The 57,671-nt window shown below is 64.1% G+C and carries 39 protein-coding genes and 1 pseudogene (2 of these 40 running past the window's edge); 18 read left to right on the top strand and 22 right to left on the bottom strand.

Annotated features, from left to right (window positions below; translation table 11 throughout):
- From H7A19_03500 to H7A19_03465, 8 genes and pseudogenes are all read right to left on the bottom strand, one after another.
- Positions 1-14, bottom strand: partial view of a spermidine synthase gene (locus H7A19_03500; GenBank protein MCP5473886.1) — the start only. The gene continues 766 nt to the left of window position 1, outside the view; only the first 14 of its 780 coding nucleotides appear in the window; its start codon is at positions 12-14; its stop codon lies off the left edge, out of view.
- Between the two features lie 458 nt (positions 15-472).
- Positions 473-5,563, bottom strand: a complete 5,091-nt coding sequence (locus H7A19_03495) for a DNA repair ATPase (protein MCP5473885.1) — start codon at positions 5,561-5,563, stop codon at positions 473-475.
- Positions 5,560-6,057: a four helix bundle protein gene (locus tag H7A19_03490; protein MCP5473884.1), complete on the bottom strand. Its 498-nt coding sequence runs from the start codon at positions 6,055-6,057 to the stop codon at positions 5,560-5,562. Before H7A19_03490 ends, H7A19_03495 begins: the two co-directional genes overlap by 4 nt.
- 218 nt (positions 6,058-6,275) lie before the next feature.
- A pseudogene (locus H7A19_03485) lies at positions 6,276-8,321 on the bottom strand (hypothetical protein).
- 157 nt (positions 8,322-8,478) lie between these two features.
- Entirely contained in the window at positions 8,479-9,171 is a 693-nt protein-coding gene (locus H7A19_03480; GenBank protein ID MCP5473883.1) for a ubiquinone biosynthesis protein, read from the bottom strand.
- Positions 9,168-9,527 carry a hypothetical protein gene (locus H7A19_03475; GenBank protein MCP5473882.1) on the bottom strand — a complete coding sequence of 120 codons (360 nt, stop codon included), beginning with the start codon at positions 9,525-9,527 and terminating at the stop codon, positions 9,168-9,170. Before H7A19_03475 ends, H7A19_03480 begins: the two co-directional genes overlap by 4 nt.
- Positions 9,528-9,705: 178 nt before the next feature.
- On the bottom strand, positions 9,706-10,242 hold the full coding sequence (locus H7A19_03470) for a hypothetical protein (protein ID MCP5473881.1): 537 nt from the start codon (positions 10,240-10,242) through the stop codon (positions 9,706-9,708).
- 8 nt (positions 10,243-10,250) lie between these two features.
- A complete protein-coding gene (locus tag H7A19_03465; GenBank protein ID MCP5473880.1) occupies positions 10,251-10,676 on the bottom strand; it encodes a DUF2170 family protein in 426 nt (141 codons plus the stop codon).
- Positions 10,677-11,108: 432 nt separating this feature from the next.
- Here H7A19_03465 and H7A19_03460 point away from each other — a divergent pair, with 432 nt between their 5' ends.
- Positions 11,109-11,603, top strand: coding sequence for a transposase (locus tag H7A19_03460; protein MCP5473879.1), 495 nt, complete (start codon positions 11,109-11,111; stop codon positions 11,601-11,603).
- 272 nt (positions 11,604-11,875) lie between these two features.
- Here H7A19_03460 and clpB read toward each other — a convergent pair whose 3' ends face one another.
- The 4 genes from clpB to H7A19_03440 all read right to left on the bottom strand — a co-directional run bounded on the left by clpB (position 11,876) and on the right by H7A19_03440 (position 19,092).
- Positions 11,876-14,452 carry an ATP-dependent chaperone ClpB gene (gene clpB / locus H7A19_03455; GenBank protein ID MCP5473878.1) on the bottom strand — a complete coding sequence of 859 codons (2,577 nt, stop codon included), beginning with the start codon at positions 14,450-14,452 and terminating at the stop codon, positions 11,876-11,878.
- 68 nt (positions 14,453-14,520) lie between these two features.
- Complete coding sequence (locus tag H7A19_03450) at positions 14,521-14,829, bottom strand: hypothetical protein (GenBank protein MCP5473877.1); 309 nt, start codon at positions 14,827-14,829, stop codon at positions 14,521-14,523.
- A 154-nt stretch (positions 14,830-14,983) separates the two neighbouring features.
- Complete coding sequence (locus tag H7A19_03445; protein ID MCP5473876.1) at positions 14,984-17,389, bottom strand: delta-60 repeat domain-containing protein; 2,406 nt, start codon at positions 17,387-17,389, stop codon at positions 14,984-14,986.
- A 350-nt stretch (positions 17,390-17,739) separates the two neighbouring features.
- Positions 17,740-19,092, bottom strand: coding sequence for a hypothetical protein (locus H7A19_03440; GenBank protein ID MCP5473875.1), 1,353 nt, complete (start codon positions 19,090-19,092; stop codon positions 17,740-17,742).
- Between the two features lie 360 nt (positions 19,093-19,452).
- Between H7A19_03440 and metF the strand changes: the two genes are divergently transcribed.
- The 4 genes from metF to H7A19_03420 all read left to right on the top strand — a co-directional run bounded on the left by metF (position 19,453) and on the right by H7A19_03420 (position 24,819).
- The gene (gene metF / locus H7A19_03435; protein ID MCP5473874.1) at positions 19,453-20,280 is read left to right on the top strand and encodes a methylenetetrahydrofolate reductase [NAD(P)H]; all 828 of its coding nucleotides are present in this window, start codon (positions 19,453-19,455) and stop codon (positions 20,278-20,280) included.
- Positions 20,281-20,408: 128 nt separating this feature from the next.
- Positions 20,409-21,761: a helix-turn-helix domain-containing protein gene (locus tag H7A19_03430; protein ID MCP5473873.1), complete on the top strand. Its 1,353-nt coding sequence runs from the start codon at positions 20,409-20,411 to the stop codon at positions 21,759-21,761.
- Between the two features lie 218 nt (positions 21,762-21,979).
- Positions 21,980-23,308 carry a hypothetical protein gene (locus H7A19_03425; GenBank protein ID MCP5473872.1) on the top strand — a complete coding sequence of 443 codons (1,329 nt, stop codon included), beginning with the start codon at positions 21,980-21,982 and terminating at the stop codon, positions 23,306-23,308.
- Between the two features lie 14 nt (positions 23,309-23,322).
- A complete protein-coding gene (locus H7A19_03420; protein MCP5473871.1) occupies positions 23,323-24,819 on the top strand; it encodes a hypothetical protein in 1,497 nt (498 codons plus the stop codon).
- A 15-nt stretch (positions 24,820-24,834) separates the two neighbouring features.
- Here H7A19_03420 and glpK read toward each other — a convergent pair whose 3' ends face one another.
- Complete coding sequence (gene glpK, locus H7A19_03415; protein ID MCP5473870.1) at positions 24,835-26,316, bottom strand: glycerol kinase GlpK; 1,482 nt, start codon at positions 26,314-26,316, stop codon at positions 24,835-24,837.
- 516 nt (positions 26,317-26,832) lie between these two features.
- Between glpK and H7A19_03410 the strand changes: the two genes are divergently transcribed.
- Both H7A19_03410 and H7A19_03405 read left to right on the top strand, forming a co-directional pair.
- Positions 26,833-27,939: an FAD-dependent oxidoreductase gene (locus tag H7A19_03410; protein ID MCP5473869.1), complete on the top strand. Its 1,107-nt coding sequence runs from the start codon at positions 26,833-26,835 to the stop codon at positions 27,937-27,939.
- A gap of 439 nt (positions 27,940-28,378) precedes the next feature.
- Complete coding sequence (locus H7A19_03405) at positions 28,379-29,041, top strand: Bax inhibitor-1 family protein (protein ID MCP5473868.1); 663 nt, start codon at positions 28,379-28,381, stop codon at positions 29,039-29,041.
- A gap of 537 nt (positions 29,042-29,578) precedes the next feature.
- On the opposite strand, the gene H7A19_03400 is transcribed toward H7A19_03405, so the two are convergent.
- Positions 29,579-31,642 (bottom strand): S9 family peptidase, encoded by a 2,064-nt coding sequence (locus tag H7A19_03400; GenBank protein ID MCP5473867.1) that lies wholly within the window; start codon positions 31,640-31,642, stop codon positions 29,579-29,581.
- A gap of 98 nt (positions 31,643-31,740) precedes the next feature.
- Complete coding sequence (locus H7A19_03395) at positions 31,741-33,033, bottom strand: DUF2254 domain-containing protein (GenBank protein ID MCP5473866.1); 1,293 nt, start codon at positions 33,031-33,033, stop codon at positions 31,741-31,743.
- A gap of 213 nt (positions 33,034-33,246) precedes the next feature.
- Between H7A19_03395 and H7A19_03390 the strand changes: the two genes are divergently transcribed.
- The 6 genes from H7A19_03390 (at position 33,247) to H7A19_03365 (ending at position 39,666) form a co-directional block, all read left to right on the top strand.
- On the top strand, positions 33,247-33,915 hold the full coding sequence (locus tag H7A19_03390; GenBank protein MCP5473865.1) for a TetR/AcrR family transcriptional regulator: 669 nt from the start codon (positions 33,247-33,249) through the stop codon (positions 33,913-33,915).
- Positions 33,912-34,880 carry an HlyD family efflux transporter periplasmic adaptor subunit gene (locus H7A19_03385; protein ID MCP5473864.1) on the top strand — a complete coding sequence of 323 codons (969 nt, stop codon included), beginning with the start codon at positions 33,912-33,914 and terminating at the stop codon, positions 34,878-34,880. Before H7A19_03390 ends, H7A19_03385 begins: the two co-directional genes overlap by 4 nt.
- A gap of 259 nt (positions 34,881-35,139) precedes the next feature.
- Positions 35,140-36,054 (top strand): ABC transporter ATP-binding protein, encoded by a 915-nt coding sequence (locus H7A19_03380; GenBank protein MCP5473863.1) that lies wholly within the window; start codon positions 35,140-35,142, stop codon positions 36,052-36,054.
- Positions 36,051-37,184 carry an ABC transporter permease gene (locus tag H7A19_03375; GenBank protein MCP5473862.1) on the top strand — a complete coding sequence of 378 codons (1,134 nt, stop codon included), beginning with the start codon at positions 36,051-36,053 and terminating at the stop codon, positions 37,182-37,184. Before H7A19_03380 ends, H7A19_03375 begins: the two co-directional genes overlap by 4 nt.
- Positions 37,185-37,604: 420 nt before the next feature.
- Positions 37,605-38,267 (top strand): protein-L-isoaspartate O-methyltransferase, encoded by a 663-nt coding sequence (locus H7A19_03370; protein ID MCP5473861.1) that lies wholly within the window; start codon positions 37,605-37,607, stop codon positions 38,265-38,267.
- 22 nt (positions 38,268-38,289) lie between these two features.
- Positions 38,290-39,666 carry a TolC family outer membrane protein gene (locus H7A19_03365; protein ID MCP5473860.1) on the top strand — a complete coding sequence of 459 codons (1,377 nt, stop codon included), beginning with the start codon at positions 38,290-38,292 and terminating at the stop codon, positions 39,664-39,666.
- Positions 39,667-40,139: 473 nt separating this feature from the next.
- On the opposite strand, the gene waaA is transcribed toward H7A19_03365, so the two are convergent.
- Positions 40,140-41,438, bottom strand: a complete 1,299-nt coding sequence (waaA, locus tag H7A19_03360; GenBank protein ID MCP5473859.1) for a lipid IV(A) 3-deoxy-D-manno-octulosonic acid transferase — start codon at positions 41,436-41,438, stop codon at positions 40,140-40,142.
- Between the two features lie 175 nt (positions 41,439-41,613).
- Between waaA and lpxL the strand changes: the two genes are divergently transcribed.
- The 4 genes from lpxL (at position 41,614) to H7A19_03340 (ending at position 49,698) form a co-directional block, all read left to right on the top strand.
- Positions 41,614-42,537, top strand: coding sequence for an LpxL/LpxP family Kdo(2)-lipid IV(A) lauroyl/palmitoleoyl acyltransferase (lpxL, locus tag H7A19_03355; protein MCP5473858.1), 924 nt, complete (start codon positions 41,614-41,616; stop codon positions 42,535-42,537).
- A 259-nt stretch (positions 42,538-42,796) separates the two neighbouring features.
- A complete protein-coding gene (locus tag H7A19_03350; GenBank protein MCP5473857.1) occupies positions 42,797-43,717 on the top strand; it encodes a metalloregulator ArsR/SmtB family transcription factor in 921 nt (306 codons plus the stop codon).
- Positions 43,718-44,136: 419 nt separating this feature from the next.
- Positions 44,137-48,027: a methionine synthase gene (gene metH, locus H7A19_03345; GenBank protein ID MCP5473856.1), complete on the top strand. Its 3,891-nt coding sequence runs from the start codon at positions 44,137-44,139 to the stop codon at positions 48,025-48,027.
- 639 nt (positions 48,028-48,666) lie between these two features.
- Complete coding sequence (locus H7A19_03340) at positions 48,667-49,698, top strand: VIT1/CCC1 transporter family protein (GenBank protein ID MCP5473855.1); 1,032 nt, start codon at positions 48,667-48,669, stop codon at positions 49,696-49,698.
- 480 nt (positions 49,699-50,178) lie between these two features.
- Here H7A19_03340 and H7A19_03335 read toward each other — a convergent pair whose 3' ends face one another.
- The 5 genes from H7A19_03335 to H7A19_03315 all read right to left on the bottom strand — a co-directional run bounded on the left by H7A19_03335 (position 50,179) and on the right by H7A19_03315 (position 55,217).
- Entirely contained in the window at positions 50,179-50,805 is a 627-nt protein-coding gene (locus H7A19_03335; protein MCP5473854.1) for a DUF2058 family protein, read from the bottom strand.
- Between the two features lie 120 nt (positions 50,806-50,925).
- Positions 50,926-51,432, bottom strand: a complete 507-nt coding sequence (locus tag H7A19_03330) for a transcriptional activator RfaH (GenBank protein ID MCP5473853.1) — start codon at positions 51,430-51,432, stop codon at positions 50,926-50,928.
- A 309-nt stretch (positions 51,433-51,741) separates the two neighbouring features.
- Positions 51,742-52,704, bottom strand: a complete 963-nt coding sequence (locus tag H7A19_03325; GenBank protein MCP5473852.1) for an SDR family oxidoreductase — start codon at positions 52,702-52,704, stop codon at positions 51,742-51,744.
- A 9-nt stretch (positions 52,705-52,713) separates the two neighbouring features.
- The gene (locus H7A19_03320) at positions 52,714-54,063 is read right to left on the bottom strand and encodes a UDP-glucose/GDP-mannose dehydrogenase family protein (GenBank protein MCP5473851.1); all 1,350 of its coding nucleotides are present in this window, start codon (positions 54,061-54,063) and stop codon (positions 52,714-52,716) included.
- A gap of 446 nt (positions 54,064-54,509) precedes the next feature.
- Positions 54,510-55,217, bottom strand: a complete 708-nt coding sequence (locus H7A19_03315) for an FKBP-type peptidyl-prolyl cis-trans isomerase (protein MCP5473850.1) — start codon at positions 55,215-55,217, stop codon at positions 54,510-54,512.
- A 192-nt stretch (positions 55,218-55,409) separates the two neighbouring features.
- On the opposite strand from H7A19_03315, the gene H7A19_03310 reads away from it, so the two are divergent.
- Entirely contained in the window at positions 55,410-57,278 is a 1,869-nt protein-coding gene (locus H7A19_03310; GenBank protein MCP5473849.1) for an ATP-binding cassette domain-containing protein, read from the top strand.
- A 46-nt stretch (positions 57,279-57,324) separates the two neighbouring features.
- On the opposite strand, the gene H7A19_03305 is transcribed toward H7A19_03310, so the two are convergent.
- Positions 57,325-57,671: the 3' portion of a MerC domain-containing protein gene (locus H7A19_03305; GenBank protein MCP5473848.1), read on the bottom strand. 148 nt of this gene lie beyond the right edge of the window; only the last 347 of its 495 coding nucleotides appear in the window; the start codon falls outside the window, past its right edge — the gene reads right to left on this strand; its stop codon occupies positions 57,325-57,327.

Below are 57,671 nucleotides of genomic sequence, written 5' to 3'. Positions count from 1 at the left end.
TCAAACTCGGACACCCGGCAACTCCTGACCCAGATGGGAGCGACATTCTAGTCTGTAAGGCATTGAGCGGTCGCGACGCGAGGTCGCTCCTACCGCGGCAGCTCGCTCTCCCGTGGGAGCGGACTCTGTCCGCGATGGTCGCGATGCACGGTATACCGGCGTCATTGCGAGCGCAGCGAAGCAATCCAGAAACAAGGTTGCAAGTCGCTTGAGTGCTTCGTTGCTGCGCTCCTCGCAATGACGCCTCAACCAGTTGGCGCGCGAACTTGCCGAACGATCAGGACAGCGATCGCCCATCTGCATCGCCTTGGCCATTCTTCGCGTTCTCTCTGCTTTCCTTTGCGTCCTCCGCGTCCGGCTTTTGCTGCCTGCACACGACGGCTCTCGATCTTCGCCGATACGCCAACGACTTCAGCCGCGATAGCGCGATCGCGGCTGAAGCCGCTCCCACAGCCCACCGGTGTCACTCAGCTCACGGCGCCCGCTTGCCGCTGCCGATGCGCTTCATCAGGGCGTCGACTTCCTTGCGCATGTCGCGCACCTGTTCCCAGATATCGTGATCCAGGGTCATCTTGTGGTGCAGGGCCGAGACGATCGGCACCAGGGTGTTCTCGTAGGCCTTGGCCATCTTGGTCAGGGTGTCAGCGAGCGCCGGCGGCATGTCCAGCTGCGGATCACGCGGCACCCTCGCCAGCAGTTCGCGGATCTCGCCCAGCGATTCCAGTGCCTTCAGAGCCTCGCGGGTGCCGGCCGACTGTTCGTTCTGCTTCTGCAATTGCTGGGCGATGTCGGCGAGCACTTGAGCGGCGCGGGTGGCGCCATCGGCCTCCTTGCCGCCCTGCTTCATCAGCCGCTGGAAGTTGTCGACCAGCTGCTGCCAGCGCGTTGCTTCCTCGGCGCTGGGATGGCCGATCAGTTGCGCCAGCTTCAGCAGATTCTCTTCGGCGCGTGCACCCAGGGTCTGGGCTTCGCCGCGATAGTGGTCACGGATCAGCGCATCGAGCTCGGCTTCGGTCATCAGCGGGCTCAACTGCGCTGCCAGCTTGACCATGTTGCGGTAGCTACCCTGCAGCTTGAAGGGCGGCTCCGTGCGATAGCTGTCGTCCTGGGCGGCGCTGGCGACGTAGCTGGCGTTGACCCTGCCCAGCACGTCACGCACGCTGAGCATGCGCTTGACCAGTTCCACCAGCTCCACACCACCGGGCAAGCCGCTGGGCAGCAGCTCGTCGTCGCCGCGGGCGATGCGCAGCACCGTCTGGATCTCGGCGCGCGGACGCTCGGCCAGTGGCGCCGACAGCGGGTTGGCGGTCAGTGCGTTCTCGATGTAGCTGTCGGCAAACAGCGCTTCGCGGCCGCTCAGCACATCGCCCAGATTGTAGACATCGGCGCGGTTGGCCAGCATGTCGGGAATGCGGAACATCTCGCCGGTTTCGGTGTAGGGATTGCCGGCCATGACCAGCGCGAAACGCTTGCCGCGCAGATCGATGGTGCGGGCACTGCCGTCGATGACCGCATCGATGCGCCGGGTGCCGTCGGCCAGCGAGATGAATTTCTGCAGGAATTCCGGCGAGCAGTGCTGGATGTCGTCGACATAGAGCATCACGTTGACGCCCATGGCCAGGCCCAGATTGAGCTTGACCAGTTCCTCGGCGGCGCCGCGGGTGCTGGCCTGGGCCGGATCCAGCGAGGTGATTTCGTGGCCCAGCGTGGGTCCGTTGACGCGCACGAAGATCATGCCCAGGCGATCGGCGATGTATTCCATCAAGGTGGTCTTGCCATAGCCCGGCGGCGAGATCAGCAGCAGCAGGCCGGAACGGTCCGAACGTTGATCGCCGATGGTGCCGATCTGCTTGGCCAGATTGTTGCCGATCAGCGGCAGATAGACCTCGTCGATCAGCCGGTTGCGCACAAATCCGGCCAGCGGCTTGGCCTCGAAACGGTGCAGTCCCAGACGTTTGCGCTCGCGTTCACTGACGCGATGGCGCAGTGCCGCAAAGGCCGACCAGGCCGGCGCCACGGTCTGCTGATGCTGCGCCAGGCGGATCAGGAACTCCGGAAAATCCAGTTCCAGCACGCCCTGCTTGACGCGTGCATGCTCGCCGCGCAGGCCCTCGATGCGGGTGTGCAGCTCGACATTGATGCGCTCGCGAGCCAGGCCCGGGAAGCACAGAATCGCCGCCGCTTCGAGCACACTGGCGGGATGGGCGTCGGGCTGCACGCGGGCACACCAGGCGCCGGCCAAGGCCAGCTTTTCGCCGGTCTCCACCGGCGCGTTCAACGCCGCCAGCGCCGTCACCGGCAGCTCGCGCGAAACCTGTTCGGCCAGATCCAGCGCCCGCCCGCTGGCGGCGAAGCTGGGCAAGGTGCCGCCCAGGCTGGCCGCCAGATGACGGGCAGCCGATTCGATGCTGCTGGCGTCGCCCGGCAGTCCGAGTTCGGCCGCCAGCGCGCTCAGGGCGCCTTGCCAAGACGGAGGCACCGGCATGCCCTCGCCTCGTGCAAGGAACCAGCCGAGACCCGCCGCCAATCCGCGCGTCGAAGCTTGTCCAGGCGCGTCCAGACCGGCAAACCAGGCCTGCGCCAGCACCCGCGCCGATGCCGGCCAGCGCAATTCGCCGGCTTGCCGGGCGATGCTGTCCAGCGCCTGCACGATGCGCGTGGCATCGGCATCGTGCACGCCGCGCTGGTAGTCCTCGGTGGGATGTCGCTGCGCTTCCTCAGCCACCAGATCGGCCAGCGCGCTGCCCTCGGTGGCGCGCAGGGCGGCGTTGATCGCGGCATCGCCGGCACTGGCGCGCTGCCAGATGCGCCAGGCCAGGTATTCGGCCCGATAGACCGATTCGGTCTCGTTCGGTAGCACCTGACCCCAGACTTCGCGATGCTGCTCGGCCTCGGGCTCATCCAGCGCCACCCGGTAATCCGTACCGGTCAGTTGCAGCGACAGCCCCTGCTCGTTGTGCAGCAGTGCCAGATCCAGCGGCCGGCGTTCGATCGTGAAACGCTGTCGGCCCAGGGCCAGGGAATCCCCCGACGTCCCGAGTTCCAGCCGATCGCGCAGATCGCGCAACCCGGCTTCCTTGAGACTGCGCAGGCGCCCGGCCAGTTCATCGGCCTGCACGGCCGCGCCCAGCTGGCGCAGCTCTTCGATCTGGGCCTGGGCGCGTTCGACCAGGGTGTCGCCAGCAAAGAAGCCATGCAGCTCGTCGGCCTCGGAGAGCTTGGCGATACGCCGCGGAATGCCATCCAGCACCCGCGAGACCGCATCGCGCAGGCCCTGCGCGCGCTTGTCGCGCTGCGCCGCGATCTGCTCGCGCCGGGCTGCGAAGGCTTCCAGCGCAGCCTCCCGACGGCTGGTCAGTTCGACCAGAAAGCCGGGTTGCGAGCCGAAGCGCCCCTCCAGGTGTTCGATCTGGCCGAGCGTGCGCGCCAGCGCCTCGTCGATGGCTTCGGGACTGTCGCTGCGCGCCAGCAGATTCGTGAGTGACTGCTCCAGCACGGTCAACTGGGCCCCGAATTCCAGTCCCTGCTCCTGCTCCAGCAGGCCCTCGCGGCGCGTACGCAACCCGGCGCGGATGCGATTGACCTCGGCATACAGCGCGCTGGTCTGACCCAACAGGATGGCCCGCTGCTGGGCGTCGGTCTGCTCGAAACTGGCGATCAGTTCCGACAGCCCGTCCAGCGACTCGGCCAGCGCATCCAGCTTTTCGCCGATCGGCGCCAGCGCCTTGGTGCTCTTGGCGCTGTCGACCGCCGCTGCCGCCTCGTTCAGCCCCTTGCGCAAGCTGGCAAAGGCCGCTGGATCGGCAAAGAACTTGAGCGCGCGCTCGCCGATGCGATCGAGCTCCTCGCGCAAACGGGTGTCCTGGGCATCGATCGCGGCCAGGTCCACATGCGCCTGTTCGCGCAATCCCGTCAGCTCGCCGCGCTTGCGCTTGATGGCGCGAATCGCCTCGGTGAAGTCCTCGGGCTTCTGCCACAGCAGGCTGACCACCTTGGACAGCAGCTCGCTGACCTCGCCCTGCGCCGCCTCGACCGCCTGGCGCGCTGACTGTCGTGCGCGCTCCAGCTTCTCATAGGCTTCCAGCGCCTCGCGCCCGCTGCGCGCCAGCGTGCCCACTTCGGCCGCAATCTGTCCGACCTCGGCCTCCGCCAACCAGGGATGGGCGTCGACACAGCGCGCCGCCAGCTTCAGCAAGCGCTCGTAGGCGCCTTCACTGGCGGCATCTTCGGCCAGCCGGGTCAGCTCGCGCAGTTCCGCCAGTGCCCGCACCACATTGGCATTGCCCAGGCGCCCGAGCAGGCCGCCGACCTTGGGCTGGGCGCTGGCGTGTTCCTCGGAGGCGAAAGGCGTGCGCCACAGCTGCATGGTGTGCAGCCGTGAGGCATCGCTGCCCTCGGGCGTGACCAGCAGGATCTGGCCATCGTCGAAGCGCGCGTAGCCCGCTGCCAGCAGCGGCTGGCCGATGGCGCGGTCGATCAGGTTATAGGGCAGCAGGGCATAGTCGCCCCTGGCGGTGTCGTAGAAGACGTAGAGCACATCCTCGCCGCTGGGCGCCCGCACCGTACGCTTCAGCCGGTAGCCGCTGAAATCGTGGCCCAGATCCTTGAAATGCTTGAAATCACCGGATTCGAGGTAGTAGCCGCCGGGAAACACGATGCCGTGGTCCTCGGGCAGCTCCACGCAGGAATCACCGATCTCGTCGATGCGCAGCACCTGCTTCAGACGCTTGTTGTAGACCAGGTAGCGGGTGTGGTTCTCGCGGTAGGGCTTGATGCTGAGCAGGATCAGGGTTGGCAGATCGGCGTAGGCAATCTCGGCATCGGCCAGCGCCTGGTTCTTGTCCTCGACCGGCTCGGAATAGATACCCAGACCGGTGTCGGTGTTGTTCTCGATCTTGATGGTCAGATCGCCGCCGATGGTTTCGACAAACACCGTGTCGAGGATGTTCACATGGGCATGCCGACCGAGCACATGATCCTCGCGCCCCACCGGCTGCCACTCGAAACTGTGCGAGGGCGGCAGCACATGGTCGCGCTCACCGCGATTGTCGATGTAGGTGAGCGCGCCGGCGGTATCGACGGCAAAGCGGAACACCCGCTTGTCACCCGGCTGGCTGCCAGTGCGGAAGATCAGCAGCAAGCGCTCGTTGACCAGCCGCAGCTGATCCAGCGTGGTCGCCTTGTAGTAAGTGAAGAGCTCGCGGAAATCGGCGACAAAGCGCTGGTCGTCCAGAAAGCTGCCGGCAATGGGCACGGTCTGAAGCTCCACGCCCTCCGCGCCCTCGGCCAGCTGGTAGAGGCAGAACACATCCTCGACCCGGGTCTCCTTCTTCAGACCCATCGTCACGTTGTAGCCGAACAGCAGCCGCTCGCCCACACGCACGATGTCGCGCGCGACGCAATTGTGCTCGGTGCGCGCACTCAAGCGCGCCGTCAGCTTGGGCTCAATGCGTCCAAAGGTACTGATGCGCTTGGCGTTGAGCGCATCGGCCTTGGCGCGCAGCGACTCGGAAGCCGCGGCCAGGCGTTTGCGGAGCAGGTCGAAGGTGGCGGATGAGGTCATGGGCGGGGCACGGGGCAGGGGGCACGGGGCACGGGAACAGCGATCGCCGCTCCCTCTGGATCGCCATCCCTCAGTTCCTTCGCAACCGGGGCTTTCAGATCTACCGTCATTTCGTAACTCGGAATGAACTCGGATACACCATTGGCCCGTCGCAGCAACGCGCTTCTCAGATTCAGCAACTGCGCCCTGAGCCGTGGCAGCGACTCGATCGTCTCGTCAGTCGATTCGAGCAAACCAACCCTGCTTGCGATGGTCCACTGGGTCTCTAGCTCGGCCAATGAGCCCAGAGCGACGGAGACGAACTGCACGAACTCTCGTGTGCTGTTTCTGGCGTGACCCTCAGCAATATTTGACGCAACCGAGTTCGCTGCGCGCCGAAGCTGCGACGTCAACCCGAAGCGCTCGTCGACGGGGAATGGGCGCGTCAACCGATAGACCTCGACAGCCAGGTCAACGGCGCCCTTCCAAACATCCAGATCACGGAAACTGGAGATCACTTCTTCGCTCCTGCCTTGGGAGTGGTCGAAACTCGAAATAGTCCCGGCGCGCGAAGCTACTCCCGTGCCCCCTGCCCCGTGCCCCCTGCCCCGCTGTCGCCCACCAGCTTCTTCAACATCTCCAACTCCTTGGTCTTCCCCCCCGCCACCAGCTTCTGCATCAGTGCCGCAACGCTCAGATCGCGCACCGCATCCGCCCCACCCACCGCAGCGACCAGTTCCTTGGCGTCCTGCAGCAGATCGCGTTTGCCGGCCTTGTGCTCGGCGAAGGCCTTGTTCAGCAGCTGGCTCTTGCCGACGGTGCCGTCGATGGCCTTGCCCAGCGACAGGCTGCGCATGAAGCTGTCGAAGTACTCGCCGTCGCCGCCGACGATCTCGATCTTGGCCTGTTGCAGGGCACGCGACAGCACCTGGGCCTGGTCCTTGGCGATGGCCTGGTTGGCCTCGATGCCGCGCAGGGTTTCGGCATGACTGTAGTCCAGCTGCATGCGCTGCTCTTCGTGGGCCCTTGTTTCCGGGCTCATCTTGGTCATGGCCTCGAACTTGGCGGTGAGGCCTTCGGACTCGGCCGCGAAGCGTGCCGCAATGGCCGCGGCCTCGGCTTCGCCGCTCTTCTGTCGACCGGTGGCCTCGGCTTCCAGCTTCAGACGCAGGGCTTCGGCCTGTGCCGCGCCCTGCTTGGCGATGGCATCAGCGTCGACCAGCTTGACCTGCGCTTCGGCCACGCCCTGCTTCTCGCGACCTGCCGCCTCGGCCTCCATCTTGGCCTGCAGCGCGTGGGCATGGGCATCGCCGAGCTTGACCACGGCGTCGGCATCCGCCAGCTTGATCTTGGCGGCGACGATGCCGTCCTTTTCCTTGGCATCGGCCTTGGCAATGGCGACCTTGGCTTCGGCCAGTCCAGATGCCGCTGACAGCGCCTCGATGCCCTCGGCTTCGCGCTTCTTGGCTTCGGCCATCTTGGCGGCGACCGCCAGCCTGGCTTCGGCCAGGGTCTGCTCTTCGGCTGATTTGTGCTTGGCGCGCTGCTCGTCGGCTTCGGCCAGCTTGACCTCGGCGATGAACTTCTCCTGGGCCTGGCCCTCGGCGAGCACGATGGTGCTCTTGCGGGTGCGCTCGGCCTCGGACATGACCCGCACGTTCTTGATTTCTTCTTCCTGCTCGGCAACGGTGCGCTCGACCACGATGCGCTCGCGGATGACGTCGGCGATGGCCTTCTTCTGCACCTCGACCGCCTTCTCCTTCTCGATCTGCTGCAGCGTCACCTCGCGCTCGCGGTCGACGATCTCCAGCTCGCGGGCGCGGGTGACCTTCTCTTCCTCGATAGCCACGGCGCGCAGACGGTTGTTCTGGGCAACTTCGGTCTCGCGCTTGACGTTCTCGTTCTGCACCGCGATCTGCTGATCAGCCAGCAGCCGTGCCAGCTCCGACTTGGCGCGCTCTTCCGAGGCGACCTTGGCCGACTCGGCCTCTTCGCGCGCCTTGGTGATGGTGATCTCGCGCTGCTGATGGGCCTCGGCATAGGCCTTCTGGCGCTCCAGTTCGAGCACCGCCTCTGCCGTTTCCACATCCTTCTTCTTGATCCGCATCTCTTCGTTGCGGCGAAACTCGTTGGTGCGGATGTTCTCTTCGGCCGTGAGCTCGGTGATCTTCTTGATGCCCTGGGCGTCGAGGATGTTGTGCGGATCAAGCTTCTCCAGCGGGGTCTGCTCCAGATAGTCGATGGCCGCGTCTTCCAGCACGTAGCCGGACAGGTCGTCGCCAATCTGGCGCACGATCTCGTCGCGGAACTGGTCGCGGGCCTGGTACAGATCGACGAAATCCATTGCCTTGCCGACGGTCTTCAGCGCTTCGGAGAACTTGGCCGAGAACAGATCCTCCAGCGTGTCCTGGTTGCTGGCGCGGGCGCAGCCGATGGCCTGGGCCACCCGCAGCACGTCCTCGGCGGTCTTGTTGACGCGCACGAAGAACTTGACCTTGATGTCGGCGCGCATGTTGTCCCTGCAGATCAGGCCCTCCTTGCCCATGCGCTCGATCTCGATGGTCTTCATCGAGATGTCCATCTCTTCGACCTTGTGCAGCACCGGGATCACCAGCCGCCCGGTAAAAGTCACCTCGGGCTCCACCCGCATGGTGTTGACGATCATGGCGTGACCCTGCTCCACCTTGCGGTAGAACTTGGCGATCAACGCCAGGAATCCGAACAGGAAGATGACGACAACGACGACAGCTGCGATCAATGTGGTGAAAGCGAGGTCCATGGGTTTCGTCCTTGCTGGAAATGGGATTGCGATGCCGGGACTCGGGACTCGGGACTCGGGACTCGCAGATCAAGAAAATCTATGGGGCAGTTCTCAAAATCAAAAAAGACAACCCGGTGCAGCTACGCAAGACCGCAGCGGGATATACGGTTTCGCCTCATCCGAGTCCCGAGTCCCGAGTCCCGAGTCCCGCCGCTTCATAAGCCTCCACCCGATAACGCCCACTCTTGGGATCAAGGTCGATGATCAGGGCGCTGGAGCCTTTGGTCAGGGTGTTGGGGGTATCGGCATAGACGCGCACGTTCAGCGGCGCGCCGCTGCCGAGGGCGACTTCGGCCTGGCCGAACTTTTCCGACACGGTCAGTGTCAGGATCTTGCAGGCCTTGCCGAGAATCGCTTCCTTGTTGGCACTGACATGCACGACAAACAGCGGTTTCAGGGGCCGCAGCGCGCGCGCCGCCAGCGGCACCGCCAGGATCAGCGCCGCGATCAGGATCAGGCTGCCGGCGATCCACGCCGGCAGCGGAATCCACGTCCACAGCAGCGACACCGCCAGCAAGGTCAGCAGCCACCAGAAGAACACCACTCCGCTGACCACGATCGAGAAGGGCAGCTTGTCAAGGCCCAGCGCCATCAGCGTTTCCGGGGCCTCGGCATGGCTGCCACCGCCGCCGTGCTCGGGAACATCGACATCGGTTTCCAGATGCACGTCGGCGTCGAAGTGCGGTCCGAACGAATCGAAATCGAGCACGCCGATGATCGCCAGCAGCCAGAACACCAGCAGCGCGCCCATCAGCACCGAGGGCACAAATCCCGGGAAGTGACTCAGCAGCTCCATGAAACTGTTCACGATCTGGCTCTCCTGGCGGGCTTCTTCGGCTGTGATTGTGACTCGGAAAACTCGATCAGTTCGGCGTTGACCCGTTCCTTGATCGCCAGATGATCCGAGGGATCCAGTTTGTAGCGCTTGCCCAGCAACTGATAGTCCTCGGGGCTGAGACTCACGGTCAGCCGCGGCCGCTTGGCCTGGCGGGTGATCGGCAGATCCAGTACCACCCGGATCTGATCGGAGTTCGACAGATTGGCGTCAAACGCCGCCTGCCGCACCGCCATCAGCACTGTTTCCGACACATCGAAGGCCACCTGCACCGCCTTCAAGGCCGGCTGCGCCGATTGCCAACGGCTGGGGAGGCTGCGCCCTTTCACGCGTCGCGGCCGTAGGTTGGGCAAAGCGCAGCGTGCCCGACATTGAATTGGGGGAAATGTTGGGCACGGCCGTTGGCCTTGGCCCAACCTACTCGCGGCGCCGATTGCCAGCGGCTGGGGCGCGCACGGGGTTCCAGTGCGATGTTTCTCGCCCTCGTGCCCTCGTGCCCTCGTGCCCTCATCGCTTCCTCCTCGGCCCCTTGCTCAACCGATCCATGACCTTGTCCGGACGGGCGTGTTCGAAACCGCCGGCCTTGACCGCTGGCTTCTTCGGCTTGACCGTCGGTGCCGCTGCCTGCGTGGTCTGGCTGGCCGCCACCGCCGCCCGGGCCATCGCCACGTCGCGGTTGAACTCGCGCAGCTGGGCTTCCACTCGATCGTGAACCGCACTCAGCGTGGCGATATGGCTGTCGAAACTTGCCGCCATATCGCCCTCGTGGACCACCGCTCGGGCCAGATCGCTCAAGCGATCGCGGTAGCGCGGGTGCTGCTCGGGTGCCCGGGTCAGGGCCTCCAGCTGCGACTGCGCCCGCAGCATGCGTCGACGCGCGGCCTCGGCGCGGGCCTTGGCATCGGCCAGCTCACTGGCTGTGCGTTGCAGCAAGGCCTGCGCCTGCTTCACCGTGGGCGGCTCAGACACCGTGCGTTCCGCACCGGGCGCCAGCGCCTTCCATTCGTCCTTGAGCAATCCGAGCACTTCATCCCACCAGGCCATGGTCGCTCTCACACCAGAAAGTCGGACAAGGTGGCCAGCGCATCGCGGCCGTTGTCGCTGAGCGTGGCCAGTTCCAGCGCCATATCCTCCGGCGTGGCCTGCGGGCTCAGCGCCCCGAACAACACGAAGTGCTCGCCGATACGTCCGAAGGCCGACAAGGGCACACTCGGATTCAGATCCAGCAAGGTCTCCAGCAACTTGCCGCGACGCTTGGCCTTGACGTCGGCATCGCGCCACAGATAGCTGATGCAGAGCAACTGACTGCCGGCATCGGTGATGTAGATCGGCAGCCGATCCACCTCCGGAAACCCGACCTCGATCACCGGCACTTCCCCAGCCATCGGAGTCACGTCGATCGCATCGATCAGCAGATGCCGCTGCAGCAGCGGCACCGTCGCCTCGATCAGGGTCACCAGCTTGCGCGGCCTGGCCATCGATCACCCGCCTCCTTGGCGGATCAGACGCTACAGCGTTGCCATCGACGCTATCTTCACCGACATATCATGTCAAGACATTTTATGTCGGATAGGTCGGAGGTCATGGAGGCGGGTTGCACGACGCGCGTAGGTCACGATACGCGTAGGTCACGATACGCGTAGGTCACGATACGCGTAGGTCACGATACGCGTAGGTCACGACGCGCGTAGGTCACGTTGCGCCGCAGGCGCTACGTGACACGGTGATGCGCCAGTTCCCGGCAGCCCCCGCTCCGACAACCTCACGCAGGCCCTGCGAGCCAGCGTGACCTACCAAAGATCTGTTGCTGCCCTGTCGGAATTCTCCTACACACGAACAGGATTTCACCCGATGTCGGGGACTTCAGGATCGCTCCATGATCCGAGCCCCGCTCCCATCGACCGGACTCAGTGGGCAATATTCGCCGCCACTATCAACCAGGCACGCTGGTGTTCCTGACGCTTGTATGCCACAGACGAGAGCCTTGGCTGCGCTCGACAAAGGCCAAGGAACTTCTTCTGCGCCTGTTGCAAGATCTGCGCGTCCAACACGACTTCAAGCTCTACGCGTGGGCAATCCTTGATGAGCATGTGCACCTGCTGGTCAGTGATCCGACTGGCGGCACGGCCACTTGGGTGCAAAGACTCAAGCTACTGTTTGTCCGCCGCCACCCCGACCGGCCGGGTCGCGTCTGGCAAAAGCGCTATTGGGACCATGTCATCCGCGACGAGAATGACCTGCACGAGCACCTCGACTATATCCACCACAATCCAGTGAAACATGGCCATGCAACACGAACAGCACAGTATCCGTGGAGTTCATTTGCCAAGTTTGCGAGGCTTGGTTGGTATTCCCGAGATTGGATTGCAGTCGCTCCGGAAGACGGCGACTACGGCGAAACGTAGGTCACGTTGTGCCGTAGGCGCTACGTGACACGGTGATGCGCCAGTTCCCGGCAGTCCCACGGCTCCGACAACGTCACGTAGGCCCTGCGGGCCAACGTGACCTACCAGAGCCCGCCAACCCCGCGATCCGCGTCGCTAATGACGCGCGTAGGTCACGTTGCGCCGCAGGCGCTACGTGACACGGTGATGCGCCAGTTCCCGGCAAGTCCCCCGCTCCGACAACGTCACGTAGGCCCTGCGGGCCAACGTGACCTACCAGAGCCGAGGCAGCTTCACGCCTTCTCGAACACGATCCGCCCGCCTTCGGCGCGGGCGCGGACGGTGTCGCGCGGTGCGTAGCGGCCGGCCAGCACTTCCTTGGCCAGGGGGTTCTCGATCAGGGTCTGGATGGCGCGTTTGAGCGGGCGCGCACCGTAGACCGGGTCGTAGCCGTAGTTGCCCAGCAGATCCAGCGCCGAGTCGTCGAGTTCGAAACGGATGTCGCGTTCCGCCAGTCGCTGCGCCAGATGTTCGGTCTGGATGCTGGCGATGCGCCGGATCGCGGTCTGGTCGAGCGGGTGGAACACCACCAGTTCGTCCAGCCGATTGATGAACTCGGGACGGAAGTGCTGCTGCACGATTTCCATCACGGCATTCTTCATGCGCGCGTAGTTGTCTTCGCCGGCCATTTCCTGGATCACCTGCGAGCCCAGGTTGCTGGTCATGACGATCACCGTGTTGCGGAAATCCACGGTGCGGCCCTGACCGTCGGTCAGGCGACCGTCGTCGAGCACCTGCAGCAGCACGTTGAAGACATCGTGATGGGCCTTCTCGACCTCGTCGAGCAGGATCACGCTGTACGGCCGGCGGCGCACGGCTTCGGTCAGATAGCCGCCCTCTTCGTAGCCGACATAGCCCGGCGGCGCACCGATCAGTCGGCTCACGGAATGCTTCTCCATGAACTCGCTCATGTCGATGCGCACCATGGCCTCTTCGGTGTCGAACAGGAAGCTGGCCAGGGCCTTGCACAGCTCGGTCTTGCCGACGCCGGTCGGGCCCAGAAACAGGAAGGAGCCATTCGGCCGGCGCGGATCCGACAAACCCGCACGCGAGCGCCGGATGGCATCGGACACCGCAGTCACGGCCTCGTCCTGACCGACCACGCGCTGGTGCAGCTCCGATTCCATGCGCAGCAGCTTCTCGCGCTCGCCTTCCAGCATCTTCGACACCGGAATCCCGGTCCAGCGGCTGACCACCTCGGCGATCTCGTCCTCGGTGACCTTGTTCTTGAGCAGGGTGAAGATCTTCTGATCGGCGCTCTGACTCTGCGCCAGCTGCTTTTCCAGCTCCGGAATGCGCCCGTACTGCAGCTCACTCATCTTGGCCAGATCCTGGGCACGGCGGGCGCTCTCGAACTCGTAGCGCGCCTTTTCCAGCTGCTCCTTGATCTGGGTCTCGCCGGAGACCGCCGCCTTCTCGCCCTTGAGGATCTCCTCCAGATCCGACAGTTCCCGCTCGAGCTTGCCGATCTGTTCCTCCAGTTCGCGCAAACGCTGCTTGCTGGCCTCGTCGGACTCCTTCTTCAGGGCCTCGCGCTGCATCTTCAGCTGGATCAGGCGCCGCTCCAGCCGGTCCATGTTCTCCGGTTTGGAGTCCATTTCCATGCGGATACGGCTGGCGGCCTCGTCCATCAGATCGATGGCCTTGTCCGGCAGCTGGCGGTCGGCGATGTAGCGATGCGACAGCGTGGCCGCGGCCACGATGGCCGGATCGGTGATCTCGACCCGATGATGCAGCGCATAACGCTCCTTCAGGCCGCGCAAGATGGCGATGGTGTCCTCGACCGAGGGCTCACCGACGAAGACTTTCTGGAAACGGCGCTCGAGTGCGGCGTCCTTCTCGACGTACTTGCGGTATTCGTCCAGCGTGGTGGCGCCGATGCAATGCAGCTCACCGCGCGCCAGCGCCGGCTTGAGCATGTTTCCGGCGTCCATGGAGCCTTCGGCCTTGCCGGCACCGACCATGGTGTGGAGCTCGTCGATGAACAGGATCACCTGTCCTTCCTGCTTGGCGAGATCACTGAGCACGCCTTTGAGGCGCTCTTCGAACTCGCCGCGGAACTTGGCACCGGCGATCAGGGCGCCCATGTCCAGCGACAGCAGTCGCTTGCCGCGGATACCCTCGGGCACTTCGCCATCGACGATGCGCTGGGCCAGGCCTTCGACGATGGCGGTCTTGCCCACGCCGGGCTCGCCGATGAGCACTGGATTGTTCTTGGTGCGGCGCTGCAACACCTGGATGGTGCGGCGGATTTCCTCATCGCGACCAATCACCGGATCGATCTTGCCCTCCTCGGCGCGCTGGGTCAGATCGATGGTGTATTTCTCCAAGGCCTGACGCTGTTCCTCGGCATTGGCGTCCTGCACCTTCTCGCCGCCACGCACGCTGGTGATCGCCTGCTCGATCCGCGCCTTGTCGGCGCCGGCAGCCTTGAGCGCCTTGCCCACCTCACCCTTGTCATCCAGCGCTGCCAGCACGAACAACTCGCTGGCGATGAACTGGTCGCCACGCTGCTGCGCCAGCTTGTCGCTGAGCATCAGCAAACGATTCAGATCGTTGCCGATCGACAGATTGCCCTCATCACCCTTGACCTTGGGCAGCTTCTCCAGGGCCTCGCCAAGCTTGCTGCGCAGAGCGCCGACATTGACGCCGGCCTGCACCAGCAGCGGCCGCGTCGAGCCACCCTGCTGGTCCAGCAAGGCCACCAGCACGTGCACCGGCTCGATCAGATTGTGGTCACGCCCCACCGCCAGCGACTGGGCATCGGCCAGTGCCTGCTGGAAGCGCGAAGTCAGTTTGTCCATGCGCATGGGAATCTCCTGTGGACCGTCACCCGGTCATCATTCATGCAACAGGAGTGCGGGTGCCTTGATCCAGTTCAAGGGCCTTGAAAAAGCGCGAAGCGCAAGGGGGTGGGTTGGTTGTTGGTTGTTGGTTGTTGGTTGTTGGTTGTTGGTTGTTGGTTGTTGGTTGTTGGTTGTTGGTTGTTGGTTGTTGGTTGTTGGTTGTTGGTTGTTGGTTGCTGGTTGTTGGTTGCTGGTTGCTGGTTGCTGGTTGGTAGTTGCTGGTTGTGGGTTGCTGGTTGGTAGTTGCTGGTTGTGGGTTGTGGGTTATCTGCGAACCCGGATTGAAGGTCGTTGAATTTCGGGAGTCCGAACGACAGCTTTACTGGGCCCGAATTGCGCACAGCGCTGTCCGGGCCGTGTCGCAAGAGACCCAGTGGGGCCTACTACGGGGCCTTTGGCCTGCACGAGCGATGTTTGCACGACTTTTCGGATTCTTTGCCTTGCCAGCCTTTCCACATTGCCGGACCAAGACCGGAGGCGTCTGCTTCCGCCAAACTACTGCACCCTGTCTTCCAGGCCATCGCCGAACAACCCGTCCAGCGGAAAGGCCGCAATCCCTTGGCGAGGCTGTCCACCAATAGCCGTAAATGAGCCGCCGACGTACAAGGTGTTGCCGGCCGCCAAAATTTGGAAAAGCGAGCCATTGCTCGTCACATTCCAACTCTGGTCCCATAGGCCGGTGCCACTGGTAGAGAGCGCAAAAACCCAACCGGGAAACCAGATGCCACTGACGACGTAAATGCGCCCGTCACCCGGAAGTGCCAAACTGGCGTAGCCAAAGGCGAGTTGTTGGGGGCTCCACACCGGATCAATGTCGCCGGCACCACTTGCGAGCGCCCGGGCCAGGCCCTGACGGACGAAGGAATTTCCGGCTTGGCTGAGCCCGCTGAAGTTTCCGGCCAGGTAAATGTTGCCGGCGCCATCCAGGGCGAGCGCATTGATGCTCCGCTGGGATCCACTGAGATTGATATTCCAGCTGGTGTCGCGAAGACCGGCGCCCGTGGCCGACAACTTGGCAATCCCTGTGCAGCAATTTTCGCCGTTGACGACGTTGAAGGCACCGCCAAGAAACACACTACCGGCGCCATCAGGGAGTAGCACGCTGGGCAGCGCCCCAAGACTCAGCGTGGGCACCCAGCTTGCATCAAGTGTAGCTGCGGCCCCCGTCCCCAATTTCGCCAGGCTTCCGCGTGGCTGGCCTGCCAGCGTGCTGAAGTTGCCGCCGACAAGAAGCTGTTCGGAAGCGTCGAATGCCATTGCTGCCACCGCGCCGTCGGCATCGGCTACCCAGCCCAGGTCAAGCTGACCGTCGGTGCCGATTCGCGCCAGGTTTCTTCGACTCACGCCGCCTACTTGCTCGAAGGTGCCGCCGACGTAGACGCGCCCTGCGGCGTCCACCAGAAGTTTCCAAACCGAGATGACGTAGTCGAAGCCACCAGGCTCTCCAGGCGGCTGAAGATAGGGAACAGCCACGCCCTGTACATCGGCACCCCAAGCCGTATCAACGCTGCCGCCGGGAAGCAGTCGAACCAGATTCTGTCGATGAAACCCGCCGATCCGGGAGAATCGACCACCGATCAACAAGCTTTGGTCTGGCAGGGTTGCCATCGCAGCCAGTGACCGCACCGGCTGTTCGACATCAGTGGCGGCGCTGGGCGCGCCGCTCGCACCGTCCAGAACAGCCAAGCCCGATCGCGCCTGAGCGTTGATCTGAGTGAACTCACCGCCGACGATGATGCGCCCAGAGGACTCCCGGGCCATCACGTTCACGGATCCCCCTAGGGCACTGGGCATCCATCCCGGGTCAACAACGCCAGAACCCAACAGGCCGACGCGCGCCAGTTGTGTTCTCGATTCCCCTGCAATGCTGCTGAAGCGACCAGCCACGTAAAGATCACTGCCAACCCGCAACAAAGTCTGCACGTATCCAGCCACGGCAGGAGTCCAGGCGGGATCGAGAACCGCCTGGCTGGCTGTGCCCAATCTTGCCAATCCTGACCTTGCCGTGCTCTGTACCAGAGTGAAAGAGCCGCCGATGTAGATGCTGTCATTCCCACCCAGAGCCATGGCGCTCACGGCCGCATCGGTCAGGACGTTCCAGTTTGCATCCGCGGCCCCGGAGCCCGCGACCGCAATGCGGCTGACACCCTGTAGGCCGTCGAATCGCTGATTCAGATAGACAAACTGGCTACCATCGAAGGCCAGTGCATGCACATCGGAACTCAGCGACGACGGATTCCACGCTGGATCGGCGGCGCCGGCTCCCGAGGTTGAAAGTTTGGCCAGGCGATTCCGGCTCTGGCCACCGATGAAAGTGAATCTGCCACCAACAATCAGCTGATCGCCTGCCAATGCCAGGGCGAGAATGCGCGCGTTGGAGATGCCGTCGACGGCAGCAGGATCCCAGTTGCTGTCAAGCACGCCCGAAGCACTCAGCTTCGCGAGCCGATTTCGCAGCACTCCACCGACGCTTTCGAAGTCGCCGCCAATGTAAACGTCGCCATTGCTGGCAACTGCCAGTGCCTGGACCGAAGGAAAGCTGCCAGCGAGCAATGGATTCCAGTTGGGGTCCACCAAGCCATTGGCCATGATTTTCGCCAGATTTCGACGAGCCAACCCCTGGACCAAGGTGAAGTCACCGCCAATCACGAATCCACCATCGGGCGTAGCCGCGACGGCCCGGACTGCACCGCTCGCCCAGATATCAAGGTTCGGGAAAGGGAGCGGCCGTGGATTTTGCGCGCCCAGTGAAGGCAATACGCAGAAGCACGCGAGAAGCACGCACAATCTGGAGACGAGAGACACGGCAGATTTCCTTTGGTTGAGACTGGCTGACTGGCGAAACCGATGGCAGCGAATGGCCGCAATCTGGAGTGCCGAGTACGCGAGGGCCAGGGTCATGCGAAACGCTGCGTGAAGAATAGGCAAGCTAGAATTAACAATCAAGTACATTTACTCTAGAGTGCCAACATCCTCTGGCTGCAGAGGCACCGTCCCATGCGAGAGCCCGTGACTGTTTTGCGACAAGGGATTGAAGCCGTCCGACCGGAAATACTGCGCGCATACCGCCCGCCACAGGCTCTCGGTGCTGCGGGGTCTGCGCTGGCCTGGGGTTGATAGTTCGAGGGCGTTTGCGCGAATGATCGGTACCACTCGCAGAGTGGCCGGATTTCGGTCTCTTCAGCAACGCAAGATCCTCTGCCCCCGCGTCGAAGGCCCTTCCCACACATGACCTTCCCCACAACAAGCCTTCACTTCCAGAACGGTATCAACGCCGGCAGCACCGGCTCTTCCTGCTTGGGCAGTTGTGGCCGGATCACGGTGAGTTCGTGGCGACCGCGCGGCAGTTCGCGCACGTCGATCATGGCGACGAATCCGCGCATCTCGGTCAGTGGATCACGGGCGATGTCATAGCGGAGATTGGCCGCGGGCTGGCCGTCGAGCAGAATTGGATAGAGTTTGTTGGCTGCACACCTGAGCAATTCGCTGGTGCGTACGGCCTCTGCGGCGCGCTGCGCGTCTTTGTCCGATTTCTCCTCGCCCAGCGTGGCTTGCGGGCAGTCACGCTCAAGTGCTGCGTCCAGCCGCCGGGGCACATAGGGGACAAACAGGCGCAGATAGGGCCCGCGGATGATCTCGCTGGGAATGTAGGGATGCCCCTGCTGGGCCTCGCGCAGATCCCGGGCATCGGCGTAGTACACCGAATCCAACTCTCGTCCCGAGGCCTCTGTGGGCAGGTACCGTTCACCTGGAAGGTCAATGGCGCCGGACGCGACCAGAGTCTCAACCACGATCACGGCCATCAACAGGTAGAGCGCACCCACCATCAGCAAATTGCCACGCATCAGACCAAGTCGGCTGAATACAGTCAGCAGAATCGGGCTGGTCAATCGACCCCAGACCATGACGCTGCCCATGGCGAAGATTCGCCGCAACACCTCGGCAAACCAGTGATCCTGTGGAATGCGCTCACCGAAGCGGCGATCGATCCAGGTGGCCAACATCAAGGGCAGCACGAAGATCAGCAGCAGGCCCATGGTGATCCACGAGTTCTCGCTGCCCTTGAGGAGAAACGGGCCGAGAATGCTGCCGATGCCGATCAGGATCATGGTGAAGACCATGATGGCCAACGACATCAGCACCAGCAGCAGACCAAAGGCAAAGACCAGACTGGCCCGATTGTCGGCACGATCGATCATCTGATCCAGGGTCAGCGTCGTGCGCCGGGTGTACTCGCGGTAGATCGGACCCCGCGGCAACTTGTCCCAGAGCACGCCCTCGGGATAGACCGAGCGCAAGCCCAAAGCCGCCACCCAGACTGCACGCGAAGCGAGGTGCAGTACGAAGGTGCAGATCAACGCGTAGCTGGTGAGCTTCAGATAGAAGTACAGCATGAACACGCCGTAGTGCAGACCACCGCTCAACCTCGCCCGCAGCGCGAACAGGACGTCGTCGAGCAGGCCCGGGACCTGCAGCATCGAAAACACCAGCGCGCCCGACAGCAGCAGCTCGACTTCCCAGGTGGGGGTGGTGTCCTTGGGCAGCTGGAAGACCTTGTCTTTATCCAGATCTTCCGACGTGCTTGCGGGCGGGTCTGCGGCCATGCGCGGTCTCCAGAGGCTGGGCGGATCATCGCGGAATGTGGCGCACAGGTGTAGTGCGCAAGCGTGGAAAAGCCCGGCAAAGGCAGCGGAGCAAGCTCCGCTCTACGACAGCTGCTGTGTACGAGGCTCTGGTAGTGCCGAGCTTGCTCGGCAGGATGTGCGGCTCCTGGGCATGGTGCAGAGCCGAAAAGCCCGGCAGAAGCAGCGGAGCAAGCTCCGCTCTACGACAGCTGCTGTGTACGAGGCTTTCGTAGTGCCGAGCTTGCTCGGCAGGATGTGCCGCGCTTGCCCCGATGTACCCTCTGCGGCGAGTATCCAGCTACCGCCAATCGGGCGGATGTCTGGACGTCTGTACCGCCCATGTTGCCGCTGAGCTTCGAGTTTTTCCCACCCAAGACCCCGGATCAGCGCGAGGCGCTGACGCGCACCGCCGAGATGCTGAAGTCACACTCGCCTGATTACGTCAGTGTGACCTTTGGTGCCGGCGGTTCCACGCTGAGCTACACCTACGACACGGTCGTAGGGCTGCGGCAGATCCAGGGTCTGGAAGTGGCGCCGCACCTGTCTTGCCTGGGCGGAACGCGCGAAGAGATTCGCGAACTGCTGCAGCGATACGTGGATCTGGGCTGCCGTCGCATCGTGGCGCTGCGCGGCGACATGCCCTCGGGCATGGCCACGGCCGGCGAATTCCGTCATGCCATCGATCTCGTGCGCTTCATTCGCAGTGAGTTCGACGGCTACTTCCATATCGAGGTAGCGGGTTATCCGGAATTCCACCCGCAGGCGCGCAGCGCGGATGAAGACCTGCGCCATCTGGTGCAGAAGGTAGCGGCCGGCGCCAATGGCGTCATCACCCAGTACTTCTTCAATGCCGAGGCTTACGAGCGCTTCGTGCGCGATGTCCGGGCGCTGGGGGTCACGGTGCCGATCGTGCCGGGCATCATGCCCATCGGCAATTTCAGCCAGCTGAAGCGCTTTTCCGACCAGTGCGGCGCCGAGATTCCGCGCTGGATCGAGCGCCGGATGCAATCCTATGGCGACGACGTCGAGTCAATCCGCGAACTGGGGGCTGAGGTGGTGTCGGCCCTGTGCCTGCGGCTGATCAACGCCGGCGCGCCGTCCTTGCACTTCTATACGCTGAACCGGGCCAAGGCTACGATGAACATCCTGGAGCGCATCGGCGCCTGATCCCGGCGGATGCCTTGGTCGAACGGTACGCGAATCGTCTGACGGGAGCGCCGCTGGCGGGGCAACACAGTCCTCCATCCTCGTTGGCGAGAAAATCCAAGGTGCGCTTCAGTCTTTGGTGTGTTTCCTTGCTGCTGGGCTGGCTTGCGACCGGCCACACGCTTGCGGCAGATGGCGGAGATGCGGCCATCCCCTATCGCCGCTTTTCCCCGCTGATCGACGGCAATGTCAGCGAATGGCGCAGTCCCTGGTATGCGGGCCAGATCATCGAAGCCACTGCGACACCTGCCGGCACGCCGAGGGTGGAACTGCGATTGTGCTGGGACCACGACAACCTGTTCGTGGCCGGGATAGTCAACGACACTGCCTTGATCGCGGCACCGAAAGACCTGGACGTCGACCGCTATCACCAGTACGACTCGGCGCAGATCTATCTGGATGCGCTGGCGGACGGCGGGCCAAGCATGAACGACGATGACGTCGATCTGCTCCTGTTGCCGGATGGACGACAGGGGGTCTTGCGCGGCGACAGCCTGATCGGCACGCTCGTGGGTGCCACGGTGCCGCAACGGCAGTCGGCACCCTTGCCGGTGGAGTACGCGGCGCAAATACATGCCAGCGGCTGGACGTTTGAGTTGCGCATTCCATTTGCCGGACTCGGCCTGACACCGATGTCCGGCAGCGCACTGGGTATCGATGTGGTTTACAACGACTGGTTGGTCGAACACCCGCCGGGCAGTACTCAGGCTCTGACGGCGGAACGGGTGCGCCTGCTGGCACAAAGACCGGGGGCGCCAGAGCCTGCCGATGCGGCGGTAGGCAGGGAGGTGCTGCCGCGCAGCTGGTCGGGCGACACTGATTTTGGCTATCCCGAGCGCTGGCGACGACTGACCCTGACCGGCCAACCTGAGGTCTGGGACGCCATGCTGCAAGACTTCGGCACACCCCGGATGCTGCTGCTGTTTGGCTTGGCGGGCCTGGTGCCGGGTTTGGGGTGTGCAGTCTGGATCCGAGCACGATACCGGCGGCAGTTGCGCACCCTGCTGAGCCGGCTGACGCCCTCAGGCGATGAAACGCCCACGCCGATCGCGCCCGTGCTCTCCCCCAGCGACGAAGACCCGGCTCTGGAGCAAGGCGGGATTCGTGACCGCGAGTTTGCCGATGCCGTGCTGGCTCATGTACGACTGCACCTGCATGAGGCGCTGACGCCTGCTGCCCTCGCCGAGCACTTTCATGTCTCGCCGCGCACGCTGCAGCGCCGCCTGAAGGCGGCCCTGAATACCAGCCCGCAGGAGTTGGTTCTGGTGGCCCGACTGCAAACGGCCCGAACCTTGTTGCGCAGCGGGCGTTATCGGGTAGGCGAGGTAGCGAGCCGAGTGGGCTTCGAGGACCTGTCCTATTTCTCCCGACGCTATCGACTGGCCTTCGGACACGCGCCCTCAGCAGAACCAGCCATCGGACACGGCGAAATCGACCATTAAGCGAACATCTCGGCTGTTCGGCGGTGTTCATGTTCATAGACGGCAATTTCCTGTTCCCGACGCTTGCCCCCAGGTGCCAACGGCGAGCACGCATGGTGCCAAAGTCGCCCAAGTCCTGATCATTGGCGCACCCGTCCTAACGCCGTCTTGCCGACCGTCGCAAGCTCTCCCGCACGCTGGAAGCCAAGGGAGGCCATATGCGGCAATGGAGATGGGTTGTGGTCGCGGCATGGTGGGGTGCGGTGTTGAGTTCGGCGGCACCGCTGGCCGGGGCTGCCGTGATCACGGTAGGACCCAGTGGCGCCCATGCCAGCCTGCAATCAGCGGTTGCAGCTGCGCTGGGAATGCCCGGCGCGGACGAACTTCGGGTGCAGGCCGGCACGCTCATCGGCACGACGCTGATCGCTGGCGATCTCAGCGGCAACGATCTCAGCATCAGTGGCGGCTGGGATGCCAGTTTCACCAGTCAGGGCGCGGCTACCGTGCTCGATGCGTCATCGAGCGGACGCGTCTTCAGTGCGCAACTGAGCGGCGGCAGCTTGCTGTTGACGCGCCTGCAGCTGCGCGGCGGAAGCTCAGTGGCGCAGGTGGCGACCATGATGGTGACGCTGAACGGCACGGCCAGCGCCATCCTTGGGCAACTGAGCCTGCGCGACAGCAGCAGTTCGGCCACGGACGGCGGCTGCGTTCAATTCAACGCCAATGACGACAGTTTCCTGTCCTTCTACGACAGCCAGATCCAGAACTGCACCAACACCCATCCCAGCGTCGCCTTTGGTGTGGGTCTGAAGATTCTCAGCCAGCAACGCGCGCAGGTGATACTCGACAGTCTGTTGCTCACTTCCCTGCAGGCGCAGGCGCTCAACCAGACGGAAGGCACGGCAGTCAACCTCATCACCCAGGGTCAGGGGCGGATTTCTGCTCGCCAGGTTGAAGTTCATTCAGCCAGCAGCGCCGCCACCAGTGTCTTCGGCACAGCCTTGGCCGCGTCCGCCGGCGGCAGCTCGCTGATATCGCTGACGCGCCTGAATCTGCACGACAATCTCGCCCCGGCCGCACCAGCTGGAAGCAGTCAACTGGCGATCAGCGTCTCCGATCAGGCCACCGTCAGTGTCAGCAGCAGCCTGCTGCATTCCGGACCGCAGAGTGGAATCACTGTCACCGGCAGTTCCTCGCTGGCACTGGCCGATCTCAGCAACCTGACGGTCGTCAATCATGCCTCCAGAGCACTGCAGATTTTCGGCACGCCGGGCGTGGCCGTACACAACAGCATCTTTGAGGACAATGGCTTGCCGAGCAGTCTGGCGGCGGTGAGCGCCAGCCAAAATCTGGGCTCGGATCTCGGCCTTGCCAGCCCGAGCTTTCGTGGCGTCAATGACTACCGACTTGCTCCGGAGTCTGCGGGCATCGACTCGGGAACGATGTTGATTCCAAGCGGACTGGCGGTGGAAGATCTGGACGGGCATGACCGGCTACAGGGCGCCAACGTCGACATCGGCGCCTACGAGTTGACTCCCGATCTGCTTCTGCGTGACGGCTTCGAGTGAAGGGGCACCTTGCCATGATGCGTTTATCCTGCTTTTTGTATCTGGCGCTCTGCGCGATGCCGGCTTTGGGTCAGATCCCCGCATTTCCGGGCGCCGAGGGCTTCGGTGCCGCCGCCACGGGCGGGCGCGGCGGGGTCGTGCTGCACGTCACGACGCTCTCCCCGGATCCCGCCGGCACCCAGCCGGGTTCGCTGAACTGGGCGCTGCGGCAGAGCGGACCGCGCACGGTGGTATTCGATGTCAGCGGCGTGATCCACGGGATTGCCAACATCGTCCACGGCGACCTCACCATCGCTGGCCAGACGTCCCCGGGCGGCATCATCGTTCGCGGCCTGATCTGCGACGGTCACTACGAACAGAACTCATGCGACAACTTGATCGTGCGGCATTTGCGCACGCGCCCTGGCTGGAATCTGCCCGTGCCGCCTGGCGGCGAACGCCTGGACGACGCCCTCAGACTGGACGGCATCCATCTGGCCATCTTCGATCATCTGACACTGGCGCATGCCACTGACGAGGCACTGCAGATCAGCTGGGCCTCCGATATCACGGTGCAGGATTCCATGCTCGGCGAGACGGTGGGTGAACACGCCGACCGTGGCGGCGTGCTGCTCAACTATTCTCATCCCGATCACCCACAGGACCGTATCGCGCTGATACGCAATCTCTGGTATCGGGTGGGTGGCCGGACACCGGAGATCACCTGCGAGGCGAGCAACTATGACGGTCTTCCAGGGCTGATCCAGAGCTGTCAGTCCACGCCGCTGCAATTGGAACTCAGCAACAATCTGTATGCCGATCCGGGGTTTCTGGTCTGGTACAACCGCGACGTGGACCAGAATCCTGCTGCCGGGGCCTACCAGGTGCAGATCAATGCCGTCGGCAATCGCTTCCTGACCCGGCCAGGCTATCCCTATGGCATGTTCCTGCACGATCTGCTCGATGTCGCCACCAACCAGCTATTCGTCAGCGACAACCAGCTCTCCGCCTATCCCACGCTGTCCGACTACCAGCTGTTCTATTGCTGCAATGACTTTCCCGCCAACGGCCCCAATCTCGACCTGGGCGTGGCCAACCGGCGGTCGCAGCGACTGTCCTTTCCCGCCATCGCCTATGGGCCTGGCAGCGGCTTGCCCGGCGAACTTCCGGGCCGTGTGGGCGCCCTTCCTGCAGACCCCTTGGAGCGGCGTTGGCGGGACTCCACCCTGGCGCAGTCCTTCCCGGCGATCGACCACGGCACGCCGCTGGCCAACGACACTTTTGATCTGGATTTTGATCCGGACTCGCCACCCGCGGCACCGCAAGATAGCGATGGCGATGGCATGCCGGACGAATTCGAACTGGCTCAGGCTGCCCTCGGGCTTGATCCGATGGTAGCCGACAACAACGGCGACCAGTTGTCGATTGCCTTCACCGGCGTGGCCGGCTACAGCAACCTCGAGTGCTATCTGAACACGCTGGCGGACCAGCGCCTGCTGCCGGATACGCTTTTCCAAAGCGGTTTCGAGTAATCCCGCGGAAGCTGGTCAGCATCGGGCGCGGGCAACGGCGGCGTGCCATCGCGCCAGATGTTGCTGCCGGTCGGTGCCCGACATCTCCGGCACAAAACGACGCTGCTCGCGCCACAGCGTCTCCAGATGCTGCAGGTCGGGCCAAAGGCCGATGCCCAGTCCAGCCAGCAAACCCGCTCCGAGGCCGGTGCTCTCCTGCTGCGCCGGTCGGCACACGGCCACGCCGAGCACGTCGGCCTGGAACTGACAGAGGAAATCATTGGCACTCATGCCACCATCGATACGCAATTCGGTGAGTGCGCTGCCGGTGTCGCCCTGCATGGCGTGCAGCAGTTCGACATTCTGCAAGGCCACCGATTCCAGCGCAGCACGGACGATGTGGGCCTTGCCACTGCCGCGGGTCAGTCCGCAAATCAGGCCGCGCGCGGCGCTGTCCCAGTGCGGTGCACCCAGGCCAACGAAAGCCGGCACGATGCTGACACCGCCGCTGTCGGTCACGCTGGCGGCCAGTTCGGCGCTCTCGGCGGCGTGGCGGATCAGGCCCAGCTCATCGCGCAACCACTGGATCAGCGCCCCGGCGACGAACACCGAGCCCTCCAGCGCATAGGTGCGGGCACCCGCGAGCTGCCAGGCCACGGTGGTCAACAAGCCGTGCTTCGACGGCACCGGCTGATCGCCGCTGTTGAGCAGCAGGAAGCAGCCGGTGCCATAGGTGTTCTTGGCCATCCCCGGGCGCGTGCAAGCCTGACCGAACAGCGCCGCCTGCTGGTCTCCGGCCATACCTGCGATCGGAATGCGCGCGCCGATAACCGCGGCGTCGGTGTGCGCCAACACGCCACTGGAATCAACCACCTGCGGCAAGGCCTCGGCGGGGATGCCGAACAGATCCAGCAGCCACGGATCCCAATCGCCCAGATGCAGGTTGTAGAGCAGCGTGCGCGAGGCATTGCTGGCGTCGGTCAGATGGGCGCGGCCGCCGCTCAACTGCCAGACCAGCCAACTGTCGACCGTGCCGAAAGCCAGCCGCCCTTGCCCGGCGAGCACTCGGGCTTGCGGCCAGTGATCCAGCATCCAGCACATCTTGGTGGCCGAGAAATACGGATCCAGCAGCAGACCGGTACGCGCACGTACCTCAGCCTCGATACCTCGGTCCCTGAGCACGCTACAGGCCGCCGCGGTGCGCCGGCATTGCCAGACGATGGCCGGCCCCAGCGGCGCCCCGCTGCGCTTGTCCCAGGCGACGATGGTCTCGCGCTGATTGGTCAAGCCGATGGCGCTGATGGCCTCGGCCCGCAACTGTGCCTGCGCCAGCACCGAGCGGATCGAGCTGAGCTGCGTCTGCCACAGTCGATCGGCATCGACTTCAACCCAGCCCGGCTGCGGGTACTCGCAGTCAAAGGCCTCGCTGTGGCTGGCGACAATCCGGGCCCGATCGTCGATCAGCAGCGAGCGTGAGCTGGACGTGCCCTGGTCGAGGGCGAGGATCAGGGGGCGCATGGCGTTCCTCCGGAGATCGCGGGTGAGGACAGCATCGCGGGCAGAGCCCGCTCCCACAAGAGCAGGTTGCTGGTTGTCGGTTGTCGGTTGTCGGTTGTCGGAAAGAGCAGACAGCCTGTGGGAGCGGACTCTGTCCGCGATCAGACCCGCGGCCGGTAAAGCGGTTGTCAGTGCCAGTGTCGGCAGAGCATGCGTCCAATCATCGACAGTCACCGGCTCTTCTCCGCGTCCTTTCTGCTTTTCCTCTGCGTCCTTCGCGTCCTGCTTCTGCCCACAGCTCGCCGCCGTTCCCGGTTTTCGTGGCAAGACTCCAACTGCGATCGCGACGCAAGGTCGCTCCTACAAATGCCGGACTTTCCTTCGTGTCCTCTTCAGGCGGCAGCTCGCCGCCGCTCCCGGTTTTCGTGGCAGGAACTCCAACTGCGATCGCGACGCGAGGTCGCTCCTACCAACGGCAGACTGTTCGACCGACCCTGGGCCGGGCAAAATGACGCCGACCCCCGGATGGGCGCCCCCATGTCCACAGGCAGCTTCGATATCGATACCGTCGTCGTCGGTGCTGGCGTGGTTGGCCTGGCGGTGGCGCGGGCGCTGGCGCTGTCGGGCTCTGAAGTGCTGGTGCTGGAGGCGGAGGACCGACCGGGCGAAGGGATTTCCAGCCGAAATTCCGGCGTTATCCATGCCGGCATGTACTACGCCACCGGCTCGCTGAAAGCGCGTGCCTGCGTGCGCGGACTGGCGCTGATCTATGGCTATTGCCAACATCGGCGCGTGGCTCACCGGCGCACCGGCAAGCTGATCGTGGCCACGCGCGAGGCGGATCGACCCGGGCTCCAGGCCATCCAGGCTCAGGCGCAGGCCAACGGCGTCGAGGTGCACTGGCTGGAGGCTGACCAGACCATGGCCCTCGAACCGGCGCTGCGCTGCGTAGCGGCGCTGGATTCGCCGAATACCGGCATCGTCGATGTGCCGGAGCTGATCACGGCGCTGATCGGCGATATCGAACAACACGGCAGTCGGGTGCTGTGCCGCACCCGGGTCGCAAGCATTGATGCCAGCGACGGCACATTCCAGGTGCGGACCGAGGGCGGCGACCAGTTGCGCTGCCGTCGACTGGTCAACGCCGCCGGACTGGGCGCGCCGGCACTGGCCGCCAACACCGGCGGTCTGGATGCCCGACATGTGCCGCGGCTCTGGTACGGCCAGGGCCACTACTACAATCTGCGCGGGCGTTCGCCATTCACGCGGTTGATCTACCCGCTGCCCGGCAGCGCCAGCCTCGGCGTACATCTGGGAATGGACATCAGCGGCCGCTGCCGTTTCGGCCCGGACATGCGCTGGATAGACGCGCCCAGCTACCAGTTCGACGACAGCCAGCGCCGCGCCTTTGCCGAGTCCATCCGGCAATGGTGGCCGGCGCTGCGGGAGGAGGATCTGACACCGGATTTCGTCGGTGTGCGGCCCAAGCTCGCCGGTCCGGGGCAACCGAGCGCGGATTTCGTCATCCAGGACCAGGCCGTGCACGGCTTGCCCGGATTGGTGAATCTGTTTGGCATCGAGTCGCCAGGTTTGACCTCCAGCCTGGCGCTGGGGGAGTTGGTGGCGGCGGTTCTTGGCAACTGAGGACTGCGTAGTCAGCAACTGAAGACCAAGCAACCCTCGCTGGCCAGAGCCAGCTCCGGTCATCGATTGACCGGGCAGCGGTCTGCCCGCCATCGACTAGCGCAGGTGTGATAGATGCGGGCTAGCGTGCCGCTTACCGGCAGCCCTTTTCGCGGACAGAGTCCGCTCCCACAGGCGGCCTGCTCTAGCCGACCCCGAGGCCCCAACACCGACACCGATGCTGTTGTAGGTCCAGACGGGTCTGGACCTACAGAGCAGAGCACTGGCGAGCCGGCCTGCCCCAGGAACAAAATGTCCGGCCAAACGTATTCGTTGAACGCAGCTGAACATCAAGGACTGATGCCGACGCGCCTTGACATCCTGTATACGAGAGCTTGAATTACGCTGACGACCGACACATATTGCTACAAACCTTAAGCCAAACGCCTGGAGTGCCTAGATGAGTGCAGCCAATCCGGTCCTGACCCGTGCAGAAGTTGCTGCGCTGGCCAATACCAAGACCATCCGCAATGCCTACACGCTGCTGACCATGATCCTCGGCCTGTCGGCAGTGACCTGCTGGTATGCCATCAGCAGCGGCGCCACGCCCATCAATGTCTGGCTATTCCTGGCCTTCATGATCGGCATGCCGTTTGCCGTGAACGCAACTCGCAACAGCATGGCCGGTCTGGTGCTGTCCTTCGTTTACGCCGCAGGCCTCGGCTACTTCCTGGGTCCGATCGTCGGCATCTACTTGAGCATCGATCCGAATATCCCGGTCTATGCGCTGGCCGCCACCAGCGTCATCTTCTTCTCGCTGTCCGGCTACGCGCTGGTCTCGCGCACCAACTTCAACTTCATGGGCGGCTTCCTGTTCGTCGGCTCGCTGGTCATCCTGGGCGCGATCGTGGCCAACATCTTCCTGCAGATGCCGGTGCTGAGCCTGGTGATTTCCGGCGCCGCGGTGCTGCTGATCTCGGGCGCGATCCTGTGGGAAACCAGCCAGCTGATCCATGATCCGGAAGCGAACTACATCGTGATCGCCACCAGCCTGCTTGGCAGCATCTGGGTGCTGTTCATGCATCTGATGCGCCTGTTTGCCTTCTTCAGCGGCGAGGATTGAGAGCTGGTAGCTGGTAGCTGGTTGCCGGTTGCTGGTTGCTGGTCGCTGGTTGCTGGTTGCTGGTTGTCAAAAAATACAGGCCCGCGAAAGCGGGCCTTTTTGTTGTTGGGATCATGGCGATCTTGCACTGGCCCGGCGCTGCACACGGGCAATCAAGCCGAGTGTGGGGTAGCGCGGCTCCGGCGCGCGGCGGGTTGGGTTGTGCGCCCGGCTTGTTCGCGCCGGCGGCCGCGGCCTGGCCCGCCGGGCGCCGCGCGCTTGCCGTCTCTACGCTCAGCCGGGGCCAGCGGGCGCGCGGACCCGGCCTACGATTCCTCTGACATTGCCCGCGCAGTGACCTTGAACCGGCGTCATTTCGAGCCCGGATTTGATCCGGGGGGAAGCAATCCAGGCGCTCTGTTTCAAACGGCTCTGGATTGCTTCGTCGCTGCGCTCCTCGCAATGACGCATCAACACCTTGAATCGGGAACCCGGGGCCGGGAGGCACGGGTCGCAACACGATCGCCCCGTGCCCCGTGCCCCGTGTCCCGTGCCCCGCTACCGCAGTTCGCGGGAGAAGAAGGTCAGCGCCAATGCGGTCATGAAGGCGCGCTGGGCAGCATTGGCGGCGCCGCCGTGGCCGCCTTCGATGTTCTCGTAATAGAGCACATCGTGGCCCTGTTGCTTCATCTTCGCGACCATCTTGCGGGCATGGCCAGGATGCACGCGATCGTCGCGGGTCGAGGTGGTGAACAGGGTACGCGGGTATTGCACGTCGGCCTTGACGTTGTGGTACGGCGAGAAGGTCTGGATGTACTTCCATTCTTCCGGATCATCCGGATTGCCGTATTCGCCCATCCAGGAGGCGCCGGCCAGCAGCTTGTGGTAGCGCTGCATGTCGAGCAGTGGCACCTGACAGACGATGGCGCCGAACAGATCCGGGCGCAGAGTCAGCATGTTGCCCATCAGCAGGCCACCGTTGGAGCCGCCCATGGTGCCGAGATGCTCGGTGGACGTGACCTTGCGTTCGATCAGGTCTTCGGCCACTGCGATGAAGTCCTCATAGGCCTTGTGCCGATTGGCCTTGAGCGCCGCCTGATGCCACTTCGGCCCAAACTCGCCGCCACCGCGGATGTTGGCGAGGATCCATACGCCGCCCTTGTTGAGCCAGGAATCGCCATAGTTGGCCATGTAGCTGGGCGTCATCGAGACCTCGAAGCCGCCATAGCCGTAGAGGATCGTCGGGTTCTTGCCGTCGAGAGTGAGATCCTTGGCCGCGACCTGGAAATAAGGTACCCGGGTGCCGTCGGCGGAGATGGCTTCGTGCTGGCTCACGGCCAGCTTCGACGCGTCGAAAAAGGCTGGCAGTGACTTCAGCAACTGCGGTGCATCCTGACCAATCTCGCCATAGTGCAGGCTGGTCGGGGTCAGGAAGTCGGTCACCGTGGCCCAATAGGCATCAGAGTCCTGGGCATCGACCGCGCTGACGCTGACCTCACCGAACTCAGGCAGACCGGCCATCGGCTGTCGCGTCCATCCGCCCTCGCCTGGCGTCCACACATAGACGCGGTTCTTCACGTTGTCGAGTTCATTGACGATGATGTGATGGCGGGTGGGCGAATAGCCAGCCATCGATGAGCGCTCGGTGGGCGTGAACAGGGCATCGAACTCACGCTTGCCTGCCATGAAGTTATCCAGGCGCGTCACCAGCAGTGAACCCGCCGGCCAGGTCTTGCCGCCGACACTCCAGTCCTCGCGCAGCTCCAGCAACAGCCATTCGCGATGGAAATTGGCATTGGCGCTGTCGGGCTTGTCGATCTTCACGAGCTGATCGCCCTGCAGCAGGTAGGCCTCGTTGGTGTAGAAGGTGATGCCGCGGTAGACGCCCTGGCGCTCGAATCCGGGCGTGGTGTCGGCAAAGGCAAACACCCAGACGTCATCGGCCTTGCCCTCGTAGACGGTCTGCGCTGCGCTCAGTGGCGTGCCGCGCGTCCAGCGCTTGGCGATGCGCGAATAGCCCGAGGAGGTCATCGAGCCAGGGCCAAAATCGGTGCCGACGAAGACATGATCGATATCGATCCAGCCCATGCCGCTCTTGGCCTCGGGCAGTTCGAAACCGCCCTTGACGAAGGCCTTGTCCACCACATCGTATTCGCGCACGACATTGGCGTCAGCACCGCCGCGGGAGAGCTGGATCAGGCAGCGCCGATACTCGGGCTGCAGGCAGTCAGCGCCCGCATACACCCAGTTCTCGTCCTCGGCCTTGGCCAGAGCATCGATATCGAGCACGGTTTCCCAGGCTGGTTCGGCCTTTCGGTATTCGTCCAGACTGGTGCGACGCCAGATGCCGCGCACGTGATCGGCATCGCGCCAGAAGTTGTAGTAGTGCTCGCCCATCTTGCTGGCGTAGGGGATCTTCTCGTTGGAATCGAGAATCTCCAGCGTGCGCGCCTGAATGCGCTTGAAGTCGCCCGAGCGGGTCAGCTCGGCCACGGTTTGGGCATTCAGGCCCTGCACCCATTCCAGCGCCTTGGCGTCCTCGACGCCTTCCAGCCATTGGTTGGGGTCTTCAGTCGGCGTGGCCGCGACAGCCAGTGCATTCATGGACAACATCAGGGGCATCAGAAACCAGTTCGGGCGCACGGCGCACCTCGTTCGATGGAAAACAGCGCGCACCCTAAACGTGGATGTCGTCCGCGTCCATGGGCAGCAAGTCAAGGTCAGGAATCAGGAGCCACCGAGAGCGATTCCCATTCGGCGGCGGCGGCGCGCAGGCGCTCACGATCCTCGTCCAGCTGCAGCGCCAACTCGGCGCGCTTCAGCGCCAGAATCGAATGCGATCGCGCCGCCTTGCGCACCGTCTCGTCGCCCATGCGCGCCAGCGCCAGCAGCGCCTTCTGCAGGCGCAGGCCTACCTCAACGGACCCGGCACCATCGCGGGCAATGGCGCTGAAGGCATCATCGAACAGATCGCCAGCCGCCAGTTCAGCCACATACACCCGATCGTATTCGGGCGCAGCAGGAGCGCTGTCGGACTCGGGGCCGATCCAGATCGAGAACAGGCGCACCAGCGTGCCGATAGTGTCGATGGCCGTACCCGGGTCATTGACCGCAGGCGACAGAGCCCGCGCTGCAATTTCCGAGAGCACCACCAGCCCGAAGCGCGGATCATCTTCGAACACGCGATCACCGTGGATCGTGAAGGCGTCAACGATGGCATCCGTGGGGCCCTCCGGTGCCTCGCCCTGGTCGGTCTTGATCAGCGCCAGGGGTCGATCCGGGGTGACGAACGTTCCAGGCTGGACCTCCACCACGACCCAGGCCTGATGCCGTTCGGCCCACGCTTGCAGGGCACTGATGTCGACATGCTGGACATAACCGATGCTGCGGGTATGCACGGCATGTCCCCCAACCTGACCGGCGCGAAGTCTGGCGCACAGCGTAGGTGCGTGGCGCCGTCGGCGCAGGGCTGCGGCGCAGGCGGCCTCGACCTTGTCGATGGTGCTTCCGAGGCGCCCCAGTCGGGCAATGCTGTCGCTCCAGCGCACGAAGGTGACCACCACGATTCCGAACACCAGTACCGTGATCAGGAAGAGCACGAAGATGCCGGTTGTCCCGAAATAATGGTTCTTGGTCGCCACCAGCGCGACGATGCTGAAGATGAAGGCACCGATGAAGGTGGACAGGGCGTTCTTCGATCCATCATCGGCCAGCACCAGCGGAAATGATCGCGGGGTCGCGGTGCCGGCGGCGGAGGCATAGGCAGAGACCATCGAGGACAGCGCGAAAGTGGCGATCACCAGCATGCTGGACGCCATGATCGACAGCAGGCTTTGCACCGAATCGACCGTGATTTCCGGGACCAGATGAGACAGGCCCAGACCATCGGCCAACCGGGCGGCAACGGCGGCGCCGATGGACAACACACAGATCAGCAGCGGCCTGAGCCAGAGTCGTTCGCGCAGCCGATTGAACTCGAATCGGAGTCGATCAAGGGAGATCACCGCGTTCATTCCGCCACTCCTGTCTGGCCCTGTTCTGGTCTGACCGCTATGCGGCGCTCTCGCGGCCATTGTGTTGTCCATGGGGGCGGGCTGTCGAGCACGACACCACAGGACGCGCCGACAGCATCAAGCTGCTGGCCAGCACAGGTGACTCCGGGGCACTTGCGCCCGCCCTATGATCGATGTAAATTACTGACCGGTCAGTTATTAAAACATGGATCAATGTCCGACTCTTCCGCCAACCGGGGCAAGGACCCAAGCCCAGCCAGACGCAGGCGCAAGGAGGCGCGGCCCGCCGAGATTGTCGACGCGGCCTTGGGCCTGTTTGTGGAGCGGGGTTTCGCAGCCACGCGCCTGGACGATGTCGCCGAGCGCGCGGGCGTCAGCAAGGGCACGGTCTACCTGTATTTCGACAGCAAGGAAGCGCTGCTGGCGGAAGCCGTGGGACGCAACATCGGCCCGTTGCTGGCCGAGTTCTCGCTAGCGATCGCCGACCCCGGGATCAGTGCCAGCACGCTGATCGAGCGCTTCGTCCGACGCTGGTGGCAGGTGCTGAGCGCCTCACCGATGCAGGGTGTGCCCAAGCTGATGATGTCCGAATCCGGCAACTTTCCGGAGCTGGCCCGGCACTTCGTCGTGAACTTCATTGCCCGCATGCAGGACGGCGTGCTGGCTACCGTGCTGCGCAAGGGCGTGGCCTCGGGCGAATTTGCGCCCATGGATATCGAATACGCGGTGCGGGTGCTGATTCACGGACTGGTGTTCATGCCGATCTGGTTGCACTCGCTGGGGCGCGTGGACGAGCGCCCCTTCGAGCCGGATCGCTACCTCGAGTGCTGGCTGGATTTGAGTTTGCGGGCGCTGCGCGCGCCGGCTGGAGACAAGCAATGAAGTCGATCGTGATGACGCGCCGGGCCACCTGGGTGTGGACAGTGATGTGCTTGTTGGCGCTGACCGGCTGCCAATCCCAGGCGCCGGACGGCTACCAAGGCTACCTGGAAGCAGATTACGCCTACATTGCCGCACCGGTAGCCGGACGCCTGACCGAACTGCCGCTGCCACGCGGCGCAGCGGTCGTCACCGGCGCAACCCTGTTCGCCGTGGACGGCGAGCTGCAACAGCAACAGCTGCTGCAGGCACAGAGCCAGGTGCGTCAGGCCCAGGCGCAACGGGATGATCTTGGCAGCGGCCGCCGACCGGAAGAGATCCGGGTGATTGCGGCGCAGGTCCGAGAAGCGCGTTCGGCGCTGGATCTGGCCGAGCGCGAACTGAAACGGATCAGCGAACTGCGCGCCCGCGGCCTGACCTCTGCCGACGCCCTGGACCAGGCCAACGCCGCCCAGGCCCAGGCCCAGGCGCGCGTGGCCTCGGTGCTGGCGCAACAGCGCAGTGCCGAACTGGCCGGCCGCCCCGACGCCATCGCTGCTGCCGATGCCGCCGTCGAAGCCGCCCAGGCCGCGCTCGGACAGGTGCAATGGAGCGTTGATCAGACCCGCATCCGCGCCCTCCAGGATGGGCGCATCGAAGACACCCTGTTTCAGCTGGGCGAATGGGTGCCGGCGGGCGCGCCGGTGCTGAAACTACTGCCGGCCAGCGGCCCGTTCATCCGCTTCTTCGTGCCGATGAATGAACTGGCGCAGTGGTCGCCTGGCCAGTCCGTCTCCATCAGCTGCAGCGCTTGCACCTCGGAATTGACCGCAACCGTCAACTTCATCGCCGCCAGCCCCGAGTACACGCCACCGGTGATCTTCAGTGAGTCGCGCAGCGAGGATCTGGTCTATCGCGTCGAAGCCCGATTCGACAGTCCGGCGCCGCTGGCACCTGGGTTGCCGGTGGTGGTGAGGCGCCGTCCTTGACGACGGGTTGTCGGTTGCTGGTTGTCGGTTGTTGGAAACAGCCGATGCCACAGCCCGCCAGATTGCAGTCTGTGGGAGCGGCTTCAGCCGCGATCGCTGCACTCATCCGGGCTGGTTGCCGGTTGTCGGTTGCCGGTTGTTGGAAACAGCCGAAACTTTGGGAGCGGCTTCAGCCGCGATCGCTGCACACACCAGGAACCGACACGTACACCTACACCTGCACCTACACCTACACCGACACCGACAACCGACAACCAGAATGAACGACCTCGTCATCGACGTAAAAGGCCTCACCAAGCGCTTCGACGGCAAGACTGTGGTCGACGGCCTCAATCTGCAGGTCGAACGCGGCGCCATCTACGGCTTTCTCGGGCCCAACGGCAGCGGCAAGACCACCTCGATCCGCATGATCTGCGGGCTGCTCACGGCCGACGCTGGCAGCGGTACCTGCCTGGGGCTGGATGTGATCCACGACAGCGCCACGATCAAGCAGCAGGTCGGCTACATGACCCAGCGCTTCAGCTGGTGGGAAGACCTGACCATCGAAGAAAACCTGCGTTTCGCGGCGCGCATGCATCAGCTGCGCAAGCCGCGTCAGGTGGTGACGGACACGCTGGAAAGGCTGGGCCTGACCAGTCGCAGACGGCAGCTGGCCGGTTCGCTCTCAGGCGGCTGGAAACAGCGGCTGGCACTGGCGGCCTGCCTGCTGCACCAGCCACGTCTGTTGTTGCTGGACGAGCCCACGGCGGGTGTGGACCCCAAGGCCAGACGCGATTTCTGGGCCGAGATCCACGCGCTCGCCCGCGACGGCCTGACCGTGCTCGTGTCTACCCACTACATGGACGAGGCCGAGCGTTGCCATCGGCTGGCCTACATCGCCTACGGCAAATTGCTGGCCGAGGGTACGCCGGACGAGATTCTGGCGCAGGTCGGCTTGAACACCTACGCGCTGACCGGTGCCCCACCCGATGCCGTGGCTGAGCTGAGCGCACTGGCCGGCGTCGAGCAGGTGGTGCCCTTCGGTTTGCGACTGCATGTATCCGGCAGCGATACCGAGTTGCTCAAACGCAGTCTGCACGATTACGCCAGCGGCCATCGAATCCGCTTCGAGCCGGTCGAATCCTCCCTGGAAGACGCATTCATCGCGCTGATGCGCGGCGGAGATCGCGCATGAACCGGTTCTCGATGCAGCGGCTGCTGGCCGTACTCGGCAAGGAATTCATCCAGATGCGTCGGGATCGGCTGACCTTCGCGATGATGGTGGGCATTCCGATCATGCAGCTGTTGCTGTTCGGCTTTGCCATCAACACCGACCCCAAGCATCTGCCGACCACCGTGATCAGCGCCGAGTCGAGCGAGTTCTCGCGGCGGCTGATCTCGGCGATGAAGAATTCCGACTATTTCGATCTGCGGCCGGCGGCCCCGACCATCGAGGGCTCGCGGGCCCTGCTGGAACGTGGCGAAGTGCTGTTCCTGCTGCGGATCCCGGCCAATTTCTCCCGCGATCTGGTCCGCGGCCAGCGACCGGAACTGCTGATGGAAATCGATGCCACCGATCCGGTCGCCAGCGGCAATGCCATTGCCGCGCTCAGCGGCCTGATCGATCAGGCGGTGGCCACCGAGCTCACCGGGCCGCTGGCCAGCCTCGCGGCCAAACCCGGGCCCATCGATCTGCGCATCCAGCGCCGCTACAACCCGGAAGGCATCACCCAGTTCAACATCGTTCCCGGCCTCATGGGCGTCATTCTGACCATGACCCTGATCATGCAGACGGGCCTTGCCATCGCCCGCGAGCGCGAGCGCGGCACCATGGAGAATCTGCTGGCCATGCCGGTGCGACCACTGGAAATCATGATCGGCAAGCTGGTGCCTTACATCCTGGTGGCCTACATCCAGGTCACGGTGATCCTGAGCGCCGCTCATTTCATCTTTGGAGTGCCGATCCTCGGCTCCATCCCTTTCCTGCTGCTGTGCGTGCTGGCCTTCGTGATCGCCAACCTGTCGGTAGGCCTGTTGTTCTCGACCCTGGCCCGCAACCAGATGCAGGCCATGCAGATGACCTTCTTCTTCTTCCTGCCTTCGATCCTGCTGTCCGGCTTCATGTTTCCCTTCCGCGGCATGCCCAGTTGGGCCCAGAACATCGGCGAAGTGCTGCCGCTGACCCATTTCTTGCGCATCGTTCGCGGCGTCTTGCTCAAGGTCAATGGCCCGGCCGACGTCTGGCCTAATCTGTGGCCACTGCTGGTGTTCACGCTGGTGGTGGTGGCCCTTGGGGCGAAGCGCTTCCGGAAGACGCTGGACTGAGAAGGAGCGGTTGTTGGTTGTTGGGACTCGGGACTCGGGAGAGGCTTGTATATGGGCGTCATTGCGAGCGCAGCGAAGCAATCCAGAAGCAAGGTGACAAGCTCCTGAATTGCTTCGTCGAGAATGGCGGCGGTTCGCTGTTGAAGGTCCAGACTTGTCTGACCCACAACACAATCGCGGACAGAGTCCGCTCCCACAGGAAGCAAAAGCAGCTCGCGCTGTTCTCCGCGCCCTCCGCGTCTCCGCGCGAGCCAGCTCCTACCAACAACCAACAACCGACAACCGACAACCAGCCCCGCGATGACCTCTGGCACTTATGAACATGGCCCGCCGAAACCGAAGCTTCGCCCTTGAGCAACCCAGCCGTGGACCGCTACCCTTGTCGTCTTGCCTTCTCATCTCGGATTTGTAGACAAAGCCATGGCCGGATCGCTCAATTTTGAACGTGCTCGCTTCAATATGGTTGAACAGCAGGTGCGCCCGTGGGAGGTACTCGACACCCGCGTGCTGGACGTCCTCGGCGAGATCAAGCGCGAGGATTTCGTGCCGCCTCGTCACCGCAAGCTGGCTTTTGCCGATCTGGCGATCCCGCTGGAGCACGGCGAGTTCATGATGAAGCCCGTGGTCGAAGGCCGATTGCTCCAGGCCCTGGAGCTCGGCGGCGACGAAGACGTGCTCGAAATCGGCACCGGCAGCGGTTTTCTGGCGGCCTGTCTGGCGCGGCTGGCGCGCCAGGTGCTCAGCATCGAGTTGCATGCCGATCTGGCGGAGCGCGCACGCGCCCGGATCGGATCCTCTGGCATCCGCAACTGTCAGGTACAGGCCGGCGATGCTTTCGACTTCCACCCGGCGCAGACCTTTGATGCGATTGCCGTCACCGGTGCCGTGGCGGTCATCCCTGAATCCTTCCAGCGCTGGCTCAAGCCCGGCGGCCGGTTGTTCGTGGTCCATGGCAAGTCGCCGGTGATGAATGCCGCGGTGTTGACACGCCAGGGCCCAGACTACGTCGAAGCCAAGAGCCTGTTCGAGACCGACCTACCCTATCTGCACGGTGCGCAGCCCGCGTCCCGCTTCGAATTCTGACGATTATCCCAAGAGGTTTTCCATGCGTCGCCATACCCTGACCATTGCCCTGATCACCGGCCTCTCGGCCCTCGCCGGCAGCGCCAGCGCTGCTGACCTGGCCCAGATCTACGAAATGGCCCGCGCCAGTGATCCGCAGCTGGCCGCTGCCGAGTCGGCCATGTATGCCGCAGGCGAAGGTGTGGTGCAGGCGCGCTCCTCGTTGCTGCCCAACCTGAGCGGCAGCGCAGGCCTGGGTGACTCCAACAGCAGTAGCTCGCAGATCACCTCGATTCCGCAACCGGACGGTACCGTGCGCTTCGGCCGCGCAGATGGCAATGGCGATACCACCTCGCGCACGTATCGTTTGCAGCTCACCCAGACCATTTACAGCCAGGCCAACTACACTCGACTGCGCGGCGCCCGCGCCGGTCAGTCCAGTCTGGCGGCCAGCTACGATGCCGCGCTGGACAACCTGATCGTGCGCGTGGCAGAGGCCTATTTCAGTGCCCTGACGGCGACCACCAATCTGGAAGCCGCGAAGGCCGAGGAGACCGCCGTCAATCGCCAGCTGGAACAGGCTCAGCAGCGCTTTGAAGTCGGTCTGTCGGCCATCACCGACGTGCATGAGGCACAAGCTCGCTACGATGGCGCGCGCGCCGCGGCCATTTTGGCGCAGAACCAGCTGGACGACAGCTTCGAGGCCTTGGCTGAGCTCACCGGCAAGCCAGTCAGCGACGTGCGCCCGCTGGCCGAGAACATCACGCTCAGCCGCCCCAGCCCCGACAAGACCGAGGACTGGGTGGCTACCGCCGAGGCCGAGAGTCCGCTGCTGGCGATCCGCCGCTTCGATCTCAAGCAGGCCGAGGAGAACGTCAATACCGCCAAGGCCGCCCACCTGCCGACGCTGAGCGCTGATTACACCTGGGTCGATCAGACCTCCTGGGGCTCGCGCTCCTCCAATAACCTCTCATTCCCGGCCGGCTCGGATTTCCGTGACCACGGTTTCGGGATTACCCTGAACGTGCCGATCTTCGAGGGCTTCGCCACGCAATCGCGGGTGCGCCAGGAGTCCTACAACCGCGACGCGGCTGCCGATCGCTACGAGCAGGAAAAACGCGCCGTCACCCGCAGTACCCGAAACGCCTTCCGCGCGGTGGCCGCAGGCATCAGCGAAGTCGAAGCCCGCAAACAGGCGCAGATTTCGGCGCAGAGCGCGCTGGATGCCACCCAGGCCGGATTCGAGGTCGGCACCCGAACCATCGTCGACGTGCTGATCAGCCAGCAGGTGCTGTTCCAGGCCCAGCGCGACTATGCACGCGCCCGTCACGACTATCTGCTGAACTCGCTGCGACTGAAGCAGGCCGCCGGGACCATCACCGTGGCCGATCTGCAAGCGGTCAATGCGCTGCTGAAGTAGCGGAACGTTGTTGCCTTGGCAGAACGGCGCTTGCTCCGCTGCCTTGGTTGGGTTTTGGTGTTGAACAGGGGGCAAGGGGCGGGGGACCCACGCCGCGGCACGGTCAGATCATGGGTCGTGATTGGACACTCTCCCCCTGCCCCTTCTTTTCCAGACCCATAAATCAATGCGTTAGCGCATGTCTGGTGAGAGCCCCGGTTGCCCCCGGCGGTGCGCATATTCGCGCATCAAGCTGTCGGCGATCTCGGGGCTTCTTTTTTGTCCGCAAAGGACGCGAAGATTTCAATGCTTGTCCGGTTGAGCGCGATGTCTGGCGACACCGCCAACCGAAATCTTGGAATCGCTCTACTTTGCGTCCTTTGCGTCCTTTGCGAAAAATGTTTTTTATTCCAATACTTGCGGCATGTTTGGTGAGAGCGTCCAGACAAGTCTGGACCTACAAGAGCCGAACACCCCGCCGAGCAAGCTCGGTACTACAAGAGCGTCGTACGCCGATCCGTCGCCGCCAATATTCCTTCGATCGCCTCGATGGTGCGCGGCACCGCGCCGCGCTCGCGTTCGACCACGGCCACGGCGGCTTCGCTCATGGCCCGGGCCCGTGCCGGCTCGCTGAGGATGCGCACGATCTGACTCCCCAGCGCCGCCCCGTTGGCGACCCGCAGCGCCGCGTTCTCGCGCACCAGGGTGTCGGTGATCTCGGCAAAATTAAAGGTGTGCGGGCCTATCAGGATCGGCTTGCGCAAGGCCGCCGGCTCCAGCACATTGTGGCCACCGATGTAGTCCAGACTGCCGCCGACAAAACAAGCGTCGGCGCAAGCATAGAACTTCAGCAACTCACCCATGCTGTCGACCACGAAACACTGCGAATCCAGCGAGGCGATCGAATCCTCGCTGCGGCAACTGGTGCGAAAGCCATAGGAACGGCATAGCGAGATCGCCGCCCTGAAGCGCTCCGGGTGCCGTGGCACCAGTATCAGCAGCGCATCCGGAAATCGTCCCAGAATGCGGGCGTGGGCCTGCAGCACCGCCGCCTCTTCACCCTCGTGGGTGCTGGCCGCGATCCAGACCGGTCGCAGCGCACCCCACAGCTCACGCCATTCGCGGGCGTTGTCGTCCAGGCCTGTCGGTACCGCCATATCGAACTTGATGTTGCCAACCACGCGCACGCGCTCCGGCGGCGCACCCAGTTGCAGGAAACGCTGACTGTCCACCTGCGACTGTGCCGCCACCAGGGTGGCGCACTGCACTGCCTCGGTGATCAGGGAGATCGCCGGACCATAGCCACGCAGGCTGCGCTCGCTCAGGCGCGCATTGGCGATGAAGATGGGAATCTGGCGCTCACGGCAGGCGAAATACAGATTCGGCCAGATCTCGGTTTCCATCACCAGCGCAATGCGCGGTTTCACGCGCTTGAAGAAGCGCTCGATCGCCGCCGGGAGATCGTAAGGCAGGTAGACGTGAAACACCCGGTCGCCGAACTGCTTGAGCACCCGATCGGAGCCGGTAGGCGTGATCGTGGTCACCACCAGCGGCGCGTCAGGGTGACGTTGCATCAGCGCCTCGATCAGCGGAATGGCGGCATTGAACTCACCCACCGAGACCGCGTGCACCCAGATCGAGGACTCGAAACCGGGATCGCGAAACCAGCCAAAACGCTCCAGCCAACGCGAAAAATAGCCTCGATTGCGCAAGCCACGAAAGGCCAGGCGATACAGGATCACCGGCATGGCGAGATACATCGCGAGCGTGTAGAGGCGGCGCGAGAGACGCATGAGCAGCCGAATCAGGTCGGGCGCGCAGTATCGCAGCTGACGGGGCACGGTGCTTTGGGTTGTTGGTTGCTGGTTGTCGGTTGCTGGCAAAAGCTGACCACCTTGCCTCCGTGCGGCGCCAGCTCTCACCGACAACCAACAACCAAGAACGAACAACCGCCTTTATGATGCCCCCATGCGCAAGGTCAAAACTGCCGCCAGGCCGCTCTGGCATCCCTATTGCTGGCCCGGCTGGATCGGCGTGGCCCTGCTGTGGCTGATCGCGCGGATTCCGCATCGGCCAGCACTGGCCATGGGTGCGGCCATTGGGCCGCTGGTGCTGGCATTGCTGCCACGACGGCGGCGCATCCTCAGACGCAATCTGGCGCTGTGCTTCCCGGAATGGACAGCAGAAGAACGCCAGCGTGTCGCCGCCGAGAACGCCCGCGAATCGGGGCGCATGCTGGTGGCCTTTGCCTGGGGTTGGTTCGGCTCCATCCGCCGAGTCGCGCGCCTCAAGGTGACCGTCGAAGGTCTTGAGCACATCGAGGCCGCGCGCGCGGCCGGGCGCGGGGTGTTGCTGGTCGGTGCCCATTTCAGCCATCTGGAACTCGCCGGTCGATTGCTGTGCCGCTTCATGCCGCTGGCCGGCATGTATCGCGAGCACCACGATCCGGCCTTCGAGTGGGCAGTGAAGACAGCACGACTGCGCTACGCCGACGCAATGTACCGGCGCGACGAGTTGCGCGGCGTGCTGCGCTATCTCAAGAGCGGCGGAGCGCTCTGGTATGCGCCCGATCAGGAATACCGACGCGGCGAGCGCGTGTTTGCACCGTTCTTCGGCATTCCGGCGTCCACGATCACGGCTACGCACCAGCTGGCACGACTGAGCGGCGCCGCGGTGATCGGCTTCGAACACCGCCGAATGCCTGATGGCAGCTACGGCCTGCGCCTGCATCCGCCGCTGGTGGATTTTCCCAGCGACGACGCGCTGGCCGACACCAGCCGGGTCAATGCGCTGATGGAACAATTGATCCGCGCCTGCCCCGAGCAGTACCTGTGGCTGCATGCGCGTTTCAAGACCCGTCCCGACAAGGCAGATCCAGCGCTGTACGACTGAGCGGCGTGCGCTAGCACACCCTGCCGAGCAAGCTCGGCACTACCAAGGCCCCGCACACCGATGCTCTCGTAGAGCGGAGCTTGCTCCGCTGCTTCTGCCGGGCTTCTGCTCTTCGGTCCGGTAGAAGTGTCGGCGATTCCGGTTTCGACCGTCTCGACACGATCGCGCCCCTCTGCAGGCCTCGCTGTTGTAACTTTGCGCATCTGCCCACGACGGACCACCCGCCATCGAACTCGCCAACGCCACCGAACTCTTGCGGATGCTCGCTGACACCAGTCGGGTGCGCCTGCTGGCCTTGCTGGTCGACGAAGAGCTGACCGTGGCCGAGTTGTCGACCATCACCCGGCTCAAGCAGCCGCGGGTGTCCACGCATCTGTCCAAGCTCAAGGAGGCGGGTCTGGTCATGGATCGCCGCTCCGGCGTTGCCGCCTACTACCGCGCCACTGCCGAGGATTGGCCGCCAGCGACTCGGGCGCTTTGGGGGAGCCTGCGCACACATACCGCAGATGCGGTGTTGATCGAGGATCAGGCGCGGCGTCAGCAAGTCCTGGATGCACGCCTGGGGGCGTCCAGTTGGGCCGATACGGTGGCCGGGGACATGGAACGCCACTACTCACCGGGGCGCAGCTGGGAAGCCTCCATGCGCGCCTGTCTGGAACTGCTGGAACTCGGCGATGTGCTCGATGTGGCGTCCGGGGACGGTGCACTGGCGCAGTTGCTGGCGCCGCGCACGCGCACCCTGACCTGCGTGGATTTCAGCGAACGGGTGGTGGCGGCGGGGCAGGCACGGCTGGCCGATCAGCCGCAGGCGCGCGTGGTACAGGGCGATATGCATGCCCTGCCCTTGCCGGATGCCAGCGTTGATCTAGTGCTCTTGCTGCAGGCGCTGCCCTATTCCGACCGCCCTTTGCAGGTGTTGACCGAAGCCGCCCGGGTGCTGCGTGCGGGCGGACGCCTGCTCCTGACCTGTCTGGATCGGCACCAGCACCGCACGGTTGTGGCACCCTTCGGGCACCGCAATCTGGGATTTGGCGCCGATGAACTGGCCAGCCTGCTGGCCCAAGCCGGTTTCGCGCAGCCACGCATCAGTGTCGGCGGCGTCGAGTCGCGCCCACCGCATTTCAAGGTCTGGGTGGCGACGGCCTGCGCCGGGGATTCGAGCGATCGGCCCTTCTGCTAGAGGCGAGCCCGCCACGTCTTGACGTCAATCGCTCCAGGCCAAGGCGAGTTTCGACAACAGCCTTTCTCCGCGTTCTCTGTGCGTCTTCTCCTTGTACTCTGCGTCCGGCTTCTGAGCGCGCCCCTCGTCAGACCAAGGTACTTGCACAGCGCCCTGGTCAAGCACGCAGCGTGTTGCTCGCGACGCGAGGTCGCTCCTACGAAGAGCACCCGCCCCTGCAGGAGGGCACCGACAGGGGCCTCCCCGGTGTAGAGCTCCACCTCTGCCTTCCCCACCTGCGCCCGTGCCAACCCGTACCGACAACCGACAACCGACAACCGAGAGTCCCCCGCCTGCGCCCATGCTCCATGGCTTTGGGATACACTCCATCGCTCCATCGCGATAAAAGGATCGGCCGTCCAGACGGCTGAAACAGGCTGATGATCGAACTGCCCTACAAGAACCCGTCCGAGGCGGCTCGCCTGATGACTGATGCGCAGCGGCGCATCCTGATCCTGGACGGTGCCATGGGCTCGATGCTGCAGCGCTACAAGCTGGAGGAGTCCGATTTTCGCGGCGAGCGCTTCGCCGACTTCGGGCATGAACTCAAGGGCAACAACGATCTGCTGGCGCTGACCCAGCCCAAGATCGTGCAGGCGGTGCATCAGGCCTATCTGGACGCCGGCGCCGATCTGATCGAGACCAACAGCTTCAATGCCACCCGTGTCAGTCAGGCCGACTACCATCTGGAAGCGGCCACCTACGATCTGAACGTGGCCGCGGCCAGACTGGCGCGCGAAGTCTGCGATCGCCAGAGCGAGCGCACCCCGGAGCAACCGCGTTATTGCGTGGGCGTGCTCGGACCGACCAGCCGCACGCTGTCGATCTCGCCGGACGTCAACAACCCGGGATTTCGCGCCATCAGCTTCGACGAACTGGCCGAGGCCTACCGCGAGTCCACCGAAGGCCTGATCGACGGTGGCGCCCAGATCATCATGGTCGAGACCATCTTCGACACGCTCAATGCCAAGGCCGCGCTGTACGCCATCGACCAGGTCTACGCCCGCCGCGGCTACCGCCTGCCGGTGATGATCTCCGGCACCATCACCGATCGCTCCGGGCGTACGCTTTCCGGCCAGACCGCCGAGGCCTTTGCCTATTCGGTGGTGCATGCCCGGCCCTTCTCCATCGGCCTCAACTGCGCGCTTGGCGCTCGCGATCTGCGGCCCTACGTGGAAGACCTGGCCCGCAGCGTCGATGCCCTGATCTCGGCGCATCCGAATGCCGGCCTGCCCAATGCCTTCGGCGAGTACGACGAGTCACCCGAAGACATGTCCGGCACCATCGGCGAATTTGCCGAATCGGGCCTGGTCAACATCGTCGGCGGCTGCTGCGGCACCACGCCCGAACATATCCGCGCCATCGCCGCCAAGGTCGCGGCGATGCCGCCGCGCGAACCCGTGCGTCCGGCTGCGCACACCCGGCTGGCCGGCCTGGAACCACTGGTGATCACGCCGGAGCTGAATTTCGTCAACGTCGGTGAGCGAACCAATGTCACCGGCTCGGCGCAGTTCAAGAAACTGATCAAGGAAGACCGCTACGATCAGGCGGTCGAAGTGGCGCGCCAGCAGGTGCAGAACGGCGCCCAGATCATCGACGTCAACATGGATGAGGGCCTGCTCGATTCGGAAGCCGCCATGACCCGCTTCCTCAACCTGATCGCCGCCGAGCCCGACATCGCCCGCGTGCCGCTGATGATCGACAGCTCCAAGTGGAGCGTGATCGAGGCCGGCCTCAAGTGCGTCCAAGGCAAGGCCATCGTCAATTCGATCAGCCTCAAGGAAGGCGAAGAGGCCTTTCTGAGCCATGCCCGCAAGGTGCAGGAATATGGCGCTGCGGTGGTGGTCATGGCCTTCGACGAACAGGGCCAGGCCGACACCGTCGAACGCAAGGTCAGCATCTGCAAGCGCGCCTACCACCTGCTGACCGACAAGGTCGGCATGGCACCCGAAGACATCATCTTCGATCCCAACATCTTCGCCATCGCCACCGGCATCGACGAGCACAACGACTACGCCGTGGCCTTCATCGAGGCCTGCCGCCAGATCAAGGCGCAGATGCCCGGTGTGCACATCTCCGGCGGCGTCTCCAACGTCTCCTTTGCCATGCGCGGCAACAATCCGGTGCGCGAGGCCATCCACTCGGTGTTCCTGTACCACGCCATCCGCGCCGGCATGGACATGGGCATCGTCAACGCCGGTGCCCTGGCCATCTACGACGATCTGCCCGAAGAACTGCGCGAGCGCGTCGAGGACGTGGTGCTGAATCGGCGCAGCGACGCGACAGAGCGACTGCTGGAGATTGCGTCGAAGTACGCCTCTGCGGGTCCCGGGTCCCGGGTCCCGGGTCCCGAACAAACGGAGTGGCGCGGCTGGGAGGTCGAAAAGCGCCTCGAACACGCGCTGGTGCATGGCATTGACGAGTTTGTCGAGGCCGACACCGAAGCTGCGCGGCAGCGTGCGGACAAGCCGCTGGAAGTGATCGAGGGGCCGCTGATGGCCGGCATGAACGTGGTCGGCGACCTGTTCGGAGCCGGCAAGATGTTCCTGCCGCAGGTGGTCAAGTCGGCGCGCGTGATGAAGAAAGCGGTGGCCTATCTGATCCCCTACATCGAGGAAGAGAAGCGCCGCAGCGGCGATGTCGCCAAGAACAACGGCAAGATCCTGCTGGCCACGGTCAAGGGCGATGTCCATGACATCGGCAAGAACATCGTCGGCGTGGTCCTGGCCTGCAACAATTTCGAGGTGATCGATCTCGGCGTGATGGTGCCGACACAGAAGATTCTGGACACTGCGCGAGCGGTGGGCGCCGACATCATCGGCCTGTCGGGACTGATCACGCCCTCGCTCGACGAGATGCACCATGTCGCGCGCGAGATGAAGCGTCAGGGTATGAGCCAGCCGCTACTGATCGGCGGCGCCACCACCAGCCGCGCGCACACCGCGCTGAAAATTGAACCGCATTACGACCAGCCCGTGGTCTGGGTCAAGGACGCCTCGCGCGCGGTCGGCGTGGCCCAGAATCTGGTCAGCGTGCTCGAACGCGAGCGCTTCGTCGCCGAGATCAAGGCCGATTACGCCGACGTGCGCGAGCGCCACAAGGATCGCGGCCCCGGCAAACGCCTGGTGTCGCTGGCCCAGGCCCGCGGCAACCGCTTCGACGGCGACTGGGCCAGCTACCAGCCACCCGCGCCGAAGAAGCTCGGCCTCACGGTCTTCGACAACTATCCGCTGGAAGAACTGCGCAAACTGATCGACTGGACCCCGTTCTTCTCCACCTGGGAACTGGCTGGCCGCTATCCGGCCATTCTCGACGACGCCGTGGTCGGCACCGAGGCCCGCAAGCTGCTGGTCGATGCCAACGCCATGCTCGATCGCATCATCGCCGAACGCTGGCTCACTGCCCGCGGCGTGATCGGCCTGTGGCCGGCCAATTCGGTGGGGGAGGAGGTGGAGGTGTATGCCGGTGACGCCGGGACTCGGGACTCCGATGATGCCGGGACTCGGGACTCGGGACTCGGGACTCGGAACCACGCCGGAACCTCGGCCTACGGGCGTCAGCCGACGCCAACAGCAGGGGCGGAGATTGTCGGAGATGGCCGATCCGGCTCTTCGAGTCCCGAGTCCCGAGTCCCGAGTCCCGGCTTGCTAGCCTCCCTCTCCTTCCTGCGCCAGCAGGCCGACAAACCACCCGGCCGACCCAATCTGTGCCTGGCCGATTTCATTGCGCCGAAATCCTCTGGCAAGTCCGATTACATCGGTGCTTTTGCGGTGACCGCCGGGATCGGCATCGAGCAGCATGTGGCGGCCTTCGAAGCCGCTCATGACGACTACAGCGCGATTCTGCTGAAAGCCCTGGCAGATCGCTTGGCCGAGGCTTTCGCAGAGCGCATGCATCAGCGCGTGCGGCGTGAGTTCTGGGGCTATGCGCCAGATGAAGAACTGGACAATGACAGCCTGATCGACGAGCGCTATCGCGGCATTCGACCGGCTCCCGGCTATCCCGCCTGCCCCGACCATACCGAGAAGCGGGTGATCTTCGATCTGCTGGAGGCCGAGGCCAATGCCGGCATTGAACTCACCGAGAGCTATGCCATGTACCCGGCCGCGGCGGTCAGCGGACTGTACTTCGCCCACCCCGACAGCCAGTACTTCGTGGTCGGCCGGGTGAGCAAGGAACAGGTCGAGGACTACGCCCACCGACGCGGCCAGTCGCTGCGCGAAGCCGAACGCTGGCTGGCGCCGGTGCTGGATTACGATCCGGAGGAGTAAGAGCTGGTTGTTGGTTGTTGGTTGTTGGTTGTTGGTTGTTGGTTGTTGGTCGGAGGCGCGGGGCGCGGGGCGCGGGGCGCGGGAAAGGCTACGGGCTTCGGGCTTTTGTTGGTCCAGACTTGTCTGGACCTACGACAGCGCTTCTTCAGCAGACGTAGCGCGGCTCCGGCGCGCGTGGGCCTGGATTCGTGCCTTCTGGTTCTTCGCGCCGGCGGCCGCGGCTTCGTGGACCGCAATACGCCGGGCGCCTCGCGTGTGTGGAAGGTGGCTCGACCAATGCCCGTCGACGCGAAGGACCCTGCCTACACGAGCGCCCGGCGATACATGACCCGTGGGCACATTCGGGCCGGAGCAGATGGCTTTCCATGAACCCATGTCGTCATGATGCGTCATTGCGAGGAGCGCAGCGACGAAGCAATCCGGGGTATCGCCGCACACCTCTGGATTGCTTCCCCCGGATCAAGTCCGGGGTCGCAATGACGCCGGGGATTCATGGTCCGTCGGCAGTGTCGGGCCGACACAGGTGGCTTGCTACGACGCCGCCGACATTGCCCCAGGCATGTCTGCAGCCTTGATCCAGCACATCGCGTCACCGCGGTTGCTCTGTCAGTATGGGCCGTCGTCCACCGGAGTAGACGCATGAGCGCCCCGGAAAGCTGGCTGGAAGAAACCCGATCGGCCTGGCTCTATGAGCAACTGGCGGCGATAGAGCCTGATCCCCGCATCGCGGCACTGTTCCTGAAGCTGGGCGCTGAGGCCGGCAAGCAGCGTGAGACCTGGGCCGCCATCGCTGCCCGCGAGGGCCGCCCCCTGCCCGGCTTCGTGCCCGGCCCGCGCGAACGCCTGACCTTGTCTCTGGCCCGGCGCTTGGGCCCGCGGCGCGTCAAGCCCTTGCTGGCGGCGCTGAAGATCCGTGGGTTGTCGGCCTACGATGCGGTGGTCCCGGGTCACGCCCTGCCCTTGAAGCTGGAAGACGTCGGTGGTCGCCACAAGAGCATGGGCGGCGGCAATCTGCGCGCGGCCATCTTTGGCGCCAATGACGGCCTGGTCTCCAATACCAGCCTGATCCTGGGCGTCATCGGCGCCTCGGCCAGCACCCAGGCCACCATCACCGCGGGCATCGCCGGGCTGCTGGCTGGCGCCTTGTCGATGGCGGCAGGCGAGTACGTGTCGGTGCGCTCGCAGCGTGAGCTGTTCGAGTACCAGATCGAACTGGAACGTCAGGAACTGGCGGAGTATCCGGAAGCCGAAGCGGCCGAACTGGCGCTGATCTATCAGGCGCGCGGGCTCTCGGAGGCTGAATCAATGGCTCTGGCCAATCGACTGACCGCCGACCCCAAGGTGGCGCTGGATGTGCTCGCCCGCGAGGAACTGGGCCTGAACCCGGATGATCTGGGCTCGCCCTGGGGCGCGGCCGGTTTCTCCTTTGCGTCCTTCACGCTGGGCGCGTTGGTGCCGCTGCTGCCCTTCTTCTTTGGCGGGCAATTGCCCGGCGCCGGCTATCTGGGTGCGGCGCTGGCCAGCATCGGCCTGTTCGCCACCGGCGCCAGCCTCAGCCTGTTCACCGGCCGTTCGGCCCTGGCCGGCGGTGCCCGCATGCTCGGCATCGGCGCTGGCGCCGGCGCCCTGACCTGGCTGATCGGCAGTCTGTTCGGGGCGGCGGTGGGCTGAGCCGCCTTGAAGGGAACAGCGTTGGACGCGAAGGACGCGTAGGTCATGTTGGCCGCGAAGCGGGCTACGTGACATCGGCGGCCGAGTCGCGTCGTTGGGGAGAAGCGTTGGACACCAAGGAAAAGCAGAAAGATCGCGAAGGTATGGGCCGGGTCTGCGGCGCGGCCTGATCGCCAACTGTGGGGCACGACACGACACGGTAAGACGCCGCTCTTCCCGGGCAAGCCCCGTCTATTCCGCCGATCGCGGCCGCCGACGCGAACGGGTCATCGCTTCCGGCCAGGACTGCGGCGCGTCGGAGCCGCGCTACCGCAAGCTTTTCGACGACCACTCTTGGGGGAGCGGGGAAAACGGGTTCCGGCTGAGGCCTTGTCGCCAACCTTCGATCGGCTCTTCTTGGCGTCCTTTCTGCTTTTCCTTAGCGTCCTTCGCGTCCAAGAATCGAGACTCCGACCCGCGACGCACCAGCTCAGGCGGCAGCTACCAGACCAGATCGTCCGGCACCTGGAAGCGGGGATCGCTGTAGTCGTCATCCGGGTTGTTGGAAGCGCCGATGCCCTCGGGCACGAACAGGGCCACGTGCTGAGGTGCGATGCTCAGGGCTTCGCGGATGATCTCGGGGCTCAGGATCAGGAAGCGACCATCGACCTGCGCCACGCCCAGTTCGCCGGCGTTGAGCTGCTGGAACTGCTCAGGGGTGACATTGACCTTGCGGATCTTCTTGCCATAGAAGAAGTTGCGCGCATGCTCCCCGGCCGGGTTGTTCTGGGCCTTGCCAGCCACCAGTACCGACAGCTTCTGGCGCTGCTCGCGCTTGCGCTGGGCTTCTTCCTGAGCGCGCTTCTGCGCTTCTTCGCGCTCGCGTTTCTCGGTTTCGGCGCGGATCTGGTAGGCGTGCGCCAATGACGGCTCGCCGCCGGACTTGGCTTCGCGCGGCGGACGTGGCTGCCCCTCGGGTTTGCGTGCTTGCTGCGATGGCCCACCGCCGCGCTTGTGCGGAGGCCGACCATCCCGGCGCTGATGATTGGGCTTGGGATCCGCCTTGGGCTCAGGCTTGGACTGGGTAAAGCCCGCCTGGAGCAGCTGATCGCGTAGGGACAGACCCATCGTGGCGTCTCAATCAGGGCAATGCGGACGATGCCGCGTCAACGGGACCAGTCGATGTGCTGCTGCCTGGCAACAACACATCGACTGCACTGCTTCGGCGCGATCCGCCGGTCACTTGGATCAGGCGGCAGCCTGTGAGCCTTCCATCTGCTCTTCAGGCAGATTGACCTTGTTGTAATCACCGAGCACGCGCATCAACAGGATGACGCGCTCGGAGCCGTCGGTGGTCAGGAACACACCACCAAAATCCACCAGTTCGCTGTCGGCAAACTTGGCAGCGACGGCCTGACGCGCGGCGCCGTTCAGGCGAATGACGCCATTCTGCTTCTCGCCGCACAACTGCAACTCTTCGATCACCTCGGGCGGAACCTCGGCAGGCTCCAGACCAAAGCGGACCAGGTTGCGCACCCCACGGGTCGAGCGCACACGCGCCAGATTGTCCGTCATCGGGTTGGCGTGCAAGAACAGGTAGTTGGGAAACAAGGATTCCACGCGATCCACCCGACCCTTGGTGGTCTTCAAGGTGCGGCGGATTCGGGGATACAGACACTGATAGCCCTCACGAGTGAGATGCTCAACAGCGCGGGCCTCTTCTCTGGGGCGAGTATTTACGACGTACCACTTCACGATCGCGGTCCTCTCCTGCAGTCTGGCGAGTGCGAACCACCGTCGGAGACGGGCGACCCCGCAGCGTCGCGTAGACTCATCGTCTGCACGCGCAGTCCATTGGGGTAAAGCCGGCTCGCTCGGGGAGCCGTGGAGGGGGGATTCTAAAGAAAGCCGTTGTAATCGACAATTCTTGACGTCGACGGCGGAACGTGCAGGCATTCCGTTCCTGAATGCCTGATTCAGAGATCGCAAACATCCCGGGCCGGCACCGGCCCCCTCCGAAACCCCGTCATTCGCCGCAGAACAATCTCACAATCGATTGATCTTTCAGGCTTTCTCGATACCAAGCAAATCACTGAAATGGGCCACGGTCTGTGGCAAACCCTGCTCCAGCGAAACCTTGGGTTGCCATCCAAGTCGGGATTGGGCCAGATCGATGACCGGGCGTCGCTGGGTGGGATCATCGGCCGGCAAGGGATGGAAATCGATACTCGAACTGGATTTGGTGATTGCCAGCACCCGTTCCGCCAGTTCCAGGATGGTGAACTCCCCGGGATTGCCAAGATTCACGGGGCCAGTGAAGTCATCGGGCGACTCCATCAGCCGGATCAGACCATCGACCAGGTCATCCACATAACAGAACGAACGGGTCTGATCGCCCTTCCCGTACACCGTGATCGGCTCGCCGCGGAGCGCCTGCACGATGAAATTGGACACCACGCGACCGTCGTTGGGGTGCATGCGCGGACCATAGGTGTTGAAAATGCGCGCCACCTTGATGCGCAACTGGTGCTGGCGGTGATAGTCGAAGAACAGCGTCTCGGCGCATCGCTTGCCCTCGTCATAGCAGGAGCGGATGCCGATCGGATTGACATGGCCCCAGTAGCCTTCGGGCTGCGGGTGAATCTGCGGATCGCCATAGACCTCGCTGGTGGAGGCCTGCAGGATCTTGGCCTTGACCCGCTTGGCCAGGCCCAGCATGTTGATGGCGCCGTGCACGCTGGTCTTGGTGGTCTGCACCGGATCATGCTGGTAGTGGATCGGCGAGGCCGGGCAAGCCAGGTTGTAGATCTCGTCCACTTCCACATAGAGCGGGAAGGTGACGTCATGCCGCATCAACTCGAAGGCCGGATGGCCGATGAGATGAGCGACATTGGCCTTGGCGCCGGTAAAGAAATTGTCGACGCAGAGCACATCGTGTCCCTGCGCAATCAGGCGCTCACACAGGTGTGAGCCGAGAAAGCCGGCGCCGCCGGTGACCAGTATTCGCTTCCGCTCGATATCGCGCATGGTGGATCCTCAGACGAAATCGGGGCGTTGCACGCTACGGCCGCGGCCGATGCCGTAGTAGGCAATACCGGCCGCTTCCACCACCTTGGGGTCGTAGATGTTGCGTCCGTCAAACAGCACCGGCGCGATCATGGCCTTGGCGATGCGGGCGAAATCGGGACTCCAGAAGGCCTTCCACTCGGTCACGATGGCCAGCGCATCGGCGCCATCCAGCGCATCCATGGCCTCGTCGACCAGCACCAGATCGTCACGCTCCCCGAACACCCGCCGCGCCTCATGGGCGGCCTCGGGATCGAAGGCCCGTACCTTCGCGCCAGCAGCCCACAAGGCCTCCATCAGCGTGCGACTGGGGGCTTCGCGCATGTCATCGGTGTTGGGCTTGAACGACAGGCCCCAGATGGCGATGGTGCGGCCCTTCAGATTGCCGCCGAAATGGGATTCCATCTGGGCGTAGAGCTTGGACTTCTGGTCGTAGTTGACCGCCTCGACCGCATTCAGGATACGGGCCTCGTAACCGACGCCGCGGGCGGTGCGACCGAGGGCCTGCACATCCTTGGGAAAGCAGGAGCCACCGTAGCCAATCCCCGGATAGATGAAGGCGTAGCCGATGCGCGGATCGGAGCCGATGCCAAGACGAACCGCTTCGACATCAGCACCAACGCGCTCGGCGATGTTGGCCACTTCGTTCATGAAACTGATCTTGGTGGCCAGCATGGCATTGGCGGCGTACTTGGTCAGTTCCGCCGAGCGCTCATCCATCAGCACCAGACGCTCGTGATTGCGGTTGAAGGGCGCATACAAGGCCTTCAGCGCGGCAATGGCCTTGGCACTGCTGCTGCCAATGACAATGCGATCGGGCTTCATGCAGTCCTTGACGGCATCACCTTCCTTCAGGAATTCGGGATTGGAGACCACATCGTAAGGCACCTCGACGCCGCGCTCCGCCAGCGTGGCGGCAATGGCAGCGCGCACCCGATCGGCCGTACCCACCGGCACCGTCGATTTGTTGACCACGACCGCATAGCGCGAGAGGTGGGTGCCGATATCGCGCGCCACCGACAGCACATAGCGCAGATCGGCGCTGCCATCCTCATCGGGCGGGGTGCCGACGGCAATGAAGATGATCTCGCCGTGCGCGGTCGCGGCCGCGGCATCGGTGGTGAAGCGCAGCAGGCCCGATTGGCGATTGCGATGGACCAGATCCTCCAACCCGGGCTCGTAGATCGGAATCTCGCCGCGATTGAGGCGATCGATCTTGCCCGCGTCCACATCCACACAAATGACCTGATTGCCGGCCTCTGCCAGGCAAGCGCCTGTGACCAGACCCACATAACCGGTGCCGAAAATCGCTACACGCATGCCTTGCTCACTCGAACAGGAGCCTTTCGGGGCGCACGCAGACGCCGCCACTGGCCCGACGGGGGCCGACTATAGCGGCGAAGGCGGCGAGCGGCACGCTGAAATGCCGGTTGTTGGTTGTTGGTTGTTGGTTGTTGGTTGTTGGTTGTGCGTTTTGGGTTGTGGGTCCGATGCAGATACTTGCGGCTACGCGCCCCTGTGGGAGCGGCTTCAGCCGCGAAGCTGTCGCGAGGCCTGCCAGTTTTGTGGGTCCAGACTTGTCTGGAGGCTTCTCGCAGGCCACGCCAAGAGCGTCCAGACAAGTCTGGACCCACAAGAGCCTGAAGCCTGTAGCCTTTCCCCTGCCCCCTGCCCCGTGCCCCGTCGCCCTGCCCCGGCTTTTCCCTGCCCCACAAACGCAAAAGCCGCCTTGCGGCGGCTTCTGCACTGGGACTGATCGGACTCGATCAGTTCAGGATTTCCTTGAGCTCGACTTCGAAGATCAGCACTTCGTTCGGGCCGATGCCGCCCTGCGGCTGTCCCTGCTCGCCATAGGCCAGATTACCCGGGATGAAGAACTTGTACTTGCTGCCGACGGTCATCAGCTGCAGGCCTTCGGTCCAGCCCGGAATCACGCCGTTCAGCGGGAAGGTGGCCGGCTGGCCGCGATCGATGCTGGAATCAAACTTGGTGCCGTTGATCAGGGTACCGACGTAATCGACCTTGACCTGATCGGTGGCCTTGGGCTTGGCACCCGTGCCTTCGGTCAGAACCATGTACTGCAGACCGCTCTCGGTGGTCTTCACGCCAGCAACCGTCTTGTTCTTGGCCAGGAACTCGTCGCCCTTGGCCTTGTTCTCGGCGGCTGCCTTGGCGCGCTCGGCTTCACGCTTGCCCTGCAGCATGGTGCGGAAGTCACCGCTGACCTTCTGCGCTTCTTCTTCGGTCATCAGCGTCTTCTCGCCGGCGAAGGAGTCGGCCAGACCCTTCTGCACCATGGCCATGTCGACATCGCCCTTGATGTCCTGAAGCTGCTTGCCCCACAGCATGCCGATCATGTAGCTGTTCTTGTCCTTGTCGGTCTTCAAGGCCGGATCCATGGCCAGCGCCGGCAGCGCGATCAGGGCGGTACCGAGTGCGAGCGCGATAGCGCTCCTGGAGAGCAGTGATTTCATCGATGATGTCCTTCTGGGGGCTGTAGTCGGAATGAGGAACCGGATTCAGGAGCGGCGTCTGCGGCACCAGCGACTGGCGCCGCCCGCACTTTGGCTTCCCAAGCCCGCTATTCTGCGGTCTATGAATGAACTTCGGCAAACGCACGTGCTGGGAATACAGGGAACTAATCGGGCAATTTCGGGTCGTCGCCCATGATCAGGGCGCAATCGATGACCCTGGCGCGCGGCAGCCGTGCGCTGATCCAGAACGCGACCTTTGACCTGCCGCCGGGCAGTCGGGTGGGCGTGGTAGGCCGCAACGGCAGCGGCAAATCCTCGCTGTTTGCGGCTATCGCCGGCGGCCTTACGCCCGATGCAGGCGCCCTGGTGGTGCCCGGACACTGGGTGCAGGCCAGCGTGGCCCAGCATATGCCACACAGCGAGCAGACGGCACTGGCCTATGCATTGGCCGGTGACGAAGAGCTGGTGAGCCTGCGCCTGCGTTGGGAACAGGCGCAACAGCAGGCCGACGGCCATGAGCTGGCGCATCTGGCGGAAGCCCTGGATCACGCCGGCAACTGGGACGCCGAAGCGCGCGCCGCCCAGCTGCTGCGCGGGCTGGGCTTTTCCGATAGCGATCTGGCGCGTGGCGTCAACGAGTTCTCTGGCGGCTGGCGCATGCGCCTGGCGCTGGCGCGCACGCTGATGTGTCGATCGGACCTCTTGCTGCTGGACGAGCCCACCAACCACCTGGATCTGGACACGGTGCTGTGGCTGGAGGGCTGGCTGAAACGCTACAAGGGCACGCTGCTGGTGATCTCGCACGACCGCGATTTCCTCGACTCGGTGTGCACCCACACGCTTTATCTGGACGGCAGCAGCGCCGAACTCTACGTCGGCGCCTTCTCGGCCTTTGCCCGTCAGCGCGCGGCGCGGATCGAGCAGGCACGCAAGGAAGCCGCCCAGATCGAAATCAAGCGCGCCCACCTGCAGCGCTTTGTCGATCGCTTCAAGGCCAAGGCGACCAAGGCCAGGCAGGCCCAGAGCCGGGTCAAGGCGCTGGAGAAACTGCACGCGGCACCGGTGCCGGCGGAAGAATCGGAAGTGCACTGGACGGTGCCGACGCCCGCCAAGCTCCCCGATCCGCTGCTCAGCATCCAGAAGGTCGCGGCCGGCTATGGCGAGCGCCGTGTGCTGGACGGCGTGTCGGTGTTTCTGGAACCCGGCGACCGGGTCGGGCTGCTCGGGCGCAACGGTGCTGGCAAGTCGACGCTGATGAAATTGCTGGCCGGCGTGCTGGAACCGATGTCCGGCGAACGCAAGCCAGCCCGCGATCTGGCCATCGGCTATTTCGCCCAATCCCAGGTGGAAGAACTGCCGGCCGAGGCCACGCCGCTGGCGCTGACCCGCGAGAATGTGCCGGGCTGGTCGGATCAGATGGCGCGCGACTATCTCGGTGGTTTTGGCTACGGCGGTGAGCTGGCAACCACACCGGTCGGGCCGCGTTCCGGCGGCGAGAAGGCGCGTCTGGCCCTGGCACTGCTGCTGGCCCACAAGCCCAATCTGTTGCTGCTGGACGAGCCTACCAACCATCTGGACATGGCGGCCCGGGCGGCACTGGTCGAGGCGCTGCAGGATTTCCCGGGCGCCGTGGTCCTGGTCAGCCACGACCGCGCGCTGCTGGAGAGCTGCTGCGAGCGCTATCTGCGCGTGTATGCCGGTGGTGTCAGTGATTTTGACGACGATCTGGACAGCTATGCGCGCCTGTTGCGCGGCGAGGGCTCGCCAGGTAGCAGCAGCGCGCCATCGACAACGCCAGTCGCAAGTTCAACAGCACCTGCGATCGACCACAAGGAACGGCGCGCGCTCAGCAATCGCCTGAAGCGTCTGGAAGAACAGGTCGAAAAACTCACGGCAGCGGAACGCGCGGCGGAGCAGGCTCTGGTCGATGCCGCGACCCATCAGGGCAGCAATGCGCTGGAACTGGTCCGACTGGAACAGGCCCGGGCCGATGCCAGCGCGGCGCGCGAGCAGATCGAGCTGGAATGGCTGGAACTGGCGGAGAAGCTGGAGGGCGGATGAGCCGAGTTGCCCGCGACATCGCGGCTCTGACGGCGCAGCCAGAATGTCAGCGCGCGGCGGCCGTCGCGAAAACGCGATTATCCCGCTTGTGAGCGTGAAGGCCGGCGCGGCGCAGGCAACGCAGGTTGACGATATGGGCTGCTGCCAGGGCCAGGCCACCGCCCACCTGCAGCGCCACATGCAGCAGATCCGCGCTGTGCCAGTGACCGAAGGCGCCGCCAATCAGACCGAGTGCCGCGATGGCGCCGATCAGCAGCGGCGCCGACTGGCGGTGTTTCAGATAACCGCGGATCAATACGGTGCTGGCAAACACCAGCACCAGGGACACGAAGACCCGCTCGGCATCATGGGTCCACAGCAGCCATCGCGCCAAGGTCTGCCACTCGCTGTCCC

This window comes from Rhodanobacteraceae bacterium (genome assembly GCA_024234055.1).
GTDB lineage: Bacteria > Pseudomonadota > Gammaproteobacteria > Xanthomonadales > SZUA-5 > JADKFD01.
The sequence above is the reverse complement of the archived record's forward strand: the minus strand, read 5'-3'. Positions and strand labels throughout refer to the sequence as shown.

What these genes read in the sequence shown, in the direction of transcription:
- H7A19_03350 (MCP5473857.1), top strand. Translation starts at nt 42,797, where the DNA reads ATGCTCGCTGACACCAGTCGGGTGCGCCTGCTGGCCTTGCTGGTCGAC.
- H7A19_03380 (MCP5473863.1), top strand. Translation starts at nt 35,140, where the DNA reads ATGAACGACCTCGTCATCGACGTAAAAGGCCTCACCAAGCGCTTCGAC.
- metF (MCP5473874.1), top strand. Translation starts at nt 19,453, where the DNA reads ATGTTGCCGCTGAGCTTCGAGTTTTTCCCACCCAAGACCCCGGATCAG.
- H7A19_03395 (MCP5473866.1), bottom strand. Translation starts at nt 33,033, where the DNA reads ATGAACGCGGTGATCTCCCTTGATCGACTCCGATTCGAGTTCAATCGG.
- H7A19_03400 (MCP5473867.1), bottom strand. Translation starts at nt 31,642, where the DNA reads ATGCCCCTGATGTTGTCCATGAATGCACTGGCTGTCGCGGCCACGCCG.
- H7A19_03445 (MCP5473876.1), bottom strand. Translation starts at nt 17,389, where the DNA reads ATGACCCTGGCCCTCGCGTACTCGGCACTCCAGATTGCGGCCATTCGC.
- H7A19_03375 (MCP5473862.1), top strand. Translation starts at nt 36,051, where the DNA reads ATGAACCGGTTCTCGATGCAGCGGCTGCTGGCCGTACTCGGCAAGGAA.
- H7A19_03390 (MCP5473865.1), top strand. Translation starts at nt 33,247, where the DNA reads ATGTCCGACTCTTCCGCCAACCGGGGCAAGGACCCAAGCCCAGCCAGA.
- H7A19_03440 (MCP5473875.1), bottom strand. Translation starts at nt 19,092, where the DNA reads ATGGCCGCAGACCCGCCCGCAAGCACGTCGGAAGATCTGGATAAAGAC.
- waaA (MCP5473859.1), bottom strand. Translation starts at nt 41,438, where the DNA reads ATGCGTCTCTCGCGCCGCCTCTACACGCTCGCGATGTATCTCGCCATG.
- H7A19_03315 (MCP5473850.1), bottom strand. Translation starts at nt 55,217, where the DNA reads ATGAAATCACTGCTCTCCAGGAGCGCTATCGCGCTCGCACTCGGTACC.
- H7A19_03385 (MCP5473864.1), top strand. Translation starts at nt 33,912, where the DNA reads ATGAAGTCGATCGTGATGACGCGCCGGGCCACCTGGGTGTGGACAGTG.
- H7A19_03335 (MCP5473854.1), bottom strand. Translation starts at nt 50,805, where the DNA reads ATGGGTCTGTCCCTACGCGATCAGCTGCTCCAGGCGGGCTTTACCCAG.
- H7A19_03420 (MCP5473871.1), top strand. Translation starts at nt 23,323, where the DNA reads ATGATGCGTTTATCCTGCTTTTTGTATCTGGCGCTCTGCGCGATGCCG.
- glpK (MCP5473870.1), bottom strand. Translation starts at nt 26,316, where the DNA reads ATGCGCCCCCTGATCCTCGCCCTCGACCAGGGCACGTCCAGCTCACGC.
- H7A19_03410 (MCP5473869.1), top strand. Translation starts at nt 26,833, where the DNA reads ATGTCCACAGGCAGCTTCGATATCGATACCGTCGTCGTCGGTGCTGGC.
- H7A19_03470 (MCP5473881.1), bottom strand. Translation starts at nt 10,242, where the DNA reads ATGGCCTGGTGGGATGAAGTGCTCGGATTGCTCAAGGACGAATGGAAG.
- H7A19_03405 (MCP5473868.1), top strand. Translation starts at nt 28,379, where the DNA reads ATGAGTGCAGCCAATCCGGTCCTGACCCGTGCAGAAGTTGCTGCGCTG.
- H7A19_03310 (MCP5473849.1), top strand. Translation starts at nt 55,410, where the DNA reads ATGATCAGGGCGCAATCGATGACCCTGGCGCGCGGCAGCCGTGCGCTG.
- H7A19_03365 (MCP5473860.1), top strand. Translation starts at nt 38,290, where the DNA reads ATGCGTCGCCATACCCTGACCATTGCCCTGATCACCGGCCTCTCGGCC.
- H7A19_03370 (MCP5473861.1), top strand. Translation starts at nt 37,605, where the DNA reads ATGGCCGGATCGCTCAATTTTGAACGTGCTCGCTTCAATATGGTTGAA.
- H7A19_03495 (MCP5473885.1), bottom strand. Translation starts at nt 5,563, where the DNA reads ATGACCTCATCCGCCACCTTCGACCTGCTCCGCAAACGCCTGGCCGCG.
- clpB (MCP5473878.1), bottom strand. Translation starts at nt 14,452, where the DNA reads ATGCGCATGGACAAACTGACTTCGCGCTTCCAGCAGGCACTGGCCGAT.
- lpxL (MCP5473858.1), top strand. Translation starts at nt 41,614, where the DNA reads ATGCGCAAGGTCAAAACTGCCGCCAGGCCGCTCTGGCATCCCTATTGC.
- H7A19_03340 (MCP5473855.1), top strand. Translation starts at nt 48,667, where the DNA reads ATGAGCGCCCCGGAAAGCTGGCTGGAAGAAACCCGATCGGCCTGGCTC.
- metH (MCP5473856.1), top strand. Translation starts at nt 44,137, where the DNA reads ATGATCGAACTGCCCTACAAGAACCCGTCCGAGGCGGCTCGCCTGATG.
- H7A19_03325 (MCP5473852.1), bottom strand. Translation starts at nt 52,704, where the DNA reads ATGCGCGATATCGAGCGGAAGCGAATACTGGTCACCGGCGGCGCCGGC.
- H7A19_03320 (MCP5473851.1), bottom strand. Translation starts at nt 54,063, where the DNA reads ATGCGTGTAGCGATTTTCGGCACCGGTTATGTGGGTCTGGTCACAGGC.
- H7A19_03465 (MCP5473880.1), bottom strand. Translation starts at nt 10,676, where the DNA reads ATGGCCAGGCCGCGCAAGCTGGTGACCCTGATCGAGGCGACGGTGCCG.